Source organism: Fibrella aquatilis (genome assembly GCF_017353255.1).
GTDB lineage: Bacteria > Bacteroidota > Bacteroidia > Cytophagales > Spirosomataceae > Fibrella > Fibrella aquatilis.
Map to the genome: position 1 here is coordinate 1 of NZ_JAFMYU010000038.1, position 48,321 is coordinate 48,321.

At 54.5% G+C, this 48,321-nt stretch carries 37 protein-coding genes; 31 read left to right on the forward strand and 6 right to left on the reverse strand.

Annotated elements, in window-relative coordinates; genetic code table 11:
- Positions 1-84: 84 nt before the first annotated feature.
- Together pheA and J2I48_RS27415 are read right to left on the reverse strand one after the other, a co-directional pair.
- Positions 85-1,158, reverse strand: coding sequence for a prephenate dehydratase (gene pheA / locus J2I48_RS27410; RefSeq protein ID WP_207338735.1), 1,074 nt, complete (start codon positions 1,156-1,158; stop codon positions 85-87).
- 104 nt (positions 1,159-1,262) lie between these two features.
- Positions 1,263-3,155 carry a DNA topoisomerase IV subunit B gene (locus tag J2I48_RS27415; protein WP_207338736.1) on the reverse strand — a complete coding sequence of 631 codons (1,893 nt, stop codon included), beginning with the start codon at positions 3,153-3,155 and terminating at the stop codon, positions 1,263-1,265.
- 251 nt (positions 3,156-3,406) lie between these two features.
- Here J2I48_RS27415 and J2I48_RS27420 point away from each other — a divergent pair, with 251 nt between their 5' ends.
- From J2I48_RS27420 to J2I48_RS27565, 30 genes are all read left to right on the forward strand, one after another.
- Positions 3,407-6,115, forward strand: a complete 2,709-nt coding sequence (locus J2I48_RS27420) for a polysaccharide biosynthesis/export family protein (protein ID WP_207338737.1) — start codon at positions 3,407-3,409, stop codon at positions 6,113-6,115.
- Between the two features lie 7 nt (positions 6,116-6,122).
- Positions 6,123-7,232 carry a GumC domain-containing protein gene (locus J2I48_RS27425; protein WP_207338738.1) on the forward strand — a complete coding sequence of 370 codons (1,110 nt, stop codon included), beginning with the start codon at positions 6,123-6,125 and terminating at the stop codon, positions 7,230-7,232.
- A gap of 3 nt (positions 7,233-7,235) precedes the next feature.
- A complete protein-coding gene (locus J2I48_RS27430) occupies positions 7,236-8,066 on the forward strand; it encodes an ABC transporter permease (RefSeq protein ID WP_207338739.1) in 831 nt (276 codons plus the stop codon).
- Positions 8,067-8,080: 14 nt separating this feature from the next.
- Positions 8,081-9,337: an ABC transporter ATP-binding protein gene (locus J2I48_RS27435; protein WP_207338740.1), complete on the forward strand. Its 1,257-nt coding sequence runs from the start codon at positions 8,081-8,083 to the stop codon at positions 9,335-9,337.
- Positions 9,334-10,425: a DegT/DnrJ/EryC1/StrS family aminotransferase gene (locus tag J2I48_RS27440; RefSeq protein WP_207338741.1), complete on the forward strand. Its 1,092-nt coding sequence runs from the start codon at positions 9,334-9,336 to the stop codon at positions 10,423-10,425. Before J2I48_RS27435 ends, J2I48_RS27440 begins: the two co-directional genes overlap by 4 nt.
- A 17-nt stretch (positions 10,426-10,442) precedes the next feature.
- The gene (locus J2I48_RS27445) at positions 10,443-12,536 is read left to right on the forward strand and encodes a hypothetical protein (protein WP_207338742.1); all 2,094 of its coding nucleotides are present in this window, start codon (positions 10,443-10,445) and stop codon (positions 12,534-12,536) included.
- 92 nt (positions 12,537-12,628) lie between these two features.
- Positions 12,629-13,363, forward strand: coding sequence for a WbqC family protein (locus J2I48_RS27450; protein WP_207338743.1), 735 nt, complete (start codon positions 12,629-12,631; stop codon positions 13,361-13,363).
- Positions 13,364-13,434: 71 nt separating this feature from the next.
- On the forward strand, positions 13,435-14,088 hold the full coding sequence (locus tag J2I48_RS27455; RefSeq protein WP_207338744.1) for an acetyltransferase: 654 nt from the start codon (positions 13,435-13,437) through the stop codon (positions 14,086-14,088).
- 109 nt (positions 14,089-14,197) lie between these two features.
- Complete coding sequence (locus J2I48_RS27460) at positions 14,198-15,421, forward strand: glycosyltransferase family 4 protein (protein WP_207338745.1); 1,224 nt, start codon at positions 14,198-14,200, stop codon at positions 15,419-15,421.
- A gap of 699 nt (positions 15,422-16,120) precedes the next feature.
- Positions 16,121-17,017 carry a sensor histidine kinase gene (locus J2I48_RS27465; RefSeq protein WP_207338746.1) on the forward strand — a complete coding sequence of 299 codons (897 nt, stop codon included), beginning with the start codon at positions 16,121-16,123 and terminating at the stop codon, positions 17,015-17,017.
- A gap of 1 nt (position 17,018) precedes the next feature.
- Positions 17,019-18,119: an adenylate/guanylate cyclase domain-containing response regulator gene (locus J2I48_RS27470; RefSeq protein ID WP_207338747.1), complete on the forward strand. Its 1,101-nt coding sequence runs from the start codon at positions 17,019-17,021 to the stop codon at positions 18,117-18,119.
- 77 nt (positions 18,120-18,196) lie between these two features.
- Entirely contained in the window at positions 18,197-19,204 is a 1,008-nt protein-coding gene (locus J2I48_RS27475) for a glycosyl transferase (protein WP_207338748.1), read from the forward strand.
- A 116-nt stretch (positions 19,205-19,320) separates the two neighbouring features.
- Positions 19,321-20,133, forward strand: a complete 813-nt coding sequence (locus tag J2I48_RS27480) for a DUF5672 family protein (RefSeq protein WP_229376841.1) — start codon at positions 19,321-19,323, stop codon at positions 20,131-20,133.
- Entirely contained in the window at positions 20,117-21,148 is a 1,032-nt protein-coding gene (locus J2I48_RS27485; RefSeq protein WP_207338750.1) for a glycosyltransferase, read from the forward strand. Before J2I48_RS27480 ends, J2I48_RS27485 begins: the two co-directional genes overlap by 17 nt.
- Positions 21,148-22,137, forward strand: a complete 990-nt coding sequence (locus J2I48_RS27490; RefSeq protein ID WP_207338751.1) for a hypothetical protein — start codon at positions 21,148-21,150, stop codon at positions 22,135-22,137. Before J2I48_RS27485 ends, J2I48_RS27490 begins: the two co-directional genes overlap by 1 nt.
- Positions 22,138-22,342: 205 nt before the next feature.
- Positions 22,343-23,446, forward strand: coding sequence for a glycosyltransferase family 4 protein (locus J2I48_RS27495; RefSeq protein WP_207338752.1), 1,104 nt, complete (start codon positions 22,343-22,345; stop codon positions 23,444-23,446).
- Positions 23,447-23,486: 40 nt separating this feature from the next.
- Positions 23,487-24,368: a glycosyltransferase family 2 protein gene (locus tag J2I48_RS27500; protein ID WP_207338753.1), complete on the forward strand. Its 882-nt coding sequence runs from the start codon at positions 23,487-23,489 to the stop codon at positions 24,366-24,368.
- A gap of 3 nt (positions 24,369-24,371) precedes the next feature.
- The gene (locus J2I48_RS27505; RefSeq protein ID WP_207338754.1) at positions 24,372-25,739 is read left to right on the forward strand and encodes a hypothetical protein; all 1,368 of its coding nucleotides are present in this window, start codon (positions 24,372-24,374) and stop codon (positions 25,737-25,739) included.
- A gap of 8 nt (positions 25,740-25,747) precedes the next feature.
- Entirely contained in the window at positions 25,748-26,947 is a 1,200-nt protein-coding gene (locus tag J2I48_RS27510; RefSeq protein WP_207338755.1) for a glycosyltransferase family 4 protein, read from the forward strand.
- On the forward strand, positions 26,944-28,095 hold the full coding sequence (locus J2I48_RS27515) for a glycosyltransferase (protein ID WP_207338756.1): 1,152 nt from the start codon (positions 26,944-26,946) through the stop codon (positions 28,093-28,095). Before J2I48_RS27510 ends, J2I48_RS27515 begins: the two co-directional genes overlap by 4 nt.
- A 3-nt stretch (positions 28,096-28,098) precedes the next feature.
- Complete coding sequence (locus tag J2I48_RS27520) at positions 28,099-29,172, forward strand: acyltransferase family protein (protein ID WP_207338757.1); 1,074 nt, start codon at positions 28,099-28,101, stop codon at positions 29,170-29,172.
- A 707-nt stretch (positions 29,173-29,879) separates the two neighbouring features.
- A complete protein-coding gene (locus tag J2I48_RS27525) occupies positions 29,880-30,728 on the forward strand; it encodes a hypothetical protein (protein ID WP_207338758.1) in 849 nt (282 codons plus the stop codon).
- Between the two features lie 939 nt (positions 30,729-31,667).
- Positions 31,668-31,949 carry a hypothetical protein gene (locus J2I48_RS27530; RefSeq protein WP_207338759.1) on the forward strand — a complete coding sequence of 94 codons (282 nt, stop codon included), beginning with the start codon at positions 31,668-31,670 and terminating at the stop codon, positions 31,947-31,949.
- A 369-nt stretch (positions 31,950-32,318) separates the two neighbouring features.
- A complete protein-coding gene (locus J2I48_RS27535) occupies positions 32,319-32,693 on the forward strand; it encodes a hypothetical protein (RefSeq protein WP_207338760.1) in 375 nt (124 codons plus the stop codon).
- 142 nt (positions 32,694-32,835) lie between these two features.
- Positions 32,836-35,112 (forward strand): catalase/peroxidase HPI, encoded by a 2,277-nt coding sequence (gene katG / locus J2I48_RS27540; RefSeq protein ID WP_207338761.1) that lies wholly within the window; start codon positions 32,836-32,838, stop codon positions 35,110-35,112.
- 160 nt (positions 35,113-35,272) lie between these two features.
- The gene (locus tag J2I48_RS27545; RefSeq protein ID WP_207338762.1) at positions 35,273-35,812 is read left to right on the forward strand and encodes an MOSC domain-containing protein; all 540 of its coding nucleotides are present in this window, start codon (positions 35,273-35,275) and stop codon (positions 35,810-35,812) included.
- A 126-nt stretch (positions 35,813-35,938) separates the two neighbouring features.
- Entirely contained in the window at positions 35,939-38,473 is a 2,535-nt protein-coding gene (locus J2I48_RS27550; protein WP_207338763.1) for a DUF7133 domain-containing protein, read from the forward strand.
- Positions 38,474-38,605: 132 nt separating this feature from the next.
- Positions 38,606-39,670, forward strand: coding sequence for a sugar phosphate isomerase/epimerase family protein (locus tag J2I48_RS27555; RefSeq protein ID WP_207338764.1), 1,065 nt, complete (start codon positions 38,606-38,608; stop codon positions 39,668-39,670).
- A 184-nt stretch (positions 39,671-39,854) separates the two neighbouring features.
- On the forward strand, positions 39,855-40,640 hold the full coding sequence (locus tag J2I48_RS27560) for an SDR family NAD(P)-dependent oxidoreductase (protein ID WP_207338765.1): 786 nt from the start codon (positions 39,855-39,857) through the stop codon (positions 40,638-40,640).
- A gap of 98 nt (positions 40,641-40,738) precedes the next feature.
- Complete coding sequence (locus tag J2I48_RS27565; protein WP_207338766.1) at positions 40,739-42,022, forward strand: MFS transporter; 1,284 nt, start codon at positions 40,739-40,741, stop codon at positions 42,020-42,022.
- A gap of 22 nt (positions 42,023-42,044) precedes the next feature.
- Here the strand turns inward: J2I48_RS27565 and J2I48_RS27570 are convergent, their stop codons facing one another.
- Positions 42,045-43,163 (reverse strand): aldose epimerase family protein, encoded by a 1,119-nt coding sequence (locus J2I48_RS27570; protein WP_207338767.1) that lies wholly within the window; start codon positions 43,161-43,163, stop codon positions 42,045-42,047.
- Between the two features lie 122 nt (positions 43,164-43,285).
- On the opposite strand from J2I48_RS27570, the gene J2I48_RS27575 reads away from it, so the two are divergent.
- On the forward strand, positions 43,286-44,677 hold the full coding sequence (locus tag J2I48_RS27575) for a Gfo/Idh/MocA family protein (RefSeq protein ID WP_207338768.1): 1,392 nt from the start codon (positions 43,286-43,288) through the stop codon (positions 44,675-44,677).
- Between the two features lie 78 nt (positions 44,678-44,755).
- On the opposite strand, the gene J2I48_RS27580 is transcribed toward J2I48_RS27575, so the two are convergent.
- Genes J2I48_RS27580 through J2I48_RS27590 form a run of 3 tightly spaced genes read right to left on the reverse strand, consistent with a single transcriptional unit; the run spans position 44,756 to position 48,258 of the window.
- Complete coding sequence (locus J2I48_RS27580) at positions 44,756-46,102, reverse strand: tetratricopeptide repeat protein (RefSeq protein WP_207338769.1); 1,347 nt, start codon at positions 46,100-46,102, stop codon at positions 44,756-44,758.
- 43 nt (positions 46,103-46,145) lie between these two features.
- On the reverse strand, positions 46,146-47,243 hold the full coding sequence (locus tag J2I48_RS27585) for a sensor histidine kinase (protein ID WP_207338770.1): 1,098 nt from the start codon (positions 47,241-47,243) through the stop codon (positions 46,146-46,148).
- Between the two features lie 34 nt (positions 47,244-47,277).
- Positions 47,278-48,258 (reverse strand): aldose 1-epimerase, encoded by a 981-nt coding sequence (locus J2I48_RS27590; RefSeq protein ID WP_207338771.1) that lies wholly within the window; start codon positions 48,256-48,258, stop codon positions 47,278-47,280.
- Positions 48,259-48,321: the final 63 nt, after the last annotated feature.

The window sequence follows — 48,321 nt, forward strand, 5'->3', positions numbered from 1 at the left end:
CACCCCGAGCGCAGTCGAGGGGCCTACCTCGCGAAGCCACCAACTCGCGTAGCCACTTACGACTCCCCAGACCTACAACTCTCTTTAAGAAACCCTCACATAGCTGCCCAGTAATTTTACGTCGGCGGTGTGGTGATTCAGGATATCCTGCAATTGTGGTTCTTCGGCGTGGCCTTCGCATTCGAGCAGGAACCAGTACTGAAACGTGGCCCCGTTGCGAAGGGGGCGGCTTTCGATCTTGGTAATGTTGATCTGGCGCTTGCTGAACTCCTGTAAGAAATCGGCCAGCACCCCCGGTGATTCGGTGTTGGGCAATTTGGCAATGAGCGTGGTCTTGTCCTGACCGCTGGGCTGATTGGCGAAATCTTTGGCCAGAATCAGGAAGCGCGTCCGGTTCAGGTCGCTGTCTTCAATGTTATCAAACAGCACCGGCACGTCGAACAGCTTGGCTGCAATGTGTGAGCAGAGGGCAGCCGTTTTGGGGTTTTGCGCCGCCATCTTGGCTGCTTTTGAGGTTGACTCAACAGGGACAAATTCGGCTTTCATGCCATCGAATGAGTCGCTCAGAAACCGGCTACACTGCCGAAACGCAATGTCTTTAGAGTAGATGTGGGTGATGTCGGCGAGGTTCTCGGCCTGGGTGGCGAAGGTAAAATGCACCGGAATCTGGGCTTCGGCGGCAATGCGCAGGTCTTTTTCCAGCAGCAGGTCGATGGCCTCACTCACTACGCCCTCCTGGTTGTTTTCGATGGGCACCACCCCAAACCGCACCCGCCCCGTTTCGACGCTCTCAAATACCGACCGGATCGTGGGAAGGGCCATGTAGGCGCTCATGGCACCAAACCGGCTTTCGGCGGCTTGGTGCGTGAAGCTCCCCTCCGGCCCCAGGTAGGCCACGCGTTCGGGTAATTCGAGGTTGCGCGACACGGCGAAGATTTCCAGGAAGATGGCCTCAATAGCCGACCGGTTCAGCAAACCGCTGTTCTGGTTATGCAGCCGGTCCAGAATTTGTTTTTCGCGTTCGGGTCTGTAGATCACAGTATTGGCCGACCGCTTCACTTCGCCCACTTTGCGCACTAGTTCCATGCGCTGGTTGAGCAGGTCGAGCAGTTGGTCATCAAGGGCATCAATGCCGTTACGGAGTGATTCGAGGGTCATGGGGGTAAAAATAAGTGGTAAGTGCTAAACGATGAGTGGTGAGTTTGCTTCCGCGCCTATTCTTGCGGAATCAAACTCACCACTCATCGTTTAGCACTTACCACTTAAACAAGCGCTACATCTTCTATATCCTTTTCAACGCGGAGATTGTCGATGATGAAGCGTTGGCGGTCGGGGGTGTTTTTACCCATATAGTAGCTCAGCAGTTTGGGCACCGAAGCATCTTTCTCCATAATGACCGGCTCCAGGTGCATGTTTTCGCCAATGAATAGGCCAAACTCCTCCGGCGATATTTCGCCAAGGCCTTTAAACCGCGTGATTTCGGCTTTTTTGCCTGCCTTCACCAGTTTGTTGGTGGCCTTCTGCTTTTCGTCTTCCGAATAGCAATAGGTTGTTTCCTCGTGCTTTTTGGGGTTCCGCACCCGAAACAGCGGCGTCTCCAATATATACAGGTGGCCGTTGCGCACCAGGTCGGGGAAAAACTGTAGGAAGAACGTGAGCATCAACAGCCGGATGTGCATCCCGTCGACGTCGGCGTCGGTGGCGATCACGATCCGGTTATAACGTAGCGTGTCGAGGCCTTCTTCAATGTCGAGGGCGTGTTGGAGCAGGTTGAACTCTTCGTTTTCGTAGACCACTTTTTTGGTCATACCGAAACAGTTCAGTGGTTTTCCCCGCAAACTAAACACTGCCTGCGTCTGCACGTTGCGGCTCTTGGTGATCGACCCACTTGCCGAGTCACCCTCTGTGATAAACAGGGTTGTGTTGAGCCGGTCGTCCGATTTCAAATCGGGCAGGTGAATGCGGCAGTCGCGCAGTTTTTTGTTGTGCAGGTTAGCTTTCTTGGCGCGTTCGTTGGCCAGTTTCTTGATACCCGCCAGTTCTTTACGCTCCCGTTCAGACTGCTCGATGCGCCGTTTGAGGGCATCTTTCACCGCCGGATTCATGTGCAGAAAGTCGTCGAGGCGTTCTTTCAGAAAGTCCATCACAAACGACCGCACCGAGGGTGCCCCTTCTTCGGGAGCCATATTTTGCGACCCCAGTTTGGTCTTGGTCTGCGACTCGAAGACGGGTTCCTGCACCCGAACGCTGATGGCCGCTACGATACTGGCCCGAATGTCGGTAGTATCATAGTTCTTGTCGAAGTGCTTACGGATGGTTTCCACGATGGCCTCTTTAAAGGCATTCTGGTGGGTGCCGCCCTGCGTGGTGTATTGGCCATTCACAAATGAATGGTATTCTTCACCATACTGGTTGCCGTGGCTCATGGCCACCTCAATATCATTGCCTTTCAGGTGAATGATCGGGTAGCGCAGGTCGTCTTCTTTGTGCTTGCTGCGCAGCAGGTCGAGCAGGCCGTTTTGTGAGACGAACTTCTGCCCGTTGAAATTCATGATCAGGCCCGCGTTGAGGTAGCAGTAGTTCCAGAGCATGTCAGAGACAAACTGACCCCGGTAGTGGAAGTTCTTGAAAACGGTGTCGTCGGGCTCAAAGACAGAGAGCGTACCATTGCGCTGACTGGTTTCTTCATCACCCTGTTTGGTGAGCACCCCGCGCTCAAATTCGGCCCAGACGGTGCGGCCATCGCGAAAGGACTGGATGCGAAAATAGCCGGACAGGGCATTGACGGCCTTGGTACCAACGCCATTGAGGCCCACCGATTTTTGAAAGGCCCCAGAGTCATATTTGCCGCCGGTATTGATCTTGGAAACCACCTCGACCACCTTACCCAGGGGAATACCCCGGCCATAGTCGCGCACCTCAATGCGGTGGTCGGTCACTTTAATATCGATCACCTTACCGTTGCCCATCACGTGTTCGTCGATGGAGTTGTCGATGGTTTCTTTGAGGAGCACATACACGCCATCATCGGCGGCGGCACCGTCGCCAAGTTTACCGATATACATACCGGGCCGGAGGCGAATGTGCTCGCGCCAGTCGAGCGAGCGGATACTGTCTTCGTTGTATTGTACAGACGATTGTGGGCTGTCGGCCATGTACGAGAGAAATGGTTTATGGTTGTTTACTTACTTAAATGTGTAGCCTTGGTTTTTGCCAACATCGGAAAAATCATACCACCACCAGGGCTGGATGTGACCCTTCCAATAAATAGAAAACTGTTTAGATTACGGCAAAAGTTCGTTTACTTTGGGCGCTGAAAGTGCTGAAATATCATAAAAACAATAAAGAACGTTTACTCATTAGTACTAAGCAAGACCCGCTATGTTAGGGTTGACATCTTAAAAATATGCAAAATTTGCCCCATTTCCAACTCGCCAGGGTTTCTTCTTTTGTCAGCTTCGTAGACCAGACCGCCACACTCACCGCACGAACCATTGCCATTGCCGGTCTACTCCTGAGCACCTTCAGCACCCACGCTCAGATTGCCCCTTCATCGGGTGGCGCACCCGCCGCTGGCGGCACCACGATTCAACTGCCACCCGGTACGCAGATACCCAAAGGGGTACAATTACCCCAGGGTGTTCAGGTTAGCCCGTCGCAGGGTAATGGCCGCAGCACACCCACCAATCGGACTGGCCAGACAAACGGCAACACAGGAGCCAACCGCACGGGTACCACGCCCACCAACGGGCAGGCTACCCAGGGCAACACCGGCGGCCGTCAGCAGACAGGCACTACTGGTCAGGTAGGCCAGAATGGACAAGCCACGCAAAATGGGCAACGCGGCCAAAACGGTCAGGGTACAGCCGGCACTGTCAACGCCGATGGCACCGTAAACCAGGGTGACGTGCCCCTAAACGCTTCGGAAGAGGGAACAGATGATGGCTTAAAGGATAATGGCCAGTCTGAGGCAGAGGCTACCAAAGCCAATGAGCGGGCTGCTGTTCGGCGGAAACTGTTCGGCTTCGAGCTGTTCAATAACCCCTCACTAGCTACTACCTTCCAACCAAATATCAACATTGCTACGCCGGTCAACTATGTACTGGGTACCAATGACCAGGTAAACATCAGCATGTATGGGGTTCAGGATGAGTCTATTCAGCAGACCGTTACGCCCGAAGGCAACATCTACCTGCCCAAAGGCATTGGCCCCGTACACGTAGCCGGCCTCACGGTTGAAGCCGCCAAAACCCGCATCACCGAGCGGATGGCAAAAATCTACGTAGGGTTGAAAAACAGTTCCTACGGCCCCAAAAACACTTATCTCGAAATTACGCTGGGTAACATTCGCAGCATCCGGGTGTCGGTGCTGGGTGAGGCCATCAAGCCGGGCACCTATTCAATCTCGTCGCTGTCGTCGGCTATGAACGTGATCTACGCGTCGGGTGGTCCCAGCGAACTGGGGTCATTCCGCAACATTCAGGTAATCCGCAACAGCCGCGTCATTGCCACCATTGACCTGTATGATCTGCTGCTGACGGGTGTGCTACGGAACAACATCCGCCTTCAGGACAATGACAATATCCGCATTCCGGGCTACATCTCGCACGTGGAACTTACGGGTACTACCCGCCGCAACAACATTTTCGAGTTGATGCCGACCGAGACGCTGGAACGGTTGCTGTTCTATGGAGGTGGGTTTACGGCCAACGCCTACAAAAACCGGATCAAAGTGACGCGCCTCACCAACCGCGAGATTAAAGTGATCGACGTGCTGGCCGACCAGTACCGGACCTTCACGATGCAGGACGGCGATGTGGTGGGGGTAGAACAAGTGCTGAACCGCTACGAAAACCAGGTGTCCATTGCCGGTGCGGTGTACCGCCCCGGTGTGTTTTCGCTGGATCAGAACAAGACGCTGAAAGAGCTGGTAACAAGTGCCGAAGGTCCCAAGGGTGATGCCCTGATGGGCCGGGTGAATATCAGCCGCACCCGCGAAGACCTCACCATGGAAAACATTACCGTCGACCTGACGAAGGTGCTTGCCGGTACCGACCCCGACGTGATTCTGCAACGGGAAGATGTTGTAACGGTAAACTCGAAATTCGATCTGGCCGAATATGGCGACATCTCAATTCAGGGCGAGGTAAATCGTCCCGGCCCCGTTCAGTATATCTCGAACCTAACGCTGGAAGATGCCTTTGTGCGGGTAGGTGGGTTGAAAGAGTCGGCAGCAACGGGCATGATCGAGATTGTGCGTCGCAAAAAAGACGTTGACCCAAGTGCGCTCAACGCACAGACCGCCGAGGTGTTTCGCTTCAGCGTAGACCGGAACCTAGACCTGAGCAACGATACCAAATTTTTCTTGCTCCCTTACGACCAGGTGATCGTGCGCCGGTCGCCGAGCTACCAGGTACAAACGTTTGCAGAAGTAGAAGGCGAAGTCATCATTCCCGGCCAGTACCCGATCAAGTCGAAAGACATGAAAATCTCTGATCTGGTAGCAGGTTCAGGTGGTCTTACCCCTCAGGCCTATGTAGACGGAGCTACCCTGATTCGCCGTGTGCAGCTTACGCAAGCTGAATTAGACAACCAGAACAGGGCGGTAACTGAACTTGCCGATGACTCGCGCAAATCAGTTGTTGAGGTCGAGACGGCTACTACAGACAAAGAAGAAGCCATTGGCATCAGCCTTCGTCGCATTCTGGCCCGGCCGGGTTCATCAGAAGACATCCTGCTACAGGCTGGCGATGTGCTACGCATTCCTAAGCGCCTGGAGACTGTGCGAATTGGTGGTGAAGTGTTGCTGCCTACCACCGTGAAATACCGGGGCGGACAAACTTTCCAGGATTATATCTCGCAAGCGGGTGGTTTTACCGACAAATCGCAGCGGCACCGGTCATTTGTGGTCTATGCCAACGGCTCGGTAGACCGTACCCGTAAGTTTATGTTTTTCAACCTGTACCCCCGCATCGAGCCGGGTGCGCTGGTAGTGGTGCCGCAGTCGCGCCGCACACCGCTCACACCGCAGCAGATTCTGGGTCAGGCAACCGGCATTGTCGGCTCGCTGATCAGCCTCATCACCACGGTACTCCTCCTGTCGCGTATCAACTAGTCAACGTATGACACCAACGACACAACCCGGCAACAATGCAATGGGTAAGACCCTGCCGCCGGATCAAATTTCGCCTAAGGCCGTTGTAGCACGGGCCGCCAAGTTCCGACAGGTGATTCGCCGCAACTGGTATATTTTGGTAGCCGCCATTCTGCTAGGCCTCGTTATTGGCTATCTTATTGATGCGTCCTCTACTAAAAAAACCACCTACTCAGCCAAGATCGTCTTCAACCTGGGCGGCGGGGGTGGCGGCGGTATGGGTGGCATGGGCGACCTGGGGGCGCTGGCCAGTGCGTTTGGCGTAGGTCAGGCAGCTCCTGATGCCAACATCTTTTCGGGCGAAAACTTCATCCAGTATGCCAAATCGCGGCCTGTGGTAGAAAAAACGCTCATGAAAACCGTCAAGATCGATGGTCGTGATACGCTCATGGTGAACTACTACATTGCCCATAGCGGCATCCGCGAAAAAGAATGGGAGAAGAGCGAAGAGTTTAAAAACTTTTTCTTCCCCCGCGCCAAAACCCGCGAAGAGTACACCAAAGATGACAACACCGCGATGGCCATCATTTACGAACGGCTGCTGGGCGAGTTAAGTATAAAAGGTGTCGACCGCCGGTCATCGTTTATGGCACTGGGCGCTACTACCGAACATGAAATGCTTTCGAAGGTGCTGGTAGAAAACCACATCCTGACTATCGAAGACGACTACCGGAAGAAGCAAACGAAGAAAACCCGCGATATGCTCAGTTTGCTTAGCCACCGCGTTGACTCGCTAGGGAGGGTGATGACGGGTACGGAAAACAAGCTGGCCAACTACATGAACCAAAATCAGCAGGTGATCGTGGCGCAGAGTCAGATGAACGAGAGTCGCCTACAACGCAGTTCGTCTTTTCTGACATCGCAGTACTACGCTGCCCTCACCCAGCTTGATAACATGCGGCTATCGTTGATTCGGGAACAGCCCCTGTTTACGATCATCGAAGACGTGTATTTACCCCTCTATAAAGAGGTGCCTGGGCGAATTGGTACGCAGGCGGGTGTAGCCATTGGACTGGTGCTGGGCATCGTAGGCATTTTCCTGCGCGAAACCCTAAGCAAAATGGGGAAGGAAGAGTAGTTGATGAAAACCCAGGAAGTCATTATACAAGCGGGGCGACCCGAACGCTATTATTGGCGCGACCTTTGGCGTAGCCGCGAATTACTCCTTATTCTGTCCATGCGCGATATCTCCGTGCGGTATAAACAAACCGCACTGGGCGCGTCGTGGAGCCTGATTCGCCCCCTGGCGACCATGCTGGTGATGGTGTTTGTCTTCAGCATGGTTGCCAAGCTCCGGGCCGACCCGGGGGTGCCCTACCCCCTGATGGTACTGAGCGGCATTACCATCTGGACCTTCTTTTCTAACGCCTTCACCCAGATCAGTTCCAGCGTAACGGCCAATGCCAATCTGGTCAGCAAGGTCTATTTTCCGCGCTTACTAATGCCCCTGAGCGCCGTGGCTGTGAGCCTGATCGATTTCCTGATCACGATGGTACTATTTATCATAGTAGCTATCTGGTATGCCTACGTACCCGACTGGCACCTGATTTACATGCCCTTGTTTGTGCTGCTGGCCATGCTCGCCGCCTTTGCCTTCGGGCTATTCTTTTCGGCCATCAACGTCCGGTTTCGCGATGTAGGGCAGCTAATTCCGTTTTTGGTACAGATTGGTTTCTACGCCTGTCCTATTGCCTACAGCAGCCGGGAAGTGGCGGGCAAATGGTTCGAGAAATACTACATCATGAACCCGCTGGTAGGCATTATTGAAGGGTTCCGCTGGTCGTTACTAGGCGGCAAAACACATCTGAACCCGCAGAGTTTAGTATATTCGGTCGGTATCACCCTCATTTGCCTGAGCTTTTCGCTCTACTTCTTCCGCAAACGGGAAAATTCCTTCGTCGACGATATTTAACGGTCCCCCCATCCATGTCCGTCATCACGGTTGAAAATATCAGTAAGCAATACATCATTGACCACAAGCGGGGCAAAGGCAGCAGCAGCATTCGCGATGCCATTACGCATACCGTGAAAGGCTGGTTTGCTGGCCCCAAAGAAGATACTGACGAGCTGACCCACGAAGAATTCTGGGCGTTGCGCGACGTAAATTTTTCTGTTGAACAGGGCGACCGCGTGGGTATTGTGGGTCACAATGGGGCGGGCAAGTCGACACTCCTGAAAATCCTGAGCAAGATCATCGAACCCACCAGCGGCTCGGTGAAAATTCGGGGGCGGGTGGCCAGTTTGCTGGAAGTAGGCACCGGTTTTCATCCCGAACTCACAGGCCGCGAAAACATCTTTTTGAACGGGTCGCTGCTGGGTATGCGCAAGGACGAGATTAAACAGTCGTTCGACGAGATCGTGGCCTTCGCCGGCGTGGAACGGTTTCTCGATACACCTGTAAAGCGCTATTCGTCAGGCATGTACGTGCGGCTCGGCTTTGCTATTTCGGCGCACCTCAACCCCGAAATCATGATCGTGGATGAAGTCCTGGCCGTGGGTGACGCCGAATTTCAGAAGAAGAGCCTCGGCAAAATGCGTGACAATTCGGCCAGTGGGCGCACCATTCTGTTTGTGAGCCACAACCTAACCGCCGTGCAAGCACTGTGCAACAAGACGCTGTATTTTGAAAAAGGACAGTTGATTGAGCAGGGCGAAACCAACCAGGTGATCGCGTCGTACCTAAGCAAAGTAGCCCGGACGCGGCTGCGGCGCGAATGGAAAACCCCCGAAGAAGCCCCCGGTAATGATCTGGTGCGTGTTCACCGGATGGAGTTGATCCCCGACTACCCCGACAACCTGACGCATATCGACGTGCGAACGTCCATGCGCGTACAGTTTGAGTTCTGGAACATGATGGACCGCGCCAATCTGAACCTGAGCCTGCACCTCTACTCGCTCACAGGCGAATGCATCTTTAACGTGGGCAGCCAGTCGCAGCCCTATGGTAAAGGACTTATTCAAGGTGAGTGCGTTATTCCAGGGTATTTCCTGAACGATGGTACGTACACAATCTCGGTGATGATTGTAAAGGACACCGTGACGCCGCTGTATAATATGGAGGAAGGCATTACCTTCGATGTGGAAGACTATCGCGAGGGGGTAGCCTGGTATGGCAAGTGGCCCGGCTACGTCCGGCCCCAGTTCCCCTTCCGCGTGGAAGCCCTTGAACCCATCATTCCATGATCAACGTTACGAAGTCTTACTTACCTACTCTCGAAGAATACACCGAACTCCTGAAAGGGGTGTGGGATCGGGTTTATCTGACCAACGACGGACCACTGGTGCGCGAGTTGGAAACGCAGATGATGGCTTTTCTGGGGCTGAAAAACCTGCGTTTTTGTTCCAACGGTACCGTAGTGATGCAGCTGGCGCTGAAGGCCATGGGCATTAATAAAGAGGTGATCACCACGCCGTTTTCTTACGTAGCCACCACCAACGTATTGCTCTGGGAAGGCTGTACGCCCGTTTTTGCCGACATCCGCGCCGACGATTTCACGATTGACACCGACCTGATTGAGCCGCTCATTACCGAGAATACTCAGGCTATTCTGGCTACGCACGTCTACGGTAATGCATGCAGGATCGAGGCCATTCAGGCCCTGGCCGACAAGTATAAGCTGAAAGTGATCTACGACGGTGCTCACGCCTTTGGTGCCGAATACAACAACCGGTCGCTGCTGGATTACGGTGATGTAAGCACATGCAGCTTCCACGCCACCAAAGTATTCCACACCGTCGAAGGCGGTTGCATTGTCACGCCCGACGATACGCTGGCCACCACCATTCAGCATTTCCGCACGTTTGGCCACCGCAACGACGATTATTTCAGCATGGGTATCAACGCAAAGAACTCGGAGTTCCATGCTGCTATGGGTCTGTGTGTGTTGCCCAAAGTGCCCGAACTGATTGCCGCCCGGAAGGAAATTTTTGCCCTCTATGATGCTCAGCTAGACTTCACTAAGCTGCAACGGCCTACTCTGGCCCCCGGCATGACGCAGTACAACTACGCCTACTACCCCGTAGTACTGGAATCGGAGCAGGCATTGTTGCGTACGGTGGAGGTGCTAAAGGGTGACGAGATCACGCCCCGCCGCTATTTTTATCCCTCGCTTAATACGCTGCCTTTTGTTAAAGACGCCCAGCCCTGCCCCGTTTCAGAAGATATTGCCCGCCGGGTGTTGTGCCTGCCACTCTATCCAGGCCTGGCCGAGGCCGACGTAGAGCGCGTGTGCCGACTGGTGAATGAAGCCGTGGCCGAGGCGATTGTTTAACCCGCCCGCCACCCTGCATGGTTATTTTTCTACTGCTCTTTATCGGTTTCACGGGCTGGTTTGCTGCCCGCATTGCCCGCCCATCGCTCACCGAATGGCTGCTAACCACGTTCTTGCTGGGCGTGGGTTCGGTGATTCTTACAGGCTTTATCCTGTCGGGACTGTACCTCACGGCGCAGGTATGGACCTGGGCGTTGAGCGTATTTTTCACAGAAATTATCATTGGTTCGGCACTGCGCTGGCTGGCGGGCAATCCAGTTCCGTTTTCGCCTAAAAGCTTGATTACCAATCGCTGGCAACTAGCGAAGACCAGTTTTGATGCCCTGCCCCTGTATTCAAAAGTACTCTTCGGCGGGCTGCTGACCACGCTATTCGTCATTGGCATTACCAACCTGCTACTGGTACTTTTCACGCCCCCCAATGAGTGGGACAGCATGACGGGCCACCTAAACCGCGTGATGCAGTATATACAACGCGGGTCGATGCGGCATTTTGGCGGCACCAACTGGAACATCGACACATACCCTAAGAGTGTTTGTACCCTTCAGATTTATGGCTACCTGATCACGGGCCGGTTCGAGAACGGGTTCAAGCTCATTCACCATACCGCCTACTGGATCACGCTTGTGGCCGTGTTTGGTATCGTGCAGCGCATTGGCCAGTTGCGGCAGGCCATCACCCCTACCCCGGCACTTAGCCGGCTTTCGGCCAGCCTACTGTCGGCTCTGGGCATGGGCCTGCTGCTCGATTTTCTGGCCCAGGCCATCACCACCGAAACCGACAGCGTACTGACGGCCTACCTGAGCGTGCTGCTCTATATGCTCTTCGCCTACCGCGCCAGCGAGACCCCATTGGGTCGCGACAATCGGTATCTGTATATGGCTGGTATGGCCTTTGGCATTGCCTGGGGGCACAAAGTAACGTTCACACTACTGCTGCCGTCGGTGTTTATAGTGATGATCTACACCGTTTTTCTAACCAACCGACTGTACGTTTTCATAGCCCGCACGGCCCGGCTGGCGGGGGCTATTATGGTGGGCATAGGCCTTTGGATGCTCCCTACGGGCTATTTGAAGAATATCGAAGTATTTGGACACCCCATTGGGCCACCTACTGCGCTCCGCCACCAATCGGTAGAGCGGGCGGGGTCGCTGAGGAATTTGTTCGAGCAGGGGTCGCGGAATGTGGTGCGATATGGCTATGACCACATCAACCTCGACGGGTTGCGCAACACAGCCACCGGCAACGAGCTGAACCGCGCCATGCGCAAGCCGCTGGTGGTGGCCGAAGATAAACTGCACCTGCGCCTCGACGAAGAGACCGACTTTTCCATCATTCCTTTCACCTTCGAGCGGCGGTTTATTTTCTACAACGCCAACCCCTACTGGGGCGTCATTGGCTTCGGGCTATTGTTACCCCTACTGGTGCTGACGCTCTTGTTTGTGCTGCGGTCGCCACCCCACATGTACCTTAGTCTCGCGGTGGTGCTACATGTGGCCGCATTGGCCTACTCAGCCCCGTACGACCCCTTCAAAGGGCGCTATTTCACCGAAACGGGCCTGTTTGCCAGTTTGTTTCTGGCCCTGCTCTACCTCCACCCCAGGCTCGATCTGAACCGGCCAAAGCGGGTTTTCCTGAAGAGCTATGTGGCCCTGATCATGTCCCTGGGGGCTATTTCGGCGCTGTGCTGCGTGTTTCTGAACGTCCGCGCCTTACCCTTCGCCTGGACCACCCCCGACGGCGTGGCCTACCCCTCGGCCTTTACCGCCGACCGCACCAAGCTGCTCACCATTGGCCGCCCCGACGCCTATGTGCCCTACAAACGCTTCGAGGAAATTGTACCGGACACCGCCACGGTAGCACTGGGTACCATCAACGACGACTATGAGTACCCGCTCTACGGCCCGCACCTCTCGCGGCAGCTCATCACCATAAACCCCTTCGAGCAGGGTGTACAACCCATTCCGAAACGGGCGTCGTACCTCTTCTTCTCTAAAAACGTGATTAAACCCCGCCCCGGCGACATCCGCCTGGGTACCGACACCGCCGCCGCCCACAGCCCCTACATCGCCGCACCGGCCGAAGATTATTACCTTCGCAAGTTGAAATGATTTACGAATTACGATTTACGATTTGGGCTGACGCGAGTGAGCTTAGGCGTAAGCAACAAATCGTAAACCGTAAATCGTAATTCGTAAATCAAATGACCCTCGCCATCATGCAACCGTATTTCCTGCCCTACATCGGCTACATGCAGTTGCTGAATGCAGTAGACACGTTCGTTTTTTATGACGACGTGGCCTTTATTAACCGGGGCTGGATAAACCGAAACCGGCTCCTGGCCAACGGGCGCGAACTGCTCTTTACCATTCCGCTGAAAGACGCCAGCCAAAACCGGCTCATCAACGAAATTACCCTGTCTGACGAACCCAAATGGCGTGATAAGCTGCTACGTACTATTGAGCAGAGCTACCGCAAGGCGCCGCAGTTTGCCGAGGTAATGCCCATGACCGAACGCATAATCCGTTTCCAGGGCGACACGCGGTCCGACGTCTCGGTTGCCGACTATTGCTTTCATAGCTTTAGCGAATTGACGGCTTATCTGGGTATCACCACACGCCTGGTAGCCTCGTCTGCTATCTACGAAAACAGCCACCTGAAGGCACAGGAGCGCATTCTCGACATTTGCCGACAGGAAGGTGCCGAACGTTACATTAACCCTATCGGCGGTACAGAACTATATAAACCGGAGCCTTTTGCCCAACTTGGCTGCGAGTTGCGGTTCATTCAGCCCCGGCCCGTGGCCTACCCCCAACTCGGCACGGCGGACTTTGTACCCTGGCTTTCCATCCTGGACATCCTCATGAACAACACCCCCGCCGCCACGATGGAGCTTCTACTAGATTTTGACTTAATTGGTGAAAGAGCGAAAGAGTGAAAGAGTGTTTGCTGTGCGGTTTACTACAGCGAACACTCTTTCACTCTTTCGCTCTTTCGCTCTTTCACTACATGGCTAACATCATCCTTTTCGGGGTTCTCGACACGGCAGAACTGGCCCACTTTTATTTAACGCACGACTCGGAACACGAGGTAGTAGCGTTTACCGTCAACCGCGAATACCTCAAAGAAGACTCCTTCAAGGGGTTGCCGGTTGTGGCGTTTGAAGACGTGGAGACGCTGTTTCCACCGTCGGACTACCAGTTTTTTGCGCCTATGACGGGCCGGAACATGAACCGCAACCGCGAGAAGGTTTACCTCGACGCCAAAGCAAAAGGCTACACCTTTATCTCGTACATAAGCTCCAAAGCCACGCATTTTGGCAACGAGATCGGTGAGAATTGCTTCATTCTGGAAGACAACACCATCCAGCCGTTTACCACCATCGGCAACAACGTGGTGCTCTGGAGCGGCAACCACATTGGTCACCACGGCCGTATTGACGACCACGTTTTTTTTACCTCGCACGTAGTCATGTCGGGCCATTGCCACATCGGTTCGTACAGCTTCTTCGGCGTCAACAGCACCATCCGCGACTACCTGACCGTAGCCGAGGGCACCCTGCTGGGCATGGCCTCGGCCCTCTACAAAGACTCCGACCCCTGGGGTGTCTACATCGGCAACCCCCCAAAAAAGCTGGGCAAACCCAGTTATGAAACATATTAAAAATAAACGATGAGTGATGAGCGGTGAATGATGAGTTTGCTGCCGCCAGAACAGTTACGCTGGCGGCAGCAAACTCATCACTTACCGCTTAGCACTCATCACTCTTTCCATGGTTCTTCTCCTCATTGGCCATGACGCAAACCGGGCGGGCGCTCAACTGGTGCTGCTGCATATGATGCAGTTGCTGAGCGAACGCGGCGTGGCTATGCGCCTGCTGTTGGGCAGCGGGGGGGAGTTGCTAGAGCAATACCGCGCCCTGGCTACGGTGGTCATCTGGCCCGCCGATGAGCCACATCTGGTTGGCCCCGTAGCCGACAAGGTGCTGGGGAAACTGAACCTCTGGCAACAACGAGCCGACCGAGAGGCACAAAAACGCCGCGATGCGGTGGGTCAGGCATTAGGGCTGAATGAGGTAGATGCCGTATTGGTCAATACGGTATCGGGCGGGCGGTGGCTGCAACGGCTGGCGTTGCCTGACCACGTACCGGTGGTGGCCTATTTGCACGAACTGCCCATGTCGGTAGGGTTATACAGTCGGCCAGAGGAGTTGGCTTATTTGTTAAACCGTTGCCAGCATCTGCTTACCGTATCGCGGGCTACGATGCAGTTCTACCATACCGAATATGGCGTACCAGAAGCGAAGATGAGCCTGTTCACGCTGATCGACGTGGCGGCTATTCGGGCGCGGGTGGCCGCGGCGCAGGCAGGTGAAAACAGGCCTCCGTTGCCTTATCTAGCCGATTTACCTGCCGATGCCGTTGTGGTGGGTGGTTGCGGCAATGCCGAGTGGCGGAAGGGAAACGACCTCTTTGTGGCCCTAGCCCGGATGGTGAATCAACCCGCTGAAACACCCGTCTATTTTGTCTGGGTGGGTATGCCGAAGCCCCAAAAAACAGCCCAACCCGGCGCGCCAACCCTCTATGATGAACTCTGGCTCGACGTACAAAAGGCGGGGCTGACCGACCGCGTCCACTTTATAGAACCCACGCCCGACGTGCTGCGCTACATGGCCCGGTTCGACATTTTTTTGCTCTGCTCCCGCGAAGACCCGTACCCGCTGGTGGTGCTGGAGGCCGGGCTGACCAACCTGCCCGTGGTCTGTTTTGCCGGGGCGGGTGGCGCGCCCGAACTGGTCGAAACCGACGGTGGGGTGGTAGTGCCCTACCTCGATTTGACCGCCATGAGCCACGCCATTCGTCAACTGGCCAACGATGCCGGACGTCGCCAAAAACAGGGGCAGCGCCTGGCCGAAAAGATCGCCGAACGCCACCAGTCTGAACGTAGCATGGATCAGCTAATGAGTCTGCTTAAGAACTTGACATACAATAGCTAGCAGACTACATTTGGCCTTGCTACTATCCCATCCACACGTCTGCCTTAAGCTATGGTTCCTGAAATTAAAGAGTTTAGCTCTTGGATTGTTGTATTGATTTCATTTACCTCAAGTATAATAATCACAAATTTGTGGTATACGCTTTACTACAATAATCAACGTAAACTAGCCGAGAATAGAGATTATGGCTTACTACTGTTGGGCGCTGCACTTTTTATATGGGGCGTTTCGGGGTCTTTCTTAGAGTCAGCTATTGCCAAAACGTACTTTAACAGTAGTATGTTAAAAAGTATATTTTCAACAATAAACAATTTATTTTTACTAATAGGCACAGGTTATTTACAGTTTGCTCCGAACTATATAACGAGAAATAGGGTCAAGATAAATATTGTTCTAGTTTCAGTATGTCTGATTGTCATACTGATCGAATCAACTCTGTACCTGAACTCAGTAAATGTATTCATAGCCACGATACCCGATTTCTTACTCTCCATTTTAACCATACTCATTTTTGGCTATTCGCTGGTGGTCACATTCTGGAAGAGAAAGCTAAAGGTGTTAACGTTCTTCACCATAACCACGTTGTTAATATTGCTATTGACACAACAGACCACATTGCATTACCTCAATATAGATATAAAAAGCTCATTACTGTTGATACCCTATTCAAGAATATCATTCATAATCATTATCTGCTGTTTGGCTTATAGTAGTGCTCAAACAAGTTACAACGAAGCGTCAAATCTGTTAGCTGACCTTGAAAGTACTATACAAAATTTGACTGTAAAGATAAAAACGGAACGAGATATCGTTGTACGGGATGAACGTGAACTTGCCTGGCAGGATGTAGCTAATAAAGCAGCGCATAAAATTGGTAATCCCGTAGAGGCAATCGACACATTTGTTGGAAAATCTATAAAAAAACTACGTGCCAACGATACAAAAGGTCTTATGTCTCTTTTAAATGACATAAATGAGTCGGTAGAGCATGTAAAACACATTTTAGGAGAGTTTAAGTCGTTGACAAAAAACGAGCAGATAAACTATCAGTTCACCGATATAGTAAAAATAATTAGCCATTCTTGCCAGGGAATAAAAGAAGGTAGAATAAAATGCTCAATCAAAATAGGCAAGAAAAAAAACATATTTACTGTAAGTTCAAAGAACACAAATACGGCGTTTATTTCGAATTATACAGTCGATGAATCAATAAAAATGTGGATAGATAAAGAAAAGATCAAACAGTGTATTGATGAGTTGATAACCAATTCAGTCCATTTTCTAGAAAAATCTCCTGTAAACCCAAAAGAGATCTTGATTGAGCTGGATACTTTCATGAAACCTTCGATTAATGGTAGTACGCCTTCGGAATACCTAAAAATCGTCTTTTCTGACAATGCAGGCGGCATTCCTGATATAGATAAGAAAACAATTTTTAGCCCTTTTGTAACGACTTATCACCACGGCACAGGAATAGGTCTTGCCATTGTTAACCGCAATATTGAATTGTTGAATGGAACGATTGTAGAAAATGGGATATACACAGTCGGGGCCAAGTTTGAGATTACGCTTCCTCTTTTAACGATTAAACCCTAGCATGGACACTATACTAATTATTGACGATGATCATCGCGTACTAAAAGGCTATAAGATAAGCCTTGAGGATGAGCTGCAGGACGCTATAATCCTTACAGCGAGTAATGATATTCAGGCAATTGAGTTAATTAGCTCGAGAGCTATTGATGTTATCATTACCGACTTGATAATGGATACCCCGAATAGTGGCATTACTATATTAGAGCATGCTAAAAATAAAGATCCGTTAATAATGGTCATTATTATCACCGCTGATGGTACCAATCTTGACCGAAAACACGCATTTGAGCAGGGGGCATTTGACTGTCTTGAGAAATCGTCGCCCGGTGTAAAGACTGCCGACGAACTGGCCTATAAAACTAAAAGTGCCCTTTTCAGCAGAAAAAAAGCGATGGAACTAATTGCTTCACAACGACAAATCGACTTTTTCCGCCGGTATTTTGATCCGTTAATATTTAAGAAAATTACCGAGAATCCAAAGATACTGGAACCAGAAAACAGAGTTGTTACTATAGCTTTTTGGGACATTAGGGGTTTTTCGGCGTTGAGTGAGCAACTAAAAGGATCTAACAACCTGATCGCTAGCTTCCTAAAAGAGTTTTTTGAAATGGCTTCTGACGTGATATTTGAGCACAATGGAATAGTAGACAAATTTATCGGCGATGGCGTAATGGCCATTTTTGGTGCTTTTGAAGAAGGCGAAGCGAATGAAGATAAAAATGCCATTCTTGCCTTGGAAGCGGCCATTAAACTTCGCACTAAGTTTAATGCTATCTTCGACAAATGGGCCAATATTTGGCAGCGGGCCTCAGCCAAAAATATCAATATCGGGCTTGGTTGTGGCCTAAGTACAGGATCAGCGCTGGTTGGCAATTTAGGCACAGACAACAGAGATCATTTCACGGCTATTGGACCTCATGTAAATTTGGCTTCGCGGATTGAAAACACGGCAAAAAAAGGAGAAATTAAGTTCTCTGCTTCAACCCATACAAGAGTAAAGTCCAGGTTTAATTGTATAAAAACAGGGACTCAAAGCTCGTTAAAAAATATTGACGGAGATCATGACATTTTTGAAATAGCGCTGGACACGGAACAAACCTGATATTGTGCATCAACTAGTCTGCGCCGCTCCATGCTGTATTAATCAAAAAAACAGGCCATTCACTCTTACTTCACGCTATGATTCTTGCCTTCACGATCTGTTCCGTTAATTACCTGGCGCAGGCCCGCACCCTGGGCGATTCGTTGCGGCAAACCAACCCCCACTGGCAATTTGCGATTGGGCTGGTCGACGATCTGGCCACGGCAAACCTGCCCGCCGAACTACTGCCCGAATACCCCATGATCGAGGTGGCCAAACTGGGTATTCCCGATTTTGCGGGCATGTGCAACCGATACGATATTACCGAACTGAACACCGCCGTGAAGCCTTTTTTCATCGAATATTTCTTTGATGGGAACCACGCACCCGACCAGCCGGTACTCGATTCGGTAATCTATTTTGACCCAGATATCATTGTCTTTCAGCCACTTACCCGGTTAGCTGACTCACTGAATCACCACAGTCTGGTATTAACGCCCCACACCGTTGAGCCTACGCCCGACTGGGAAACGCCCAACGAACAACACCACCTGAACACGGGTATTTTCAACCTTGGCTTCATTGGCCTGCGCAACGACGACACCGCCCGGCGCTTTGTGCGCTGGTGGCAGCAACGCCTCACCTATGAATGCCGGATCGATCTCTGCGAAGGCCTGTTCGTGGATCAGCAGTGGGTCAACTTTGCGCCGATTTATTACCCTAATGTGCTGGTTGAAAAACACCGGGGCTATAACGTGGCCTACTGGAATGTTCATGAGCGCACCCTATTGGAAGAGAATGGTACCTGGCTGGTGAGCGGCCATCGGACGGAGACCGTCGAAACGCTCCAGTTTTTCCATTACAGCGGCTATGGCGTGCAGCAACCCAACGCCATCTCGAAATACCAAACCCGCTACACCTTCGCGCAGCGGTCCGACCTGCTACCCCTGTTCAGGCTCTACCACGACCGGCTCATTCAGAATGGAAATGATGCCTATCGGGTCTATCCCTGCGTCTACATCAAGCCCACGCCGGTCCTCTACTACACCAGCCTCCGCCGACTGCTCGACGCACCCGTGCGACAACTGAGCCAATGGATTGGCTGAAGGGGCATGGTAGTTGTACCTTTGGGCGAAAAGCGAAAGAGTGAATGGCGAAAGAGCGAATGCAGCTGTTGCCTGATTACACGCTTTCACTCTTTCACCCTTTCACTCTGTCACTCTTGCGCGTTTGTATAGTTATTCCGGTGTATAAGGCCACGGTTACTCCCTACGAGCAAGTAGCCCTGACACAATGCTTACGTGTGCTGGGACAATACCCCATCTGCTTTGTGAAACCCGAATCGCTCGATCTGGCACCGCTGCTTAATGGCCTGCCCCGCACGGTTCAAACCCAATCATTTGCCGACAGTTTTTTCCATAGTGTGCGCGACTACAACCGGCTTATGCTGTTTCCGGGCTTCTACAGCGCTTTTTCAGCCTACGATTACATCCTGATTCATCAACTAGATGCCTTCGTGTTCCGCGATGAACTAGGCGACTGGTGTCGACGGGGGTACGACTACGTAGGGGCGCCCTGGCTCCGCGACCGTGATTTTAGCAGCACCTGGGACGAACGGTGGTTCAACGCCAAAAAGCGGATTGCTCACCTCTTGGGCCTGCGCAAAGCCGATGGCATCACCCCCCGCGAGATCATCACCCTCAACGGTGTAGGCAACGGTGGGCTGTCGCTCCGGCACGTGGCGCATTCGCTGAAAGCGCTGAAACAGCACAGCAACAGGCTGGCGAGCTACGAAGGTGCCCCCATGCATCAGTTCAACGAAGATGTGTTCTGGGGTATTGAAACCACCCGTTTCTGGCCCCGGCTGCGTGTTCCCAACTTCCGAACGGCGCTGCGTTTTGCGGTTGAGTTTTACCCCGAACGGGCCATTTCGGTTTATAACAACGGTCAATTACCCTTTGGTTGCCACGCCTGGGATATCCACGGTACCGACTTTTGGCGACCTATTTTTGCAACATATGGCTACGACATCTAATCCCCGCCCCCGCCTGTCGGTAGCGCTATGTACCCATAACGGGGCAGCGCACCTACGCGAGCAATGGGATAGCCTACTAACCCAGGAGTGGCTTCCAAATGAGGTAGTAGTCAGCGACGATGCCTCTACCGACACTACCATGTTACTAATTCAGGAGTGGACCAAAACTGCTCCGTTTCGGGTAGTGATCCATCAGAATCCACAGCCGGTTGGTTCCAATCAGAATTTCGGCCGGGCACTGGCTGCCTGCACGGGCGACATCCTGTTTATCTGCGATCAGGACGACATGTGGTTTCCGGCCAAAACCCGCGTAATGACGGAGTACTTTATGGAAAACCCCGCCGTGAATGTGGTCTTTGCCGACGCTGAACTCGCCGATGAACAACTGCAACCTATTGGCGGCACGTTTTGGGAGAAAGTCAGGTTCACAGCCCCGGAGCGGAAAGACTGGCAAACCGGACAAGCCATGCACGTGATGCTCAATGGCAACCGGGTTATGGGCAGCGCTACAGCACTACGCGCCACGTTCCGGCGGCAAGCCCTGCCCATTCCTGACCCTATTCCGGGCGGTTATCTGTATGACGGCTGGCTGGCATTGGTGGCCGCTGCCACGCAAAGTATCCGCTTCATCGATCAGCCCCTGCAACGCTACCGGACCCACGAGGCGCAGCAGGTGGGAGTACGGTCGCCAGCGGCGCCACCTGCGGTTGCCCTGCGTGACCGGTTTGGTCGTGAGCGAACCCTCAAACTAGCTCCCTTTCAGCAGCATCAGGCCGATCTGCAAACCCTGCTCGATGAGTTTTCGACACGGGTGGGTAGTGGTGCGGCCGGGCTGTCGGCGTTGCGGCACCGGCTGGCTCATTTTCAGATGCGGGCTACCCTGCCCCCCAACCGCCTTCTGCGCCTGTGGCCCGTGGTTGAAGCCGTTTTTTCGGGTAAGTACCAACGGTACGCCGATCTGGAAGCCAATTTTGTTGCCCCATACGTGGCCGCCCTCGGCGACCTGCTCGAATAATGATTCTAACCGTTTGTACGCGGGCGCAGTTAGCCGGTGCCTTAGCCCTGGGCGCTTCCATCCGTCAGCAGGAGCCAAACCACCACTTCATCATTGGCCTGGCCGACGAGCCAACCGCAATCCCCGACATAGCACCCTACACGCTACTGACGCTGGCAGATACCGTACTGACTGCCAGCGAGTTAGCTACACTGTCGGCTCGATATACACCAACTGAATTTACGGCCGCGGTGAAACCACGCTTCATTCAGGCGGCCTTTGCGCAATACCCAGCTGACGACATGCTGCTATATTTCAGCTCATACAGCTTTGTCTATCAACCCCTTACGCCCGTTTTCAGCCAGCTGGCAAACCAAAAGATAGTGCTGAACCCACATTGGCTGATACCACCTGCCGATGACCTGGAACCAGACGAAAAGCACCTGCAAAACGTGGGGTTATACAGCAGTAGCTGCATGGGCTTCCGGCGCGATCCCGAAACCATGCGGATGCTAACCTGGTGGGAAAGCCGCTGCCTGGCGCATGCTGCCGTTGATTTCTGCGTGGGCAGTTGCCTCGATCAACTCTGGCTCATGCACGTGCCTACGCTGTTTGCAGGGGTTAGTATCCTGAAGAATCCTGGCCTGCAAGTGGCCCTCTGGAACTTGCCTGAGCGCCACTTACAGGACATAACGGGCAACTGGCAGGTGCAGGCAGTGGGTACCGAAACGCCCTTACTAACGGCTGATTTTCAGGGGCTCCTGGTAAAACGAGAGGGGTTATTCCAGCACCAGAACCGGCTAAAGCTGTCTAACCGACCAGACATACGGCAACTGGTGGCCCACTATAAGGTGGCACTGGCACCCTACCACCAAACAGCCCCACCACCTGCCTACGGGGCGCAGCCAGAACCTACCATACGAATCGGCTGGCGGCGGGCCGCTCTCCACCGACTAGGGCAGCTTAGGCAGTGGATCGCCACGGTACCAGTGAAGCCAGTACATCGTTAAAGGGATTTTGGATTGCGGATTTTGGATTTTGGATTGTTGCTGACGCACGAACAGCTCCCCGCACTAAAGGCGGTCCCGCGTCCGGGCTACGCCTGCGTCAGCAACAATCCAAAATCCCTTTCGGTCTGTTTCTTGAAATAAACGAGCGTTTTTGGCTATTTTGCGCACGTTTTCTACGAAAAATACAAACAGCTGTCAGCAACGTATGAAGGTATTGTATGATCATCAGTCGTTCACGGGAATGGCCTACGGGGGAGTAACCCGCTATTTCTATGAGCTGATGCGGGCATTTGCTGACCGGCCCGACGTTGATTTTGAGTTGTCGCTGCAATTCTCGAATAATGAATACCTCGACCGGGCATCGTTCAGTAAGCACCGTCGCTACGGGTTGGCCCACTGGCGGAACATCAGCCGACTGGCGTCAGCGGTAAACCGGATATATAGCCTTCAGCGGGTGCGGGCAGGTGATTTTTCGGTCTTCCACCCTACCTACTACCACAACTATTTTCTGCGAAATCTGGGCAGCAAACCCCTGGTTATCACCTTCCACGACGCCACCAGCGAACGATATGGGAAGATTTACCCGGAGGTAGGCGAGCACCTGTCGGAGGCTAAGAAGATCCAGATGCAACGTGCCGACAAGATCATTGCCGTCTCTGAGTTCTCGAAGCAGGAAATCCTGCGTTTTTTTCCCGTTGCGCCCGAAAAGATTGAGGTTATCCACCTCGGAACGGCCTTTGGCAGCCAGCGAAGCCCGATTCCCTCGGTGCCAGGCGCACATAAATACCTGCTCTACGTGGGCAAACGGGGCTTGTATAAAAACTTCGCCCTGTTTTTCACCGCCGTTCAGCCCATTCTCAACCGCCACCCCGACCTGCACCTGTATTGCGCAGGGGGTGGCGCCTTCACACCCGACGAGCTAGCGCAGTTTCAGGCGGCGGGGTTGGGGCAGCGCGTACATTTCCGGGCCATCACCGACTCGGCTCTGTTTGCCCTCTACCAACACGCCGAGGCCTTTGTGTTTCCGTCGCTCAACGAGGGCTTTGGCATCCCGGTGCTGGAGGCCTTCAGCGCGGGTTGCCCTGTGGTGCTGAGCAACCGAAGTTCACTACCCGAAGTAGGAGCCGATGCAGCCGTCTATTTCGACCCGGAACAGGTCGATTCGATGACCCAGGCCATTGACAAAGTCCTGACCGATTCGGCCCTGCGGAAGCAACTTCGGCAACGCGGCACGGAACGCCTTACCCACTTTTCGTGCGAAAAAACAGCCGCCAAAACGCTGGCCGTTTATCAGCAACTGGCGGGTTGATCCGTTTTTAGTCTACCTGTGCTTACGCTCATTACCCTGAATGATCACCACCGCTTCACTGCAATCATTTGTTAATCAACCTTTTACACCGACAAATTCGCCGGTAGGAGGCACTGACTGGCCAAAACTGACCGTGGTGACGCCCTCCTACAATCAGGCGGCTTTTCTGGAACGGACCATCCTGAGCGTGTTAAATCAGCACTACCCCAACCTGGAGTACATCATCATCGATGGGGGGTCTACCGACGGCTCGCTTGACATCATCAAGCAGTATGAAGCCTACCTCAGCTACTGGGTGAGCGAACCAGACCGGGGTCAGACCGACGCCATCAACAAGGGCTTTCGCCGCGCCACCGGCGACTATGTGGCCTACCAGAACTCCGACGATGTGTTTGCGCCCAACGCGCTGCATACCGTGGCACAGGCCTGGCGCAGCAACCCCCGTGCCGACGTTTTTTTCGGCAACATGTACATTATCAACGAGCAGGATCAGGTGCTGGAAGAGATGCGGGTACCCTCCTTCAGCGCAGGTTGTCAGGTGTACGAAGGCATGCAGGTATTTAACCAGGCCTTATTTATCCGCCGCACGTTATTGGCCGAAACGGGCTGGCTCGATGAGTCGCTGCGGTTTGTGATGGACTATGAGGTGGTTACGCGGCTGGGCATTTTACCCAACGTTCGGTTTGAGCGCATTGCCAATTTTTGGGGTGGTTTCCGGGTACAACCCGACGCTAAATCGTCGCAGATTGCGGCCACCGTGGGGCGCACCGAGCATCAGCAGGTAAGCAACCGGTACCAACCCCGGCTTGGCAGCCCGCTAGGTGGAGCTTTTTGGCAACGGTATAGCCGTATTCGTAAATTCGTCTGGTTTCTGGCTCGTGGTCAGTTCCGGTATATCTATCACCGTTTATCGCTTCGGTAACTGATGAAAGCTTTTTTTCACAACGTAGCCCTCATGCGTTTTTGCCTGGGCATCTTCATCGTCATTGACGGCTATCCGCTTTCTTTTTTCATGAAAGAAACGCTGCAACTGGCCCCCATGAGTACCAATTTCACGGCGGGTTTTCTGCTGCTGGGTATCTTTCTGATGACGCCCTCTACCATTATTAAAAAGTTTTACATGCCCAATATCCCCATTATGGGGGCACTCATGGGCTTTCTGGGGTTTTGCCTGCTCTACGCCTTCCTGTACAATACGGTGGCGCTGGGCGATGTCAATAAAGACATGATCTACTACACCTTTGTGGTCCTGTTTGTCTTTATGCTGGTGAGTATTCCTGACGAAACGGCAAAGCAAGTGGTGTTTGTGGGGGTCATGTTCACACTGGTATCAAACATAGGCCTGGTGCTGTCGCTCCTCACCGACCCCGAATGGACCCTGGGGCAACGGGCATCCATACAGTATGGCCCGCCGGGTGCCCGGTCGGGTAACCCGCACGTGTTTGCCCACAATGCGCAAATTGGCCTGGTGCTAAGCCTGGTTTGGGCACGACGGCCCAAGGTCAACTTTCTGATTAAATTCTTTGCCATCTCGATGGTGATTTTCAACATCATTATCCTGATGCTCACCTTCAGTAAATCAGCCATTTTGTCGACCACGCTGACCGGGCTTACCTACCTGTTTGTCAACATTCGGAAAATTTCGGCACAGCGTATTATGAAGGCCGTCACCAGCCCGATTTCGCTCATTATTATTGCGCTGCCTTTTTTGGCCTTCTTTGGGCTAATCATCGTCAAACCCGAAATATGGGACATCATCACCATCTACGGCGACTTGATTGGCGGACGTTTTAGCGAAAACATTCTGGCGCTGCTGGGTAAAGATACCGCTGAAGGTGCCGAGGCGCAGCTAGACGGTTCGTCGGCCAACCGGGTGCTGAGTTTCACGTATATGTCGTATGCCGTAATGGGTAACTTTTTACAGTTACTCCCCGGCTATGGCTACAAGTTTTTCTACCTCGACGTACCCATCCTGGAGGCGCTACTGTGCCAGGGCGTAGCCGGCTTTACGGTGCTCATGTATGCCTTCTATCACATCACCCGCGAGTCGCTCCGGGTGGTTTATCGCGGGGGGCGCAACGACATGGAAACGTTTGTCGCCTACTTATTTCTCTTTCACGTGGTGGGGTATTTCACAGGAGGTCGACCCTACGACATGGCCTTTCTGCACCCGCTATGCCTCTTTGCCCGGTTCCTGGGTATCAACTACGACCCGGCGCTGTCGCACGGATACGTAGATCAGCCGCCCACTCACGAACCGGCCCTCGACGAATCTGTTCTACAGCCCACTTAACCCGGACAATGCGACTACTGATTGTCCACAACACCCTCTGGGCACACTACAAATCACTGCTGTTTAGCCAGTTAGCCAACCAGCTAACCCCGCCCGATACTATGCTGGTGCTTCAGATTGCCCTCACCGAAGGCAACCGGCAGGGCCTTGGTGTACCCGACCCGGCCACGGTAGGCTATCCGTTTGAACTACTCCACCCCGGCACCCTCGACAGCCTGCCCACCCCGCAGCGCATCGTGCGCGTGGTGCGCGCCGGTTGGGCGTACCGGCCCGACGTGGTGCTGCTCACGGGCTATTACGACCCCGCTCAACTGCTGCTGGGGCTGCTGCTGAAGCTACGCGGCTGCCGGGTGGTGCTGCAAAGCGAATCTACGGCGCTCGATAATCCCCGCACGGGCTGGCGCGAAAGCCTGAAAAAGGCCTTTGTGCGCCTCTGCGACGGTTTTTTCTGCTTTGGCACCCGCGCCGCCGACTACCTGATTCAACTCGGTGCCAACCCTGCCCGCATCAGGGTGCGTAACAATGCCGTGGTGGATAATGACCTGCTGAAGCGCACCTTCGACCAGGCGTGGCCCGACCGGCAGGCCCGGCAGGCGGCGCTGGGTTTGCCTCCCAACAACCTGATCTACGTGGGGCGGCTGGCCGAAGAAAAAAACCTTCGTCAACTGCTCAACTGCTTTGCCCAGGCCCAACGTGCGGCCAACGCCACCGATTGGGGCCTGATTTTGTTGGGCGAAGGCCCCCAGAAAGCCGCCCTGCAAGCCGACGTAACCCGCCTTGGTCTGACCGCCTCGGTGCATTTTTTGCCCGGCTGCCCCTGGACCGAGGTACCCACCTACCTGGCCCTGGCCGATGCCCTGGTGCTGCCCAGTTTGTCCGAACCCTGGGGGCTGGTGGTCAACGAAGCCATGGCCTGCGGGCTGCCCGTGCTGGTGTCGGATCGCTGCGGTTGCGCCGTTGATCTGATAACCGAAGGCCAGAACGGTTATACCTTTCCGCCCGCCGAACCCGCCGAACTGACCCACCAATTGATCCAACTGATGACCCTCCCGGTCAACTCACTACAGCAGATGGGCGAAGCCTCTCAGCGGCGCATTGCCCACTGGGCACCGGGACCAGTAGGCCAGGCTATGTACCTGGAAATGAAGCGGCTGGCCGACCCGACAGCGGCCACCGCCCTGCCACAACCCCACCAGAGAGACCTATGAAAATCCTGAATATCTGCGCATATACCTGGGACATTGGTGGCCCCGCCCGCATCATCTACGACCATGCCGGGGTGGCTATCGAACGCGGGCATGCCGTCACGATCCTCAGCCCCATGTCGCCGGGCGACCGGCTGTATCCGGCACCGGCGGGGGTGACGCTCGTGCCCGTCTTGCGTACGCCGCCCATCAGCAAGTTCTTCCGCGAATATTCGGCACCGCTGTATGCCTGGCTGAAGGCGCACATTCACGAGTTCGACATTGTGCACTGCCACGGCATCTGGCACTTCGGCAGCCTTGCCCCGTTTCTGCTCGACCGGACAGTCAGGAAAGTAGTGACCATCCACGGGCTGCTCGACAAGTGGGCTATTCGGCATCATTACTGGAAAAAGAAACTGCTGTCGGTGGTGCTGCAAAAGCGGCTGTTGAACCGCGCCGACCTGATTCAGATCAACAACACCGACGAAGAAGGCGACCTGCTTCGGTACCTGGGCCACCGCCACCCCAACGTGGCTATCATTCCCAACGGCATACCCATGGCCGAGTTCGACGTGTTGCCGCCGAAAGGGCAGTTCAGAGCGCAGCACGGCATCCCCACCGACCAGCCTATGGTGCTGTTTATGAGCCGGTTAAACATCAAAAAAGGCCTCGACCTGCTTCTGCCCGCCTTCCGCGCCTACCTGGCCCGGCACCCCAACACCCGGCTGGTGCTGGCTGGCCCGGATGATGGCTACCTGGCCACGACCGAGGCCTTTATCCGCGACCATAACCTGCATGAGTCCGTCACGCTGGTGGGCATGATCACCGGCGACGACAAGAAAGCCGCCCTGGCCGACGCCGACGTGTTTGTGCTGCCCTCCTACTCCGAAGGTTTTTCCATGGCCGTGCTCGAAGCCATGGCCGCCGGTACGCCCACCATCGTCTCGGACCGGGTGGGTTTTGGCGAGGTGATCCGCGAAACCGGGGCCGCCTGCCTCACCGACCTCACCCCCGACAGCGTGACGGCCTGCCTGGAACGGGTGCTGAATGACGATGCTTACCGGGCGCAGATTCGGCAAACGGGGCAGCAACTGGTGCGCCAACGGTACGACATCCACGTGGTGGCCGACCAGTTGCTGGCTCAATACCAACGCGTGCTTACCCGCCCCTAGCCCATGCAACTCAACCAACTGACCTTTACCCGGTTTGTGGCGGCGGCGGTCGTGCTCATCTTCCACGGTGCCCGCAGTTCGTACCCCTTTACGGCCTACCCGGCCAGTTTGGTGGCGCAGTATGGCAACCTGGCGGTCAACTATTTCTTTGTGCTGTCGGGCTTTATTATGGCCATTGCCTACGGGCCGGTGTGGGCGAAGGGGCAGTTCAGCAAGCGGGCCTACTGGCTGGCGCGGGTGTCACGCATCTACCCGCTCTACCTCACGGCCCTGCTGCTGGTAGTATTTGTCAACGCCTTCGTACGGATCAACCCCATTGGCTGGGCACCACTCACGAGTGGCCTGCTGCTGGTGCAGGCGTGGTTTCCGGCATTGGCGGGCACACTGAACGGGCCGGGCTGGTCGCTGTCTGTGGAAGCATTTTTCTACGCCCTGTTCCCCTTTGTGCTGCCACGTTTGTGGCCCCTGTCGAGCCGGGCGCTGGTGGGCTGGCTGGCGGGTAGCTGGCTGGTGGGTACGCTGGGCTACCTGCTGCTGGTCTGGCCCTACGCCGGGAAACCCATCCCCGACGCCTACCACGCCGCCATCAGCTACGGCCCCTACATGCACCTGCCCACGTTTTTGCTGGGCCTCTGCGGCGGACTACTTTACCTGCGCCACGCCCCCAAAACCGGCGACAACCGCCTGGGGCTATACGTGCTGGGTGGCGCACTGCTCCTGCTCTTCGGTATTGCCCACATGCGGCCGGTGATGCAGTATGCCCCTACTACCTTGCTGGCACCGCTGTTTCTTGCCATCATTGTGGGCGTGGCCCTGCTGAACCGGGGGTGGCTCTACAACCTGCTCGTGCAGCCCCGCATGATCTACCTCGGCGAAATCAGCTACGGTATTTACATCCTGCAACAGCCCGTGGTGGCCCTGTTGCAGGAGCTGGACCCCCTCCACATGGGCGATACCCTGAGCCGCGACCTCGTCACTTTCGGCGGACTCTTTGTCATCTCTGCCCTCGGCTTCCACCTCATCGAAATGCCCGCCAAGTCCCTCATCCGCCGCTGGATGCCCGCCCGGCAGCGGTGATGGATTCATCGGCCTCACCGCATGTCCCTGGGTATACGGGTACCTGTTTCGTGAGATGCCTTTCCGCGAATCGAACCGATACAGGGTTTATCCTAACCAAAGAAATAAGCAGGCCTGACCACCGTTGCGGTATTCATCAATGTCCCAGATGCACACAACGAGTGAAATAACTAACACTTTGTGTACCATTGAGTTGCAAAAAATAGTGGCGTTTTGTACTCTTACAGTATCATTGAGTGGTCTACCAAGCGAACGTTCAAGAGGGGGGGTAAATGTAGCTCAATGAGCGGCAGTTGCTTCATTATCAATCCACTGTCGTTAATTAAGTTGACGTACTTTAACTTGTTGGGCGGTCGCCTTCCGTGTGCGTCCATTTCCGGGTTGCGGCTGACAAGCAGCGTGTCTCGAAGGGTAGCGGTGGTCCGGTAGGGTAGTTGCGGCTTACAAGCCAAACGCCAGAGCTAGGCAAGTTGGGGCTTCAAATTCTCGGTTTCGCGTGACAGTGGGTACGCCCCGGTGAAGTGAGTTTGGGGCTTCCATTTCCGAGGCTCCTGCGACGCAGGACACGCCCCCGGACGGAGGCTTGACACGCCCAACTTTCTTGCAACATGACAGCTATTTTTACACCTTATACGTTACGAATTGAACTGATTTACTAATTTAACGGTATTAATTACACAAATCAATATACAACACAGTGGATGAAAATGGCCCCAATTCTGATTATAGCTTTAGGCGGTATCTTAGGTCTAATTGGGACTGGGATTGCTATATATGGTACGTATAAACACAATTTTAAATCCTCTGAAAGAAATCAGAAAATTGACAATAATGTAACGAAAAATTTAGGTTTAACAGAGGTGATAGATACTACCTTGAACGACACGAGAGTAATCAGTCTTGATACAAAAAGTAGTGTAAAAGAATTGAAAACACAAAATACCGAACTAATAAAAAAAATAAATGATCAAAAAGAGACCATTGATAATTTAAGGAGAGAGAATACTGATTTGTACACCAAATTATCGAACGAATCGCTAAAAATATACAACAATATAAACGGTGGTAACAGCTTTTGCCGTGCTAGTTGGGACATGAGAAATTATGGTGAAGCTGTCATCTCCATATTAATTAATGGTGAAGATCCGCTGTATGATGTACATCTCACTCTGACCAACTGCGAGGCATATAAAGAAGGATGTAAGAAGTATTCGGTTACTAGTGAATTTGAAAAAATTAGAGCGGAGTCAATGAGAGAATTTAATATTGGTAATTTGAATCCAGGAATGGCAACTCAGATCGCAGTACTGAATGTACCAATGAGTAAAGAGATCAACTATGTAATGCAATTCTCAGCGAGAAACGGAATATGGTCACAATGTTATAAAATAATTAGATTAGATAAACCTGACAAATACATGAGGATCATTAATACCGCAACAAGAGTTGCTAAATCATCGTATAAAAATAATGAGTGGAATGAGGTACTTCTTTTTGAGGACATAGGTGATGAAGTAAAAGCTAAATACGGAGATAAAATTGATTGGAACTGGTAGCCACATTTAAATGCTTTTTTGTGCAGTTATGCGGGGTTGTTTGCCGGGTTGCGGGCGACAGGGGGTACGCCTGCGGAGCCAAGTTGAGGGCATCCCAACCCTACATGGGCGTAAAGGCTCGCTTCGCTCACCATCGCCCCATGTGGGCGTTGGGTGAACTCAGCAAGTAGGTGGCGTTGGCGCGTTACAGTTGACAGGGTAACGAATTGAAAACTGATTGTTTTTATTTTACTGATACTAACAAAGGGTCTCAGCATGTTCTTACTCTAATAAATATGCACCTCAACACTACGTTTATTGTCCTCTGCTTTATAGTTCTAACCAGTTGCAAAAAAGAGGTTGATACCAGTCCCCAAGGTGGATCGAAGACCCCTTTGCTTTATCCGAAGACAATTCATTTTCTGGTCGCACCGCAAGGCCGACAGTATGCAGACATAACACACACACTTGAGTACAACAATAAAAACAAATTGACTCGGATCGTGGAAACGGATGCCGCGAGCTATTCAGGTCGAAGGGTTACCAAGATCGTCAAGTTCACTTATGACGCATCGGACAAACTGACGACTATCAGAACGTATGGGCAGCCTTTTTTTATCCGAGACTATATGGATTATGATACGCTAGCACCTTCGTTCATCACGCGCATTACCTACGCGGGTAACAGAGCAACTATATTTCGTTCAGATAGCACTTTTTATTCAGGTAAAACCGATGCCCAATACACCAAAGTCTGGGTAGGGAACTTCCGAAGCTATATCCAGTACGGGGTGAACAGTACCATTGTGAGTACGTCTTTCGACCAAGGGGGGGGGAGTTGCTACCCAGTCTTATGTGCTATCGAGCAGTGGACAAATCAAAGGTATCGATATAGTAACACCATCTCAGCTGATCAATGTACAGGTGGATGCCACCTACTCAACAGCTTTCCCGCCGTTTATGAACGTACCTGAATTACGACTGTATAGTTTGCTGCTAGGCGAATCGGTCTACGAGTTTTTTTACATGGACATGATCATGCAGAATGCCAATTGTCTGGAATCGGCAAAGCTCGTCTACAGTCAAAACACCGCATTTGCACCCACCAACATTTCGTATTCGTATGTGCTTAATCCGCAGAACTTCCCTGTCGAGGTCACCAGTAAGTCTGACAACTCCAATTCATCGTTTCTTGGAAAAAGATCGAGCACCCACTATACCATTTCATATGTTACCCGCTAACCTGCCTTGCAGGTTCCAGCAACCCCTCTGCTCTATCTGCTTGCCTCACTGGTTCAATACCGATCCACTTTTACCCCAGGTTAGCGTTGTCGGGTTCACTTACCTGTGACAGGAATCACGCGATTAGGCCCACGCGGCAGCCTAACAGGCAAAGGGTGAAAAGGTCAAGGGCACGTACCTGCGCTTGGCTTATCTTGTGGCCATCAGCCCTTTGGGGTGTTGGAAGAATAGGCCTCCGCACGAATAAGCCAACTACATTTTGTACTACGCTATTATTGGTGTCGAGGTCGCATGAAAAAGAGTAATTTGACCGGCCAAACTTAGCCGAGAATATTGATCTTTGGCGCTATCATATATATACTGATACCAATGGAATCTATTTTCAGATTGACACTTGGCTTGGCGAGCGTTATCAACCTCCTACCAGCGGCGCTCCTGTTTTTGCCTCAGAACATCGCAAAATCCTATGGCATTGCTGTGCCTGATGGCAACTATGAGCTACTGCTTCGCCATCGGGCTGTGCTGTTTGGCCTGGTGGGTGGCTTACTGTTATATTCGGCCTTCACCAGAAAGTACTATACCGTCTCAGTAGTGATGGGACTAGTCAGTATGATCTCATTTGTGGCATTGTACTATTTGATTGATAAGCCAATCAATGCCGAGCTGAAACGAGTCATGATCATAGATATCCTGGCTATTGTTGCTCTCCTGATCGGGCTTGGTCTTTACTGGTTCTCTCGCTAACAGGTTGATGGCCTCCGCCCCTACAGCCTTATTATATGGGCAAATTCATAGATTTTATCTATGCGCATATAAGAACAATAGATAAAAACTATAGAGACCTTTGGCCTACATTTGGCTCGTCAACCAATAAAACTCTACCATAATGGGACCTAACGGAACTCAGGAAACACACGATCCATCGGTGTGGGATGTTAACGACGAAAGCAAAGTCAACACCGTGGGCAAGTGCCCCTTTACGAGTGGAGCACTCAATAAAAGTGCGGGCGGCGGCACCAGAAACCGCGACTGGTGGCCCAACCAACTGAAACTGAACATCCTGCGTCAGCATTCATCGCAATCTGACCCCATGGGCGAGACCTTCAACTACGCCGAGGAATTCAAAACGCTCGATCTGGCAGCGGTGAAGCAGGACATCATCGACCTGATGACCAAGTCGCAGGAGTGGTGGCCCGCCGACTACGGCCACTATGGTCCTTTCTTTATCCGGATGGCCTGGCACAGTGCCGGTACCTACCGCATCGGCGACGGGCGGGGTGGTGCGGGTGCAGGTACGCTTCGCTTTGCACCCCTCAACAGCTGGCCCGATAATACCAACCTTGACAAAGCCCGCCTGCTGCTGTGGCCTCTTAAACAGAAATATGGCCGCAAGCTCTCCTGGGCCGATTTGATGGTGCTCACCGGCAACTGCGCCCTGGAGTCGATGGGCCTCAAGCCGTTTGGTTTTGGTGGTGGCCGGGAAGATGTCTGGGAGCCGGAAGAAGATGTGTACTGGGGTTCGGAAACCGAATGGCTGGGCGACAACATCCGGTATGCGGGCAGCAACGGGCAGCGTAAACTGGAGCAACCCCTCGGTGCCGCTAACATGGGCCTGATCTACGTGAACCCGGAAGGCCCTGCGGGCAACCCCGATCCGCTAGCGTCGGCGCATGATATTCGCGAAACGTTTGGTCGGATGGCCATGAACGACGAAGAAACCGTGGCCCTCATTGCGGGTGGACACACCTTTGGTAAAACCCACGGTGCCGCCGACCCCGGCAAGCACGTTGGCTCTGAACCCGCCGGTGCTACTATTGAAGAGATGGGCCTGGGCTGGAAAAACTCGTTTGGCACGGGACATGGCGCGCACACGATCACCAGCGGCCTGGAAGTAACCTGGACCAAAACGCCCACCCAGTGGAGCAATGACTACTTCGATCACCTTTTCGGCTTCGAGTGGGAACTGACCAAAAGTCCGGGTGGGGCGCATCAGTGGCAACCCGTGGGCGGTGCTGGTGCAGGTACCGTGCCTGACGCGCACGACCCCTCGGTACGTCACGCACCCATGATGCTGACCACCGACCTGGCGCTTCGTGCCGACCCGGCCTACGCGAAAATCTCGAAACGGTTCCACGAAAACCCCGATCAGTTTGCCGACGCCTTTGCGCGTGCCTGGTTTAAGCTCACGCACCGCGACATGGGTCCCATAGAGCGCTACCTCGGCCCCGACGTGCCCACCGAAGAGCTGATCTGGCAAGACCCCGTGCCCGCCGTTAACCACAAACTGGTTGACGATCAAGGCATTGCTTCATTGAAAGAAAAGCTGCTGGCGGCGGGGCTGTCAGTGTCGCAACTGGTGTCTACGGCCTGGGCCTCGGCATCTACGTTCCGTAATTCAGACAAGCGCGGTGGTGCCAATGGTGCCCGCATCAGGCTGGCACCGCAGAAAGACTGGGCCGTTAACAACCCCGCCGAACTGACCAACGTGCTAAAAACGCTGGAAGGCATTCAGCAGGAATTTAACAGTACGCAGACCGACGGCACGCAGATTTCACTGGCCGACCTGATCGTGTTGGGTGGTTGCGCAGGCGTGGAGCAGGCGGCCAAAAATGCCGGTCATGACGTAATGGTACCCTTCACACCGGGCCGCACTGATGCCTCGCAGGACCAAACCGACGTGCGGTCGTTTGATGCCATGGAGCCGGCGGCCGATGGGTTCCGTAACTACGTTGACGCCAAACACAAGACGGCGGCAGAAGACATGCTGATCGACAAGGCGCAGCTGCTGTCGCTCACTATTCCGCAACTGACGGTGCTGGTGGGCGGTATGCGTGTGCTCAACACCAACTTCGACCATTCGAAACACGGTGTGTTTACGCAACGTCCCGAAGTCCTCACCAACGATTATTTCGTCAACCTGCTCGACCTGGGTACCACCTGGCGCGCCACGTCCGACGCGCAGACCGTGTTTGTGGGTAGTGACCGCAAAACGGGCGAACCCAAATGGACCGGTACCCGCGTAGACCTGATCTTCGGCTCGAACTCGGAACTCCGCGCCGTGGCCGAGGTGTACGGGTGCAGCGACTCGCAGGAGAAATTTGTGCACGACTTTGTGGCTGCCTGGACCAAAGTAATGAATCTGGGCCGCTACGACCTGGCCTGAGTAGAGCGGCATTTCTGACTTTAATGCGAAAAGGTGGCCTGGAAACGGGCCACCTTTTTTGCGTTTGGATGCGCCAATGGCGATTCGCTATTTTGCCTGTCAGCTGCTCAGCTTTAACTAGGTTGACAGCAACGATTGAGTCATTTAAAAACAAATAGGCATGGCAACAGTAATTGCAGTAAGTAGTAGCCCGAGTCACACGATGTCGAAGCCGAACCAGGACAGCATTTTTCTGGAGGCAGGTTTAGGCGTTCGGGGTGACGCTCATAATGGCACAACCGTTAAACACCGCTCACGGGTAGCGCAGGATCCAACCCAGCCCAATCTAAGGCAAGTTCATTTAGTGCATGCCGAATTGCTGGATGAACTAGCTGGCAAAGGGTTCACCATTCGTCCCGGTCAGATTGGCGAAAACTTGACCACACGCGGCATCGATTTATTGGCCTTACCCAAACATACGTGTCTAACCATAGGCACATCAGCCAAAGTGCAGATTACGGGCTTGCGGAACCCCTGCGCACAACTAGATGGCATTCAGCCTGGGTTGATGAAAGCAGTGTTGGATCACGACACCAATGGCGAACTAGTGCGTAAAGCAGGTGTCATGGGCATTGTGCTGGCGAGTGGTCTGATCAAACCCGGCGACTCAATCACAATTGACTTCCCAGACGAACTTTTCGAAAAACTTCAACGGGTGTAAGCTAATGTAGTTACAGCCCCGCGAAGCCCTAAACCAGCCAGAAGTAAGTGCGGCCTACAATGTGCTTTTTCGTCAACAACACGCTGTCGTTCTGTTGATTGTCAATGTACTAACTTGCCTCAACGTATGGTTAAGTCAGCCTATACCGTCTACCTGCTTAGTCTTGTGCTGGGCCTGACCACAAGCCTGCGAACCCCCATCGACGATGGCCCCTCGCCCGCCCGGACACCCGCCCAGGAACAGGCCACGTTTCAGCTTGAACCCGGCCTGACCATTCAACTCGTGGCCGCCGAACCTATGGTGCAGGACCCCGTGGCGATGACCTTCGACGCCGACGGGCGGCTGTGGGTAGTGGAAATGCGGGGGTTCATGCCCACCATCGACGGCGAGGGTGAAAACAAACCCGTGGGCCGGGTGTCGGTGCTGGAAGACACCAACGCCGATGGGCAAATGGACCGCAGCACGGTTTATCTCGACAGCCTGATTATGCCCCGCGCCCTGGCCCTGGTGCCCGGTGGGGTTCTGATAGCCGAAAACGGCGCACTCTGGCTCACCCAGGACCAAAACGGCGACCTGAAAGCCGACCGCAACGGCGGATCGGCCAAGACCCTGATCGACAAAGATTACGCCGGGAGCGCGCTGCCCGAACACGCCGGGAATGGCCTCTGGCGCAGCCTCGACAACCATTATTACAACGCCAAATCGCGCTTTCGCTACCAGCTTGTAAACGGCTACTGGCAGCGTGACAGCACCGAATTTCGGGGGCAGTGGGGCCTGAGCCACGACGACAAGGGACGGCTGTTTTACAACTACAACTGGTCGCAACTCCACGCCGACCTGGTGCCGCCCAACTACCTGAACCGCAACAAGCACCACACCGCTACCACGGGCATCGATCAGGGGCTGACCATAGACCGGCAGGTGTACCCCATCCGGCCCAACCCCGCCGTGAACCGGGGCTATATTCCCGGTACGCTGGATACGGCCGGTCGGCTGCTGGAATTTACTGCTGCCTGTTCGCCCTTTGTGTACCGGGGCACGGCCCTGCCAGCGGCCTACGCGGGCAACGTGTTTGTGTGCGAACCAGCCGGAAATCTCGTCAAACGCAACGTACTGGCCGAAAATGGGCCACTCGTCGCGGCGCAGGATCCCCATCCGGGCCGGGAGTTTCTGGCTTCGACCGACGAGCGGTTCCGGCCCGTGAGCCTGACCGAAGGACCCGACGGGGCGCTCTACATTGCCGACATCTACCGGGGACTGATTCAGCACGGGGCCTACATCACACCCTACCTGAAAGAACAGACACTGGCCCGAAAACTGGTGCAGCCCACCAACCGGGGCCGAATCTGGCGGGTGGTTCCGCAGGGCTGGAAAGCCCCGAAAAAGCCCAAACTTACAACGGCTTCGCAGTCCGAGTTAGTGGGCTATCTGGCTAGCCCGGATGGCTGGTACCGCGACATGGCGCAGGGCTTGCTCATTGACAGAAACGACAAAACCGCTGGCCCCGCACTGACCGTATTGGCACAAACGGGCATCCAGCCACTGGCCCGGTTCCACGCGCTCTGGACCCTGAATGGCCTGAACCTGAATCGGCCCGACGTGCTGCTCCGGCTAGCCGCCGACCCCGACCCGCTGGTGCAAACCACGGCAATCCGGCTGTTGGAGCCATTTGCGCAGACAGATCAGTCTGTTCGGGTAAAACTGGGGCAGATGCTCACCAAACAGGCCCCCAACGCCACCGCCGAACATGCCCTGCAACTGGCTCTCTCCGCGCAGGTGCTTGACGCCAACGTGGCCCAACCCCTGCTGATGACCCTGGCCCGGCGGTATGGCGCCTCGCCGTTGATGCGCGATGCGGTAATGAGCAGCCTTCAGAACCAGGAATATGCCCTGCTGCAACGGATCCTGGCCGCACCCGACTGGCAAACTAAAACGCCAGCAAGCGAAATTTTCGTGGAAATGCTCACCACGGCTATTGTCAGAAAACACCAGCCCGACGAGCTAACGGCCCTGCTTACCCGCCTCGATAACAACAGCGGTACGTTAACCTGGCAACAGCGGGCGGTAGTGGCTGGCTTGGCCACCGGGGCCAGCATGGGCAAATTTGCACCTGTGCTGCTAACCACCAGCCCACGTATACTGACCCAGCCAGGCCTAATCGAGCCGTCGCGGCGGGCGGCGGTGGCGGGGTTGTTTACCTGGCCAGGCCACGCCGCCGATCAGCAGGTGATGGCCAAGGCTAATTCGCTGGGTGCCGACGACCAGAAACTCTTTGCTACCGGTCGGCAACTGTACCTCAGCACCTGCTCTGGCTGCCACGGCACCGATGGCCGGGGTATGGCCAGGTTTGCGCCGCCGCTCATTGGCTCTGACTGGGTCCTCGGCGACGGTAAACGACTGGCCCTCATTCTCTTACACGGCATGGAAGGCCCCGTGGATGTGGCTGGCAAGGTGTACAATTCACCCGATATTCTGCCCGTGATGCCTGCCCACTCTACCCTCGACGATGCCGCTATCACCGCTATTCTGACCTACATCCGCAATGAGTGGGGCAACCAGGCAGGACCCATCGGCAAGCGCGTTGTAGGCACCACCCGCGTCACCTCCCAAGGCCGAATAGTGCCCTGGACCGCCAATGAATTGAATAAGTATGTGAAGTGATTTACGATGTACGAATTACGAATTACGATTTATTGCTGTCGCACTCTTTTGCTGTAGAGCAAACCCATGCGACAGCAATAAATCGTAATTCGTAATTCGTACATCGTAAATCACTTTTATCTCCATTTCCATATGAATCGACGCAACTTTATACAACGTTCGGGTGCCGGGGTACTGATGCTGGCCTTGCCCGACTTGCCTCGTTTGCCTCAGTTGGCGGTGGGTGTGCCCATGGGCGTAGTGGTGCATTCGTACTGGGCACGCTGGAATTCAAAAGTGGTCAGTACGGCCTACCCGGCTTTCACCAACGCGCTGGAGTTGCTCGACCATTGCCATCAGATTGGGGCGGGTGGGGTGCAGGTGGTGGTCAACGGCTGGTCGGATGCGTTTGCCCGCAGTGTACGCGACCGGCGCGAAAAGCTGGGCATGTACCTCGAAGGCTCCATCAGCGTACCTAAAAAAGCCGACGACGTAGCCGCGTTTGAGCGGGACGTGATCCGGGCTAAAGAAGCCGGGGCACAGATTCTGCGGACAGTCTGCTCGTCGGGGCGGCGATACGAAATTTTGCATTCGCCAGAGGCGTTTGTGGCCATGAGACAGGCCGCCCTGACGTCGCTGCAACTGGCCGAACCCGTATTGCGGAAGCACGGGGTCAGGCTGGCGGTGGAAAACCACAAAGACTGGCGGGCACCGGAACTAGTGGCCATACTGAAACAACTCGACAGTGAATGGATTGGCGTCACGCTCGACTTCGGCAACAGCATGGCCCTGCTTGAGGACCCCATGACGGTGGTGCAGACCCTGGCCCCGTACGTGTTTAGCACCCACGTGAAAGATATGGCCGTGGAAGACTACGCCGACGGGTTTCTGCTGTCGGAAGTGCCGCTGGGCGAGGGCCTGCTCGACCTGCCGAAAATGGCGGCGGTTTGCAAACAGCACAACCCGGCGGTGACGTTCAGCCTGGAAATGATCACCCGCGACCCGCTGGAGGTTCCCTGCCTGACTCCCGACTACTGGGCTACCTTCGGCGATTTGCCCGCCACCGAACTGGCCTGGATGCTGCATACCGCCAGGCAGCATAAACCCGCCCCGCCCCTACCCCGAACCACGCCCCTAAGCCCCGAAAACCGGCTGGCGCTGGAGGAGAAAAACATCGTGTCGTGCTTAGCCTACAGCCGGGGGCGACTTGAAAAATGAGTTTGTGGTTTCTATTTACAAGATGAACTGTTCGTGCCGTAGGTACGCGACTACCCCGCCGCCTATGTTGTGGCGTACCTACGGCACGCTATGTTCTCGCGGGAGCACTTCCTCTGCTACAAACATGTCGTACCTACGGCACGAATAGCCCCGGCGTAACAACTGAAAACAGAAAACTTTTTTTATGTCTGACCAACCTTTACCTGGTATTAAGCAATTTGATTTGAGCGGGCGGGCCGCCATCATCACGGGCGGTTCCAAAGGGCTGGGCCTGGCCATGGCGGCGGGGTTGGCCTCGGCGGGTGCCCGCGTCATGCTGGTGAACCGCAATGCTGAGGAAGGTGCTCAGGCTGCAACCGAACTGGGCCGCACCTATGGCGTAGAGGCTCTTTCATTTGCCGCCGACATCACTGATCAGGCCCAGACCGAAGCCATGGCGCAGGCCGCAATGGACGCATTCGGGCAGATCGACATCCTTATCAACAGTGCCGGCATCAACATCCGGGGGGCCATTGACGCCGTTTCGCCCGCCGATTTCACCAGCGTTATGAACGTAAACGTAAACGGCACCTGGCTATGTTGCCGGGCCGTGACGCCGTTTATGAAAAAGGCAAACGGGGGCAAGATCATCAACATGGCCAGCACCCTGGGCGTGGTGGGCCTGGCCAACCGAACGCCCTATACAGCCAGCAAAGGGGCCGTAGTGCAGTTGACCCGCGCCCTTGGGCTGGAACTGGCTCCGTTCCACATCAACGTTAACGCCATTTGCCCCGGCCCATTTTTGACCGAAATGAACCTGCCCATTGCCCATACCGAGGAGTCGAAACAATTTATTGTGGGGGCCACCGCGCTGGGCCGCTGGGGCGAACTGCACGAAATTCAGGGGGCCGCCATCTTTCTCGCCAGCGACGCCGCCAGCTTCATGGTAGGCTCACTACTCACCGTAGACGGAGGCTGGACAGCAAGGTAGAAAATGGTTTGTAGTTAGTGGTTGCTTCGCGCTTGTGGCCCTTCGACAAGCTCGAAGCAACCACTAACTACAAACCACCAACCACAAAACTCCCCCCTATGAAACCTACCCGCGTTCGGTATGGCATGTTGTTTCTGGTGTTCGTCAACGTGGTGATCAACTACCTTGACCGGGCTAACCTGTCGGTGGCGGCCACCACGATGAGCGGCGATTTGCAGCTGTCGCCGGCGCAATTGGGGTGGGTGTTTTCGGCCTTTGGCTGGTCCTATGCGCTGCTCCAGATTCCGGGTGGTCTCATCGCCGACCGGTTCAGTCCCCGTATACTCTACGCATTTTGCCTCGTCACCTGGTCACTCGTTACGGTAGGTCAGGGTTTTGTGCGGGGGTTTACGGCCTTGTTTGGGTTGCGGCTGGCTACTGGTGCATTCGAGGCACCCTCCTACCCCATGAATAACCGGATTGTTACGAGCTGGTTTCCCGACAATGAACGCGCTTCGGCCATTGCGCTCTACGTATCGGGGCAGTTCATTGGCCTGGCGTTTCTGACACCCGTGCTGACTATGATTCAGGTCAATGCGGGCTGGAAAGGACTGTTTATTGCCACGGGCGGCATTGGCGTAGTGTGGGGCGTGCTTTGGTATCTGCTCTACCGCGATCCCCTCGATCACTCCACGGTGAATGCCGCCGAGCTGGCTCACATCGAGTCGGGAGGGGGTTTGTTTCGAAAGAAAGAGCCGCAACCGGGGCAGACGTCGATGCGGCCGGGCCACGCTTGGCAGTGGGCCAACGTGAAGCAGGTATTTGCCAGCCGGACACTATGGGGCGTGTTTATCGGGCAGTTTGCCGTCAACGGGAGTCTGTGGTTTTTTCTGACCTGGTTTCCTACCTACCTGGTCAAGTACCGGGGTCTCGATTTTATCAAATCGGGCTATCTGGCTTCGGTGCCTTTTCTGGCTGCCTGCGCCGGACTGCTGCTGTCGGGCTTTATTTCTGACCGGCTAGTGCGGCAGGGAACGTCGGTGGAGGTGGCCCGGAAAACGCCCATTATTTCGGGACTACTGCTGTCGATGAGCATTATCGGGGCCAACTACACCAACGACACGACGCTCATTATTTTCTTTTTGGCGCTGGCCTTTTTCGGATCGGGCATGGCCCTCATCTCGTGGGTGTTCGTGTCTATACTATCGCCAAAAAACCTGATCGGCCTCACGGGCGGCGTGTTCAACTTCATGGGCAATCTGGCCTCTATCGTGGTCCCCATCGTAATTGGCTACCTGGCCAAAGACGGCGATTTCAAACCTGCTCTGGTGTTTATAGGGGTCTTGGGTTTGCTGGGTGCGTCGTCGTATATTCTCTTGGTAGGGAAAATCAGAAGACAGTAAACAGAAGACTACCTTCCAACGATTACTTCACCGAAAACTGGTACACTGTTGTGCTTTTGAAAACCTGCCCCGGGCGGAGCGTGGTGGTGGGGAAGGTGGGTTGATTGGGTGAATCGGGGAAGTGCTGCGTTTCCAGGCAGATACCAAAACGGCGGGTATACGGCACGCCTTCCGGCCCGCGCTGACTGCCGTTGAGGTGGTTGGCAGTGTAGATCTGCACAGCCGGTTCGGTGGTGTACATCGTGAGCACTCGGCCGCTTGGTGGGTCGTAGACAGTGGCCCCCAGCTTCAGTTTCGGCGACTTGTCGGTGAACACCCAGCAGTGGTCATAGCCGTATCCATAGCTGATCTGTACGTCGGTGGTGTCGTTGATGCGGGTGCCAATGGGCGTGGGTTTGGTGAAGTCGAAGGGGGTGCCTGCCACGGGCCTTAGCTCGCCGGTTGGGATCTGGGCTTTGGTGGTGGGCAGAAACCGGTCGGCGCTGATCATCAGTTCCTTGTTCAGCACGTCGCGCTGCTGACCGCTTAGGTTGAAATACGTGTGATTCGTCAGGTTTATCACGGTCGATTTATTTGTAGTGGCCTGATAATCAATGCGCAGTGCGTTGTTTTTCTGTAAGATGTACGTCACCGTCACGGCCAGCGTACCAGGGTAGCCTTCCTCGCCATCGGGCGAGGTGTAGCGCAACGTCAGGGCCGGTTCGGGGCCGTTGGTGGGGGTAGCAGCCCACAGTTTCTGGTTAAACCCGACCTTTCCACCGTGAATATGGTTGCCACCATTGTTAATGGCCAGGGTATAGTCGGTGCCGTCGAGCGTGAATTTGCCCCCCGCAATCCGGTTCCCAAACCGACCAATAATTGGCCCTAGGCTAGACGGGGCTTTGAGGTAATCGGCCAAGGAGGACAGCCCCAGCACCACGTTTGCCTGTTTGCCGGTGCGGTCGGGTGCGGTGAGGGCTACCAGGAAGCCGCCGTAATTGGTAATCTTCGCTTCCATTCCCGCCGCGTTGCGCAACGTGAAGAGGTGGGCTTCGCGGCCATCGGGCAGCGTACCAAAAAGGGCCTGCTCAATGCCGGCCTTCGGGCGCACCATGGCCAGCAGTGCCATGACCAGCAGCAGAGAAAAGATGGTATGTTTCATAGCAGGTAAGTTAGCAAATCCCTTCCCTACATCCTGCAAAGAGTATCTGGCAGGGCTACAAGTGCTTTTTATTGAAAGCTACTAGCCCACTACTCGTCGGCGTTTCCAAACCCTTTCTCGCTATGCATTCGTTCAACATCAACCGTCGCCGTTTCATGCAGGGAGCCTCGGCAACGCTCGCTCTTTCGGCCCTGGGTGCTCACGGGATGGACCTTGTCAACCCACCAACGCCGTATCGGGTGGGCCTTATCGGCACGGGCTGGTATGGCAAAAGCGATCTCTTCCGGCTCATTCAGGTGGCCCCCGTGGAGGTGGTTGCCCTTTGCGACGTTGACAAGAATATGCTGGCCGACGCGGCTAAGCTGGTCAGCCAACGCCAAAAATCGGGCAAGACACCGCTGCTCTACGGCGACTATCGCAAGATGCTGGCCGACAACAAGTTAGACATTGTGCTCATTGGCACGCCCGACCACTGGCACGCCCTGCAAACCATCGACGCCATCAAGTCGGGAGCCAACGTCTATGTGCAGAAGCCCATCAGCGTCGACGTGATGGAGGGCGAAGCGATGGTGGCGGCGGCGCGCAAATACAACAAAGTGGTACAGGTGGGAACGCAGCGCAAGAGCACGCCCCACCTCATCGACGCCAAAAAGAATATCGTAGAAGCGGGTCTGCTGGGCAAGATCCACCACGTTGAAATGTGCTGCTACTACTCTATGCGGGCTAATGGCAACCCCGCTGTGCAGCCCGTGCCCGACTTCCTAGACTACGAGATGTGGACTGGCCCCGCTCCCCTGCGTCCCTACGACGGCATCCCACACGTGCGCTGGTGGCGGACTTTCAACGAATACGGCAACGGCATCATCGGCGATATGTGCGTTCATATGCTCGACACCGTTCGCTGGATGCTGAAGCTGGGCTGGCCTAAGCGCGTCAGCTCAACGGGAGGCATTTATGTGCAAAAAGATGGCAAATCGAACATCTCAGATACCCAGTCGGCGCTGTTTGAATACGACGACCTCAACTGCGTCTGGCAACACCGGTCGTGGGGTACGCCCAACAACCCCGACTACCCCTGGTCGTTTACGATTTATGGCGACAAAGGCACGCTTTGGGGCAGCACTATGCAGTGCGATTTTGTCCCCCTTGGCGACACCGGGCCTACCAAAGGGGCCAAAATCCACAAAGATGTGGTCTACGAAAAAGAGAAGTATCCCGAAGACCTCACCGAACCTACCAACCCCAAAATAGAACTGAACGCCGCCCCCGCCACCCGGCTCCACATGCTCAATTTCCTGGGGGCCATCGAAAACGGCGGTCGGCCCGTGGCCGATATCGAAGAGGGGCACATTTCTACGGCCAGCTGCATTTTGGCCAACCTGTCGATGAAACTGGGGCGTCCGCTGATTTATGACCCCATCAAACGCGAAGTGGTAGGCGACCGCGAAGCCACCGCCCTGCTGGAACGCCCCTACCGCACCCCCTGGAAACACCCTCATCCTGGTCGGGTTTAGGGGTTTGTAGTTGGCTGACGCAAGTGGCTTCGCGCCACTTGCGTCAGCCAACTACAAACCCCTAAACCCTAAATACCCCTAATTACAGTACGACGCAATCACCTTGTAAGCGGGGTTGTAGCCTAGTTCGCCGGCCTTAGAGAGGTCGAGGCAGCCGCTGTTTTCGTCGCCGAGGCTGTTTTTTAGGATGCCCCGAATATAATAGGCTTCGGCGTAGCGTGGGTTCAGCTTGATAGTACTGTTACAGTCCAGGATAGCCGTGCGCTGATCGCCCTGCGCCGAGTGGATAAGGCCCCGCGTAAAATACGCGTCGGCATAGGTCGGGTTTAACTCAATGGCTTTGTTGAGGTCGGCAATGGCCGTGCGCCCGTCGCCCTGCCTGGCGCGGGTGTTACCCCGGCCGAAATATGCTTCGGCGCGTTCGTTGCCCAACTTGCTCATGGGGCTACGTTCTTTCACGGCATTGCGGAGCTCATCGAGCGCCTCGCGGCTAAGGCGACCCGTATAAGCCTGCTTCGCGTCTTTATCCATGCTTACATTACCCAGTTCAATGGCCTGATTAAAGTCCTGGATAGCGCCTTTCTCGTCGGCTAGTTTACTGCGGCAAAGGCCCCGGCCGTAATAAGCCGGGTAATACGTAGCCAGGAGTCTGATGGTCTGGTCGAAATCGGGCATGGCTCCTCTGTAATCCTCTAGTTTGCTCTTAGCCAGCCCCCGGTAATAATACGATTCGCCGTCGCCGGGGTTTAGGTCAATAGCTCGGCTCAGGTCGACAATGGCCCCTTTGTAATCATTCAACGTCACTTTCGAGATGCCTCTGCTGGCAAAGGCCAGGGTCTTTTTAGGAGCCGCGTCAATCACTTTGGTGAAGTCGGGCAGACTTCCTTCGGCATCGTCAAGCCGTTGTTTAATCATGCCCCGCTGGTAATACGAGTCGATATTGGTGGGGTTCAGGCTGATGGCCTTGTCGAAATCGGCTAGCGCGCCACGGTACTGTTCCAGTCGGGTCCGACTGACACCCCGGTCGTGGTAAGCCTGGGCGTTGGCAGGGCTTAGCTCAATGGCCCGTCCGTAGTCGAGCAGGGCACCCCGGTCGTCGTTTTGCCTGCTTTTGCTCACCCCCCGGCTCAGATAGGCCAGGGCGTCTCTGGGGTTCAGGTCAATGGCCCGGTCGTAGTCCAGAATAGCGCCCCGGTGGTCGCTGAGGTTGGCTTTGGTCAGGCCCCGGTTGTAATAAGTCTCGGCCCGGTCAGGGTTCATGGTGATGGCAATGCTGAAGGCCTTCAACGCCCCGGTGAAATCGCCGGAGCGGTTTTTAGATACGCCCTCATCGAAGCTATCGGTGGCATTTGGCTGAGCACCAGCCCACTTTGGTTGACAACAAAAAACGGCCAGCAAGGCCAGTGGTAAAAAAAATTGCTTCATAAGTGATGGGTACAACAAACGGTGGCACGCCCACGCAGCGCATTCAGAATTTCACCACAAATTCCGCACCACCATTTTGCTGATAGCTCAGCTGACCCCGCAATTGTTGCGTCAGGGCGTTCACCAGCCGCATCCCCAGCGACTGTCCCGACCCCATAATCTGCCCGTCGGGAATACCCGGCCCATTATCCCGAACGGTAAGGCGGTTGCGTCCGTCGGCGGCGCGGTCCAGGATAAGCTGGATCTGGCAGTGGTCCATATGCCGAAAAGCGTGTTTGAACGAGTTGGTAATCAGCTCATTAACAATAAGCCCCAACGGCACGGCGGTGTCGAGCGACACGTTGAGGGCCGTCAGGTTCTCTACGCTGATAGCCACGTTTGGCGTAAGGTCGGCGTGGTGACTAGCCACAATGCGGGTCAACTCTTCCAGGTACGCGCACAGATCGACCGTAGTCACATTTTCATTTTTGTACAGCTTCTCGTGCAACATGGCAATGGCCTCCAGGCGTTTTTCGCTGGTACGCAACGCTTCCAGGGCTTTGACATCGGTGATGGTGTTGGTCTGAAGGCGCAGTATGGAGGCAATCACCTGCAACTGATTGCGCATACGGTGATGGCTTTCGCGCAGCAGCATCTTCAGTTCTTCCGACTCCAGGGTAGCCCGTTTGTCTACTTCAGCCAGGTACATCGACGTATCGAAAAAAAGCAGGAAGATGGTAATGAGCGTAGCAAAGCTGAATGAGCAGATCAGCAGGTAAGGAATCGACGTGAACGGTGTGAAGCCTACCCACTTTGCGTAGAAAAACAGACTGGCAGCTACGCCAAACGTAATGACGGCATTGGCAATCAGTTGCTTCCAGACCGTCCAGTGGCGCTGCTGATACCGGCGCGATTTGGGAAACAAGAAGCCCAGTGCAATACCCGGCATGCCTACCCAGAAGAACACAGGTATGCCAAACCCCAGCAAGATCCAGGGTTTATGGGTGTGTTGAAATTCGGCCAGACCAAACGGCTGGAAAACCAGGTTCACAAGCGCAACCAATGCGCCCGCCATACTGGCTTTCAACAGCGCATTACGTACGGTAAAGGGCTGTGGATAAGGCTGGTTAAGTTTACTAACGAACGTGGGATAGAGAGACATAGGTTGCAATACGAGACAACCTATAAATCTAAGTTTATTTTTTCTGATTTAAGCCAACAACTATGCTACCGGTAAGTGATTCGCCGGGACTGAGGATGGTCAGCCCTTCGCCGTTATTAAACGAGTCGACGTTGGCGGTCAGGGGTTCAATGGCAATGCTGTCGCGGCGACCGGGCGTGTAGATTACCAGGTAGGGGAAATCAGCGCTTTGTTCCACCACCAAGCTTACGCTTTCGGCGGGCCAGTGAACTACCGTCTCGGCCCTATTTTTAGCATTAACCCGTTGGGGATCAACAACAAATGGCGTATCGAACGAGACTTCTTTCAGCGATGCCGGGCCACGATGGGCATCAGTAGCGGGGCGCTGCCCGTTGGGAATCATGTGCTGATCGAGGTGGATTTCCGTCTGTACGGGCAAGGTCAGTTCCAGGTCGTCCGTATCGGCATTGTTGAGCGTGAAATAAGGGTGCCAGCCGAACGCCGCCGGGCAACGGCTTTGGCCCGTATTCATGGCCATAAAATCGAGCGCGAGGCCTTGTTCGCTAAGGGTATAAGTGGCCGTTAAAGCAAACGGGAAGGGATAGCCCACCAGATCGCCGGGGTAGTCATACTGCACACTGAGCTGGGCATGGGCGGCTGTGACCTCCTCGCGCACCACGCGAAAGGGTTTGCCGTGTACAAAGCCGTGGAGGGCATTGCTGCGCCGGGTTTCGTTGAGGGGCAGGGCATAGGCCTCGCCCTCGAAGCGGTAAACGCCCTGAAAAACGCGGCTGGGAAACGGGTAGAGCAAGGCGCTGGCGTAGGTCTCGTCGGCCACGAGCGCCTGTGGCGAACTAGCCGTATCAATCACTTTATAGCGTTTCTCGCCCTGCCGGAGCACCAGCTGCCGCAAAATACCCCCAAACGCAGGCAGCACGGTGGCCCATTCGCCCGTGGCGGAGTTGGCTAAGATGTAGTCGATGAAGGGCTGATACCCCTCTATAGGGTCAAGCTGGCGTGTTGTAATCGTATACATACGGATGGTTTTCGGCGTATTCACCTACAGAATCCGCAAAGCACTAGGAAAGTTTAAGGTTTA

Excerpts from the sequence above, each read along its gene's own strand:
- J2I48_RS27560 (WP_207338765.1), top strand. The coding sequence starts at position 39,855 with ATGTCTGACCAACCTTTACCTGGTATTAAGCAATTTGATTTGAGCGGG.
- J2I48_RS27475 (WP_207338748.1), top strand. The coding sequence starts at position 18,197 with ATGATTCTTGCCTTCACGATCTGTTCCGTTAATTACCTGGCGCAGGCC.
- J2I48_RS27450 (WP_207338743.1), top strand. The coding sequence starts at position 12,629 with ATGACCCTCGCCATCATGCAACCGTATTTCCTGCCCTACATCGGCTAC.
- J2I48_RS27510 (WP_207338755.1), top strand. The coding sequence starts at position 25,748 with ATGCGACTACTGATTGTCCACAACACCCTCTGGGCACACTACAAATCA.
- katG (WP_207338761.1), top strand. The coding sequence starts at position 32,836 with ATGGGACCTAACGGAACTCAGGAAACACACGATCCATCGGTGTGGGAT.
- J2I48_RS27440 (WP_207338741.1), top strand. The coding sequence starts at position 9,334 with ATGATCAACGTTACGAAGTCTTACTTACCTACTCTCGAAGAATACACC.
- J2I48_RS27505 (WP_207338754.1), top strand. The coding sequence starts at position 24,372 with ATGAAAGCTTTTTTTCACAACGTAGCCCTCATGCGTTTTTGCCTGGGC.
- J2I48_RS27525 (WP_207338758.1), top strand. The coding sequence starts at position 29,880 with ATGGCCCCAATTCTGATTATAGCTTTAGGCGGTATCTTAGGTCTAATT.
- J2I48_RS27550 (WP_207338763.1), top strand. The coding sequence starts at position 35,939 with ATGGTTAAGTCAGCCTATACCGTCTACCTGCTTAGTCTTGTGCTGGGC.
- J2I48_RS27415 (WP_207338736.1), bottom strand. The coding sequence starts at position 3,155 with ATGGCCGACAGCCCACAATCGTCTGTACAATACAACGAAGACAGTATC.
- J2I48_RS27575 (WP_207338768.1), top strand. The coding sequence starts at position 43,286 with ATGCATTCGTTCAACATCAACCGTCGCCGTTTCATGCAGGGAGCCTCG.
- J2I48_RS27515 (WP_207338756.1), top strand. The coding sequence starts at position 26,944 with ATGAAAATCCTGAATATCTGCGCATATACCTGGGACATTGGTGGCCCC.
- J2I48_RS27430 (WP_207338739.1), top strand. The coding sequence starts at position 7,236 with ATGAAAACCCAGGAAGTCATTATACAAGCGGGGCGACCCGAACGCTAT.
- J2I48_RS27445 (WP_207338742.1), top strand. The coding sequence starts at position 10,443 with ATGGTTATTTTTCTACTGCTCTTTATCGGTTTCACGGGCTGGTTTGCT.
- J2I48_RS27570 (WP_207338767.1), bottom strand. The coding sequence starts at position 43,163 with ATGAAACATACCATCTTTTCTCTGCTGCTGGTCATGGCACTGCTGGCC.
- J2I48_RS27490 (WP_207338751.1), top strand. The coding sequence starts at position 21,148 with ATGATTCTAACCGTTTGTACGCGGGCGCAGTTAGCCGGTGCCTTAGCC.
- J2I48_RS27585 (WP_207338770.1), bottom strand. The coding sequence starts at position 47,243 with ATGTCTCTCTATCCCACGTTCGTTAGTAAACTTAACCAGCCTTATCCA.
- J2I48_RS27555 (WP_207338764.1), top strand. The coding sequence starts at position 38,606 with ATGAATCGACGCAACTTTATACAACGTTCGGGTGCCGGGGTACTGATG.
- J2I48_RS27565 (WP_207338766.1), top strand. The coding sequence starts at position 40,739 with ATGAAACCTACCCGCGTTCGGTATGGCATGTTGTTTCTGGTGTTCGTC.
- J2I48_RS27535 (WP_207338760.1), top strand. The coding sequence starts at position 32,319 with ATGGAATCTATTTTCAGATTGACACTTGGCTTGGCGAGCGTTATCAAC.
- J2I48_RS27460 (WP_207338745.1), top strand. The coding sequence starts at position 14,198 with ATGGTTCTTCTCCTCATTGGCCATGACGCAAACCGGGCGGGCGCTCAA.
- J2I48_RS27485 (WP_207338750.1), top strand. The coding sequence starts at position 20,117 with ATGGCTACGACATCTAATCCCCGCCCCCGCCTGTCGGTAGCGCTATGT.
- J2I48_RS27580 (WP_207338769.1), bottom strand. The coding sequence starts at position 46,102 with ATGAAGCAATTTTTTTTACCACTGGCCTTGCTGGCCGTTTTTTGTTGT.
- pheA (WP_207338735.1), bottom strand. The coding sequence starts at position 1,158 with ATGACCCTCGAATCACTCCGTAACGGCATTGATGCCCTTGATGACCAA.
- J2I48_RS27545 (WP_207338762.1), top strand. The coding sequence starts at position 35,273 with ATGGCAACAGTAATTGCAGTAAGTAGTAGCCCGAGTCACACGATGTCG.
- J2I48_RS27520 (WP_207338757.1), top strand. The coding sequence starts at position 28,099 with ATGCAACTCAACCAACTGACCTTTACCCGGTTTGTGGCGGCGGCGGTC.
- J2I48_RS27455 (WP_207338744.1), top strand. The coding sequence starts at position 13,435 with ATGGCTAACATCATCCTTTTCGGGGTTCTCGACACGGCAGAACTGGCC.
- J2I48_RS27590 (WP_207338771.1), bottom strand. The coding sequence starts at position 48,258 with ATGTATACGATTACAACACGCCAGCTTGACCCTATAGAGGGGTATCAG.
- J2I48_RS27530 (WP_207338759.1), top strand. The coding sequence starts at position 31,668 with ATGAACGTACCTGAATTACGACTGTATAGTTTGCTGCTAGGCGAATCG.
- J2I48_RS27500 (WP_207338753.1), top strand. The coding sequence starts at position 23,487 with ATGATCACCACCGCTTCACTGCAATCATTTGTTAATCAACCTTTTACA.
- J2I48_RS27435 (WP_207338740.1), top strand. The coding sequence starts at position 8,081 with ATGTCCGTCATCACGGTTGAAAATATCAGTAAGCAATACATCATTGAC.
- J2I48_RS27470 (WP_207338747.1), top strand. The coding sequence starts at position 17,019 with ATGGACACTATACTAATTATTGACGATGATCATCGCGTACTAAAAGGC.
- J2I48_RS27495 (WP_207338752.1), top strand. The coding sequence starts at position 22,343 with ATGAAGGTATTGTATGATCATCAGTCGTTCACGGGAATGGCCTACGGG.
- J2I48_RS27420 (WP_207338737.1), top strand. The coding sequence starts at position 3,407 with ATGCAAAATTTGCCCCATTTCCAACTCGCCAGGGTTTCTTCTTTTGTC.
- J2I48_RS27425 (WP_207338738.1), top strand. The coding sequence starts at position 6,123 with ATGACACCAACGACACAACCCGGCAACAATGCAATGGGTAAGACCCTG.